This window comes from Bacillus sp. ISL-46 (genome assembly GCF_018613205.1).
On record NZ_JAGGQR010000019.1, the window covers coordinates 1 to 57,671 of the forward strand.

Sequence of the window (57,671 nt, forward strand, 5' to 3'; positions counted from 1 at the left end):
ATCTATAGGTACCATATTACTCTGGGTGTTGCCTTTTTACGTTTCCTGTAACGGATTATCAAAACTGTATTGAATATGAATAAAGATATGATGACAAATGAATAGAACGATTAACTTATGACTAAAATAAAATTTGACGGGACACCAATTAGTGTCCTATAATAAAGACACTAATTAGTGTCCTATTTAAAAAGGGGGGGTGATTTTGAACGAGAAAAATCAAGAGCGTGATGTTTATGCAGCCATCGCTGACCCAACGAGACGTAAATTGTTACGATTGTTGGCAGATGCAGAAGAGTTACCTCTTCACGAATTAACGGCTCAATTTCAAATGGGGCGTACTGCTGTATCTAAACATTTGGCAATCCTTAAAGAAGCCGGTCTAGTTGCTGACCGTAAAATTGGTAGGGAAACAAGGTATCGACTAAATGCAGCTCCCCTACAAGAAATTAAAGATTGGGTATCCTTTTACGAGAAATTTTGGAAGGAAAAAGTGATACTCTTAAAAAATTTATTATCGGAGGAATGAATAATGGCAAGTGTATCATTAGATTTTCAGTTTACAAGTTCAATCAATAAGGTTTGGAACGCATTAACAGATTCGGATACTCTTGCAAAATGGATAATGAAAAATGACTTCAAACCAATCGTAGGACATAAATGTCAATTCCGAAATGAGCAGTGGAATTTAATTGTAGATTGTGAAGTATTAGTAGTGGACGAGCCTTATAAGTTATCTTACACATGGGTAGGTGGTCCGATAAACACTACTGTCACATGGACATTGAAGGAAGAGGATGGAACAACCTACTTACATCTTGACCAAACAGGATTCGAAAAAGAAGATCAAGCGTTCAATGGTGCGAAATATGGTTGGGCAAACATGGGCGAAGAACTGAAAAAATTGTTAGAGGAAATGTAAGACCAAACGGCTCAGTATAGGACTGAGTCGTTTGTTTTTTCAAAAACTAACACAACAAATTCATTTGAAGTTGTGCTAACATGGCAATACTAGATTTAGAGAATGGGGAGGATCAATATGAAAATAAATCAATTAATTGCCAACAATATTAATCGTTTAGATGCCGTCTTGCCGGAAGATCAATCGTTAGGAATTGCTGGTTTGTCCGGATCTGGTAAAACCACATTTTGTCAAACTATTGGTGAAGAATCCAAGAAGCGTCTCGTTTCCTTATTGCCTAAGGCTGAATATCAGTATTTATTCCCCAATATTATGGAAACTAATTTCAGTGCCATCAAGATGGAAGAGATGCCTTTAGTACTTTTTCTCGGGAGATCATCCATTTCTTCCAATCCACGTTCAACAATTGGCACGCATACTGGCGTGTTTACAGAGATTCGTGTTAGTCTTGCTGAAAAATATAATCTTTCTCCGGAAGTTTTTTCATTTAATAATCCGTTGGGCTGGTGTCCGGATTGTAAAGGTCGTGGAACTACTAAAAATGTCGAATGTAAAAAGTGTAAGGGAAAGCGCTATAATCAAGAAGTTGAACAATATAAAATTGATTTATTTGATCAACCACATAGTATTTCCGATATCAACAATTTAAGCATTGAATCGATTCATTCCCTTTCAGAGGAATTACATATTAATGAAGCGAAACAACATATTCTTAAAAATATTATCAATATGAATATTGGTTACTTAACATTAAATCGGATCATGGGTACTTTGTCAGGAGGGGAATTAACACGGCTTTACTTGGCAGAATTCATGGCAGCCAGTGAAAATACCGTGATTATTATTGATGAAATCTCCGTTGGTCTTGATCACCAAACATTATTGAAAATTTTAGAACAGATTCAACAATTAGGCTATAAGAACCAAATTTGGTTCATTGATCATTCTGACACAGTGCTGGATACAACGGATGAGCAATTGTTCTTTGGACCTGGCAGTGGTAAATACGGCGGAAAAATTGTCGAAGAATCACCGCGTCCAAAACCGATTCCCTGGGAACGAAATCAGGGAGTGCCAGCAGAATACTATCATTTTCAAGATCTTTACTTCCGTAATATTCAAATGGCTGAAATTCAGATTCCCAAAAATAGACTTGTCACCTTTACGGGTGAGTCTGGATGTGGTAAATCTACGCTAGTCAATGAATGTATCGCCAAAGATTTTCTGAAGCGTTATCCAAAAGATAAACTGGTTATCGTTGGTCAGGATCGAAACCAATCGATTACCAGTCGATCCACCGTTGCGACTTTTCTTGATATCAAAAAGAAACTCACAAAATATAGTGAAGATATTGATGATATTTTTGAGCGCTCGATTGAAGACATTATTGAGGACCTTCCAAATGAGGATATCGCACATAAACGTTTGAGCTTATTGATCAAACTTGGACTAGGTTATTTGACATTAGAAAGAAAAACACAAACATTATCGACTGGAGAATTTCAATGTGTTCATTTAGTTTCGGAGCTGTTTGCTAACTCAAGAAACCCACATACGCTTTTTATTTTTGATGAGCCTTCAAAAGGGTTATCACAAAATATTTTAAACCAATTCATTGATAGTGTCAGGGTCATTCTGCAAGATGAATCAGTCTCTATCATGATGATTGAACATAATGCCTATATGTTAGAAAGCTCTGATTTTATCGTTGATTTTGGTAAAAGAAAGATTGCACCTGTCACGCATCTTGAAGTTGTCAGTCATAACGAATATTACGAGCTTAAAAATAGGGAAGATGATGCGCTTCCATCGCAAATTTCTTCGACACTCAAAGCGCAAAATGGCATTACTTATTTAAAAGAAAATCATATCGACTATTTTAAAAATGCAGAAAATGTCTATAAGGGCGGTATCTTAAAAAGCTTATCATCAATGGCCCGTTTGATTTACGGCGAATACGAATCTGAAACTATTGCACCTGTCATTGCCATAGATCTTGAAAGACATTTGTATAGTCAATATAGTTTTCTCTATGAAATGTGCGGCGTGATCAACCATATTGTGGCGGCGCATCCGACCAATAAAGATACGAGAAGTTTTGATTTCTATTCACAGGACAATCATTGTCCTTCGTGCTCAGGCCGCCTTAAGATTGAAATATTTGATAAAGATCTTGTCATTCAGGACAAAACGGTTCCATTCTGGGATGGCCTATTTTATCCTGAAGTGATGGAAGTATTAAAATATTATCAATATCCAAAATTAGAGTTTCTATTTGAGGAAATTAAGAATGAGCTCGGGTTTGATCTGACGAAAAGCTACAATGAGATGTCAAAAGAAGAAAAGCATACGTTTTGGTACGGATACTTTGAAAAGACATTCTATGATAGAGCAGGCAAGACACAGAGGACCTGGGTAGGCTTTAATACCATCGTTGGTGGGTATATGGTCATTTCGAAATCGCTAATTAAAGAGCAAATGAAAGCATCTAAAGAAATGATTACTTGTCCGATTTGTCATGGAACTGTACTTAATCATCATAAACAGCTTACATTTGGTGACACAGATATTCGTGAGATTATTAATCAGCCACTTGATCAAGTGTTACAATTAGTAGGTGAGTTACCTGTACTCGTAAAGCTAAAATCTATTGTTGGCGGCGATATGACTTTGACAGAAGATGTCTCCCTGCTGTCTAGAAAAACACAAGTCGCGCTGAAAATGTTTGAATTGGAACTCGCAAGCTTTGTTGGGTATGAAATAGTATTACAAAATGTCTTACCATTCTGGGACAGCATTAGAGACAATATCGAATCCATCAGCATTAATAATGAGATTACCATCTGTGATTTTGCCAATATCAATGAGACGAGAGAAACCATCATTAATAAGTATTTTAATAATGGAAAATACAAAAAACTAACATATGTTTATGAAACATTTGGTTACAAAAAAATAGTCACTCAAATTAATAAGATTATAAAAAGTCATCCATGTCCATTCTGTAAAGGAAAGAAAGTCATTACAGAAGAGAATCTTCATGATGGCGTGTTTAAATTAACGATACCATGTGTGAGTTGTCGTGCAAGTGGCATCAATGATGAAGGTCGCAAGGAAATGGTCGAAGGCATATCAGTAAAAACATGGTTAACCGGCATAGTAAGTGATGTTGTTGAAGAAAGCTTATATACAGAAGCTGTCGCTGATATTCCAATTTTCAATCGTATTCGTGAGTTAAATAAACGAGATATGATGGCGGTTTATCAATGCCTTGAGCAAAATAATTAGATTAGAATGATTAAAACAAGCCATGTAAGTGCGGACTTAAGGTCTTGATCCCAAGTTGACAAATATTTTTATGTACCTTTTATTTCTCAACTTGTTTAGAAACAGATGATTTATTAAAAAATCCTCTTAGAGGAAAGGCCTATACTGAGGAATTTGGAAAATACAAAGGAATTAAAAGAATTAATATTAAGAAGCTGCAAATTTGGAATGGGATAATATCCTGTTTCTTTTTTTTTGGTCTATTTTAACAATACAGGTTTAGGTTTATGTTTATGCTCTAGAATACCGTGATGGGTGTCCGTCTAAAATAGGGAACAGGAGTCGACTCTTTATCAGATTATTCTACATAAAATTACAATTATATTACATTATCGACTGTTTCATTGTTATTAGTCCGTTTGGAAGATAAACTATTAATATATAAAAAAATCGAATAAACAATAGGTAACAAGAGGAGATTTTAAAATGATAAGAAAATTATTTAAATATACAGTATCGGCTGCCATCCTCGCCACTATGATTCAAGCAACACCTACTTTTGCAAGTCCAGTAGATTCACCAGTTACACTAAAAGAAATCAATTCTACAAAAGTACAAATCAATGACTTTGAAACAAAGATCCAGCAATTAGACAACCGGATCTCCTTATCCATGGAGAAAAGTCAAAAACTAAACGATCAGATTAAAACACAACAAGGAAAAATTGAAAAAACAGAGGCTGAAATTGAAAACGCTAAAAAGTCCTTAGATGCTCATAAAAAGGTCTATTCTGATCGTCTAAAAAGCATTCAGTTAGAGGGCAAACAATCAATCGCTACTTACGCGGAGCTTTTACTTTCGTCTGATAACATTTCAGAGTTTTTAACTCGTTTTACTGCTATATCGCATATCATGGAAACTGACACAGACTTACTGAACGGTTTAAATGATAAAGAACAAGCGTTAGAAAATGCAGAGGAAAAATTACATAATGAGTTTGACCAATTAAAAAAGAGCCAGGTTGAATTAGCTTCTGAACAAAAAAAGATTGAAGAAGATAAAAAAGAAGTTGAAAAAGGAATAGCTGAGGCGAAAAACACATTACAAAACCAACAGGCTCAACTGGCACAACAAAAGGCTGAACAAGCCCGACAGCTTGCTGCACAACAACAAGCCCAAGAACGAGCTCAGCAAGCCCAACAACAGTCCCAACAGCCTGCTCAACAAGCCCAGCAACAAACTCAACAACAGGCACCAGTAAGCAGCAGACCTTCTAAGTCTGCACCACCGTCAGTTGCAGCCATTTCAACTAACTCTGGATCGGCAAGTGCGATGATTGCTTACGCTAAACAATTTTTGGGCGTTCCTTACGTTTGGGGCGGGTCAACGCCAAGCGGATTTGATTGTTCGGGATTCACTTCCTATGTGTTTCGTTCAGTTGGCATTAATCTGCCAAGAGTTTCACGAGACCAGCAAAATGTTGGAACAAGAATTTCTCCGAGTCAAGTACAGCCAGGAGATTTAGTATTCAGGGGTTCTCCTGCCTATCATGTCGGCATTTATATTGGAGGCGGGCAATATATACATGCTCCGCAAACGGGTGATGTTGTGAAAATTGCTTCGTATAATCCGTCTAAATTTTCTAGTGCTGCTAGAGTATTGCGTTAGAAGTAACCATTTTTTGAAATGTAATCTTAAATAGTGAGACCCTTGCAAAAAAGTTAATTGCTTTTTCAAATAAACATAGGCAAAATCATGTTAGAGTAGGTTATTTATACTTACTCTAATTTTTTTTGCTGTTATTTTACCCATTGTCATAAATGAAGGTGATTAAATGATACATAAATATTTAGGTCAGACCCTTAGTTTTGAGATAAATTATAAAAATCGTACATCCATGGGCATTTATATAGATGTTTATGGAAATGTTGAAATCCAGGCTCCTAAAGGGACCTCCGATGAACTTATCCTGCAATTATTAGAGGAAAAATGGGATTGGATCCAGCAAAAATCAACAGAAATGAAGGATAGAACGCTTGGCCAAAAGGTAAAGGTCTATGATCATGGTGAAACCTTTCTTTATTTAGGAGACGAATATTCTATCCAGGTCTCTCAAGATATAACTATCAAGAAAGACTATGTAGTGTTAGAAGGGGATAAGTTATATATATATGTGAAACAGCTTGAGGATGAGAAAATAAAACAAGCCTTAAAACGGTTTTATTATCAGCAATGTAAAACCTTAGTAGAGAGGAGTATTCGTTCCTATCAAAGTAACTTTAAAATAAAACCAAGGTCTATCCGTATTTCTGATAATAACAGGAACTGGGGAACCTGTGATTCCAGGCAGCTATTAACCTTCAATTGGAAGCTCGCGATGGCACCATTGAAGGTAATTGAATATGTAGTCGTTCATGAAATGTGCCATATGGTTCATCTGAATCATGATCGATCTTTTTGGCGCCTTGTAGGTAAAATAATCCCCGAGTATGAGCAAATGGAGAACTGGCTAGCTTTATCAAGTTGGAAAATGACAGTCTAAAAGTGGAACATCAATTTTAAAGGGAGACTTACTGATGGATAATAATGATATATTAATTCGAATGAGATATGCACTAGAAATAAAAAATAAAGAAATGGCAGAAATATTTAAACTTGGCGGAGTGGAAGTAACAGTCCCTGAGGTAATAAAGATTCTAACAAAATCCGATGATGAGGCTGAATATGACGATCAAATAAAATGTAATAACAGTATGTTAGATTCATTTTTAAATGGCCTTATTATTTTTAAAAGAGGGAAACAAGAGACCAAACCAGGACAGTCGGATACACCGGAACCATCAATAAAGAAAAGCGCAAACGTTAATAATCTCTTGTTGAAGAAAGTGAAAATAGCGCTGGCATTAACTACTGAGGATATGCTGGAAATATTCGAAAATGCAGGAATAACAGTAACAAAAGGAGAACTCGGCGCTTTATTAAGAAAAGAAGGACATAAGAATTATAAAGAGTGCGGGGATAAATACGCAAGGAATTTCTTAAAAGGTATAGCTATAAAATATAGGGAACAGTAATAACAAACAGAGCAACACTACATTGGTTGCTCTAAACTTTTTAAAAAGAAAAGGGGATTCGATGGCTAAAGAAATTAATGAACTAGGCTGGAATTTAGATAACAGTTATGCCCGACTGCCAGAATCATTTTTTACCAGTACCGACCCAACCCCTGTACGCTCACCCAAGTTGATTATTCTCAATAATCGGCTGGCAACCTCCCTTGGCTTGAATATACAGGAGCTCGAAAGCGAAAATGGTGTAGCGGTGTTGGCTGGCAACCGGATACCTGATGGGGCAATGCCGCTTGCCCAAGCATATGCAGGGCATCAATTTGGGCATTTCACGAAATTAGGGGATGGACGGGCTATCTTGCTTGGTGAACAAATCACCCCGAAAGGTGAACGGTTTGATATTCAACTTAAGGGTCCAGGTAGAACACCGTACTCCCGCGGAGGCGATGGTCGAGCGGGGCTTGGACCGATGCTGCGTGAATACATCATCAGCGAAGCAATGGATGCGCTTGGGATACCAACCACCCGAAGTTTAGCTGTTGTGACAACCGGGGAGGCAGTACTCCGCGAAACCGCCCTGCCAGGTGCGATTCTGACTCGTGTGGCAGCCAGCCATCTGCGCGTTGGTACCTTTCAATACGTTGCAAAATGGGGCACAGTTGAGGAGCTCCAGGTACTAGCAGACTATACACTAAAACGCCATTATCCACACGTTGACACTGATGAGAGACGATATCTATCGCTGCTACAGGAAGTGATCAAACGTCAGGCAGCGCTAGTAGCGAAATGGCAGTTGGTTGGTTTTATCCACGGGGTCATGAACACCGACAACATGACCATTAGCGGAGAAACGATTGATTATGGTCCGTGTGCTTTTATGGATACTTATGATCCTGCAACAGTATTTAGTTCTATTGATAGGCAAGGACGTTATGCTTATGGCAATCAGCCGTATATTGCCGGTTGGAATCTCGCTCGATTGGCTGAAACTCTTTTGCCGCTCTTACATGACAATCAGGAACAGGCTGTCCAACTGGCTCAGGATGAGATTTCACATTTTATGGAGTTGTTCCAGGGTAATTGGCTGGCTGGAATGAGAGCCAAACTCGGCATATTTAACGAGGAAGAACAGGATGAATCTCTTGTTGATAATCTTTTAACTATGATGCAGAAGTATAAGGTGGACTATACCAATACTTTCCGAGCATTAACTTTCGATAAGCCGGAGGATACAGTCTTAGTGGAGACTTCGGAATTTAAGCAGTGGTATGAGCAATGGCAAGCACGTCTAAACAGACAGCAGGAATCGAAAGACTCCTCACACCAGTTGATGCGTAATAGCAATCCTGCGGTAATTCCTCGTAACCACCGGGTGGAGGCCGCACTAGACGCTGCCGTGAATCAAGAAGACTACAGCGTAATGGAGCGGTTGCTTAATGTACTTTCAAGCCCATATGCGCACTCCCCAGAACAGGCGGAATACTGCACGCTTCCTGAGCAATCAACCCAGCCTTACCAAACCTTTTGTGGTACATGATAATCATTAATTAAATCTCTTTTTAGGAAATTAAGGTGTGAGGATGACCGCGTGTTTATATTAACTGAAAATGCCAAAACAGAACTACAAAATAGGTTGAAACTAGCTGATTCAAAACAATTTATCCGGCTGCAAATGCGTAAAAGTTGTTTTATGAAAGTGAAATTGACCTTGGAAGAAACGATTCAGCCAAATGATGCAGAAATCACTAAGGATGAGTTGCATTTCATTATTGACAATGGTGAGTGCCATTATTTCAATAATAAAACGTTAGATTTTATCCCAGATACAACAGGTTTTAAACAATTTGAGATTATTTAAAAAGGAGTCTGATTTCTATGAAATCAGGCTCCTTTTTTTATATTTTCAACGTAAATTAAAAAAACAACTAAATTATTAAAAATATTGACAGAATAATGAACGAGAGTTACTATTAGATTGTCCTTAAGAAATGTGAACTTCGTTCGATAATGTCGAATATAAGGAGGATGGTTGTGTCAGAACGTTTAATTCAGTCTGTTGAAAGAGCCGCTGATATCCTAGAATTATTTTTGGCTACTAAACCAGAACTAAGTATCAAAGAGATTAGTGAGAATTTAAATTTATCAAAAAGTACTGTCCACGGTATTATCAAGACCTTGGAACATAGAGGGTTTCTTCAACAAAATCCTGAGGATTTGAAATATAAGCCTGGGATCAAGCTTTTTGAACTTGGGAATTTTGTCGGAAAACATTTCGATATTGGGAAAATTGCAAGGCCCATTATTAGAGATTTAGTGGATGAACTAAATGAAACTGTTCACTTAGTTTCGTTACAGCGAGATGAAGTTATTTACATTGAAAAAGTAGAAGGTCAAAGTGCCCTTACTATTTATTCGCATATTGGAAAAAGAGCTCCTTTTCATAGTACGGGTGTGGGAAAGGCAATACTTGCCAACCTTAATGAAAACGATGTTAACAGAATATTATCATCTATCAATTTGGAATCATTTACAAAGCACACGATGACAAATATTGAGGAAATAAAAGACCATTTACATTCCATACGTGAGCAAGGCTATGCGGTCGATGATGAGGAAATTGAGTTAGGGCTTAAATGTATAGCTGCGCCGATATTTAATCATCAAGGAAATGTAATCGCTTCAATAAGTTGTGCTGCACCTAAAATGAGGCTTGATGAAAATCGGCTACCTAAGGTGATAGCAGGAATTAAAAGTGCTGCAGCAGAGATTTCAAGTTGTTTAGGCTATAAAGGTAAAAATACCTGATAGAAAGCCAAAGAGAGAAATAAACACATTAACTTTTAGGAGGAGAATTATTTTGTCAAAAGTAAAAGTTGCCGTTCTTGGCTCAGGGAACATTGGTACAGATTTAATGATCAAACTTGGACGCTCTGAATATTTAGAGCTAACAGCTGTGATTGGGATTGACCCGCAATCAGACGGATTACGCCGTGCAAGAGAATTAGGTTATGCTGGGGTTGATACGGGAATCGATGGTTTTCTTGCAGACAAAACACTAGAAGCAGACATCGTTTTTGATGCAACTTCAGCCAAAGCTCATCTTTATAATGCAAAAGTGTTAAAAGAAGCAGGAATAAAAGTAATTGACATGACCCCTGCAGCTGTAGGCCCATATGTATGTGCTGCTGTAAATATTGATGAACATTTAGATAAAGATAATATCAATTTAATTACCTGTGGTGGTCAAGCCACCATTCCAATGGTTCATGCAGTTAACCGAGTAGCTCCAGTAGAGTATGCAGAAATCGTTGCAACGATTGCGAGCTTAAGTGCTGGCCCTGGAACACGTGCAAATATCGATGAATTTACGGAGACAACTTCACATGCAATTGCTGAGGTTGGTGGTGCTAAAAAAGGAAAAGCAATAATGATTCTAAACCCTGCTGAACCGCCAATTATGATGCGTGATACCGTTTATACACTTGTTGAGGATGGAAAAATGGATGAACAAGCGATTAGGAAATCGATTGAGGAAATGACTACGGTTGTTCAATCCTATGTTCCAGGCTATCGACTCCGCACAGAACCAATTTTTGAAGGAAATAAAGTAACCATCTTCCTTGAAGTAGAAGGTGCTGGTGATTACCTTCCTAAATACGCAGGAAACTTAGATATCATGACATCTGCCGGTGTTAAAATTGCCGAAGCGTTTGCTAAAAAATTATTAACGAAAGAAACAGTTTGAACTGTAGAAAGGGGTAAAAAATAATGACAAATGAAAGAGATATTCTTATCACAGAGGTTGCATTACGCGATGGAAGCCATGCGATCAATCATCAATTTACAGTTGAACAAGTACTTAAGGTTGCAAAGGCATTAAATGACGCAAATGTTCCTTATATCGAAGTATCACATGGAGACGGTTTAGCAGGATCTTCTTTACAATATGGACTTTCACGTACAAATGAAATGGAATTAATCGAAGCAGCCGTTTCTGTTGCCGACAAATCCAAAATTGCTGTGTTACTTTTACCAGGAATCGGTACTTTACATGAATTAAAAGAAGCAGCTAATTTAGGAGCAAAAATGGCTCGTATTGCAACACATGTAACAGAAGCAGACGTGGCGCCACAACACATTGCCTACGCAAAAGAATTAGGGATGGAAACAGTTGGATTCTTAATGATGAACCATATGGCACCTGTTGCTAAATTAGTAGAACAGGCTAAATTAATGGAAAGCTATGGAGCAGATTCAGTATACGTTGTTGACTCTGCAGGTTACTTACTTCCAGACCAAGTTCGCGAACGTATTCGTGCTCTTAAACAATCCATTGGCGTTAATGTTGGTTTCCATGGTCATAACAATTTATCTTTAGCGATGGCCAATACACTTGCCGCAATCGAAGAAGGTGCCACTCGTATTGATGGCAGTGTTCGTTGCCTGGGTGCTGGTGCCGGTAATACACAAACAGAAGTACTTGTAGCAGTTTGCGAACGGATGGGTATTAAAACAGGGGTAGATTTATATAAAATGATGGACTTAGCTGAGGACATTGTGGCACCACTTTTACAAGTACCACAAGAAATCACAAAAGACAGCCTAACACTCGGATATGCTGGTGTATATTCTAGCTTTGCTCTTCATGCAAAACGTGCAGCTGCAAAATTTGGTGTAGATTCGCGCGATATTTTAATTGAACTAGGAAAGCGGAAAGTAGTTGGCGGTCAAGAGGATATGATTGTTGAAGTGGCTGCAGAGATTGCTAAAAACAAGTCAAAAATAGTTTTGGCCTAAAATTTTATAACTCATCACAAATAGATTAATAGAATAGAGTTTTCAGAAGAGGGGACGAAACAGTTCCCCTTCTATCAAATAAGTTATATCGAAATAACAATTATTGATTTTCTATTTACACTGTACATGTAAGCGTTTTAAGCTGTTAAGAAGAGATAGATAACCGTCTTAATTTCATCTTAGTTGGAATTTACATCTTAGGAATAGAGGAGAAATTTTATGGAATTAGTTATTATATTATTAGCACTCGGAATGTTAATGTTTATTGCATACCGGGGATTTTCAGTTATCATGTTTGCACCGTTATGTGCATTATTCGCCGTCTTTTTAACAGACCCAGATTGGGTTCTTCCGTTTTTCTCCAACGTATTTATGGGGAAAATGGTTGAATATATTAAACTATACTTTCCAATTTTCCTATTAGGAGCTATTTTCGGAAAAGTAGTAGAAATGTCAGGATTAGCCCGTTCAATTGCATCTACCCTTATTCAGTTAGTAGGACGTAAACGTGCAATGTTAGTTATCGTTTTATTGTGTGCGATTCTAACATACAGTGGCATAAGTTTAGTCGTTGTTGCTTTTGCTGTTTATCCATTTGCAGCACATTTATTTAGACAGTCAGATATTCCGAAACGATTGATTCCAGGGACGATTGCACTTGGTTCATTTACCTTTACGATGGACGCACTTCCTGGTTCTCCTCAGGTACAAAACGTTATCCCAACTACATTTTTCAAAACAGATCTTTATGCCGCGCCTACTCTTGGAATAATTGGGGCAATTTTTATCTTCATACTTGGGATGCTCTATTTAAACTCACGTCGTAAAAAGGCAGAAAAAGCGGGCGAAGGCTATTATAGTTTCGGCACAATCAAAGAAAAACAGATCGACATTGATTTAGACCAAAATGAAAGTATAGCCCGTAAAATCTTGGCATTTGTTCCAGTAGTCCTTGTCGGTGTTTTAAATAAAGTGTTAACCACTTGGATTCCAAAATGGTATCCTAATGGCTTTGATTTTTCTAAGATTGGCTTAAATTTTCCAAATATTGAAACTTCCCAGGTTGTCGGTATTTGGTCAGTTGAAATTGCTCTTATTGTCGGTATTCTTACGACCATTTTATACAATCGTAAACCCGTTGTTATGAACTTCAAAGATGGCATGAATCTTGGTATTGCTGGTGCATTATTAGCCATCATGAACTCTGCAACAGAATATGGTTTTGGGGCGGTAATTTCAAACCTTCCTGGTTTTACGATGGCGAGAGATGGAATTGCTAAATTATTTACGAATCCTCTATTAAATGGGGCAGTTACAACCAATGTTCTATCTGCTATTTCTGGTTCCGCATCGGCTGGTATCGCCATTTCACTTGGGATTATGGCAGATAAATATATTGAACTAGCAACTCAATTCGGTATCCCGCTTGAAGTAATGCACCGCGTAATTTCCATGGCTTCAGGGGGTATGGATACACTTCCGCATAACGGGGCCGTCATTACGTTGCTTGCGATCACAGGCTTAACACATAAGCAGTCCTACCGTGACATTTTCGCTGTTACCATCATTAAAACAATCGCTGCTTTCTTTATCATTTTAGTATATTTGGTAACAGGGATTGTTTAATAATCCAATGGTTAGATACAGTTTATAGATCTCCAGTCATGGAGGCAATAGCAGGTAGACAAAGTCTAAGTTTGGACATGTCTACTTGCTTTTTTTAAACTGAACATAACCTACCTACTGTTTTTTCAGTTTATTACAGTGTAAATTGACATCAATCATTATAAATATTACACTCAAATCTTGTATAAGGTATGGTCGAATTATATATGAAGAGAAGGAGATTGGATTATTTGAAAAAAACTGAAGAAAAAAATACGTTACCTGAAAATTATGAGGAATTAAAAAAGCAGGCTAGTCGAACATCTAATTGGAGGGAACGTTTAGATGCTGTTGAAGAGTTAGGAAAGTGGAAGAACAAACATATTGTCGATATATTAATGCGTGTAATGAATAATGATTCCGTATATAAGATTCAAGAAGCTGCATTCCGTCAGTTGAAAAAATTAGGGGAAGATGTTCAATTACCGCAAAGAAAAAAAGGTGACTTGATTAAAGATATAACGAAAATCTTGGTAAGAATTAAGAAGAGTTTACCTGAAGATCATAGCTATGAAGAGTTCAAAGAGAAGATACAGAAGATGAGACTTGATGTATATGATACTTACGAAGGTGATAAGGGTGCTGACTTTGATACATGGCTTGAAAGCACATGGGTGTCCTTACCTAAAAGGTAAATCGTTAGCGTCATTTCTTTTTTTATAATAAAGACAGATACCCGATTGCAAATTATAGCAATCGGGTTTTTAGTGAACAGTTTAGCGGATATCCAGACAGATTAAAAGGGACAAACATCCCATACTTTGCAAGAATAGTGGCAGTTGTAGACGTATATGATGCACTGACTTCGGAACGTTCTTACCGTAAGTCATGGACACTACACGGAATCCATCTGTCTATCAATTTCCAGCGCAGTCGATCAAAGACCAACCGACCATCCGAAAAATATCTTCAATTAAATAATACTAAAAAACAACACTTGAAAAAAAGTGTTGTTTTTGTGAATGAAGTATTTACTGACCATGTTGTAAGGTTAATGTTCCCGTTCTTTCAACTTACTATGCAATTGATTCAATCGCACCATTAATTGTTTATATTCCTCGAGTTCAATATTACAGGATTGTATTTCTTCACCAACTGTTTTTGTAATGGCTTGTTTTTCTTCCAGTGCTTTCTTTTGTAAATGGATATAGACTTTTCTCTCATCTGCCTTTGAACGCTCTTTTCTAAGCCAACCATTTGCTTCCATTCTTGTCAGCATGGGAGTCAATGTTCCAGTACCTAAACTTAATTTTTCTCCTATCTCCTTAACCGTTATACCATCTTTTTCCCATAATGCTAATAGAACTAAGTATTGAGGATAGGTTATTCCATAAGGTTGAAGTGCACTTGAATATAACTTATTGAATTCACTTGCTGTTTCATAAATGGCAAAGCATAGTTGGTTTTTTAATAACATGAAGTCTTCCAAGATGATCACCTTACTTTAAAATAATTATGAAAATAATCTTTTTATATCCTTCTCAATTCTGCTTGGTTCAGTCGTGGGGGCATACCGTTCGATCACCTGACCCCTAGAGTCGACTAGGAATTTTGTGAAATTCCATTTTATATTTTTTGTAAGAGCACCTGGTTTCTGGTTCTTTAAATAAGTAAATAGGGGATCAGTATTATTGCCATTTACATCAATTTTAGCGAATATTGGAAAGGTTACCCCGTAGTTTAATTGGCAGAACTGTGTTGTCTCTTCAATATTAGCAAATTCTTGATTATTGAATTGATCACAAGGGAAACCTAAAATCTCTAAACCATTCTCATTAAACTTTTCATATAATTCTTGAAGTCCTTTGAATTGAGGTGTTAACCCACATTTACTTGCAGTATTCACAATAAGTAAAGGCTTGCCTTCATAATCCATTAATGATTTTTCCTCACCATTAGTCATCTTTACACTAAAATCATAAATCGTTGTCAATTGAGTCTCCCCCTTGGTTTTTACTATGGAATTTTTTAAATTAAATCGTCTACGATTTAATCTTACACGATTTAATTAAGTGTGGCAAGTCTGAATTTGTTAACTAGGCTGGATATCTGGAATGGAAAAGAGAAAGATAAGGATGAAAAGGAGGGTTTTCCAATGGGTATAAATTTGTTTAATGGTAAAAATGGAGAAGAAAAGGAACTACTTAAAGACGTTCTTGAGGATTCAATCGAAACGGAAGAAAATTTAATGCGGACATATCTAATAACGGCAGAGCGAATTCATGATGATGATGAACTAAAGGAACGCCTTGAAAACTTTGCCGAAGGAAATGCGAAACGAACCAAACAACTGATAGATGAACTCAATGAAATCAAGGAATAGTAAAATTTAGTGCTCATCTGTGAATAGACCAAGATGAGCATTTCTTTTTTACTTGCATACGTTTCTATTGTTGTTCTGATTACCGCAATTATCCAAACATAAACCTTTTCTTTATAAACCAAAATAATATGGTTCACTTATACATTCCAAAGGAGTTGGTCGTGTTGAAATGGCACAAAACGATACTTTCAATGATTCAACAGCGTCAAGATAAAAAGGTTGCGTTAGCTGTAGACACTTCCACGAATGAAGCCCCAAGCATATTGATCAATAACATAGTAAAACTGTTTGAACAATTAAAGCCAGACACCATTTTGGTGCAAGCAGATTTTAAAATTAGAAGTACATCACCTGTCAAAAGTGATACAATCAAATACTATACACATGGGAAATCTTCGTATACCTTGGTGCTTGAGTGGGCAAAAGAAGAAAATATCGATACACTATTTTATATTACCGATGTAACCGGCTTTATTTCAGAAGACATAGAAAATGTTAGTTATGAAATGATTTGGCTTGTACCTGGAGCTATTTTGCCAAGGGTTCCTTTTGGCAAAGCAATTAAAGTAGCCTGAAAAGAATCCCTCACAAAAAGTGGGGGATGAACTCTTTCGGATAGGAGTTATGAGTTTTCAATGAAAGAATATTATTATGATAAATTAATGGGGATAAAAACGGGAGGGGACCAAGAGGGATTTAATAAGTCCTTTCACTACCATCGTTATGAGCCAACGCCATATAGCGCCCTCGAAGAATTATTTAACAACTATAAATTAACTAGCCGTGATCGAATAGTTGACTTTGGGTGTGGCAAAGGGCGATTAAACTTTTTTATTCATTATCTATTTAATGCAATGGTTGTTGGCGTTGAAATGAATGAGGATTTCTATCAGGAAGCAATTGAAAATCGAACTAGTTATTTAAAGAAAACCGACACGAGAAATAGCAATATTGATTTTTATTGCGGTTTGGCAGAAGAATACCAAATAGACCCTTATGACAATCGATTTTACTTTTTTAATCCGTTTTCTATCCAAATTTTTATGAAAACCATTAATAATATATTGCTATCGGTGGAAAAATCCGAGCGTAATATTGAATTGATTTTATATTACCCATCAGAAGATTATATTTATTATTTAGAAAACGATACCTCTTTTGAATTGAAAAAAGAAATCACTTTGCCTTACTTCTATGAACATAATTCTAATGAGAGATTTTTAATTTATCAATTAATCGTATAGCTTTTGCATTAATCTGTTTATCTCATCGTCTAATTCAGCTGTGTTTTTAGTATCAAGCAATTGTTCAGAAATGACGATATAACTGCTGTTGCTTCCTTTCAAATAACTATAGATAATCTGCGCGGCATCAATTTCATCTCTGCTGACTTTTTTTGTTGAATTAACTTCTGTAGTTTTAAAAATGCTTAATATATTGGTCGTGATTGTTTCTCTCATAGCCTCAATCTCAGACCATGAATATTTTTCACTGTAGAGTATTTTGTTCTTCTTAATTAGGAATAGTTTAAAAGTACTGTAATTTAAGGATTCAACGACTGCGAGATTTTTATTACTTTCCGTAAATTCAATCACTTTTTCTTTATTTAGAAGGGAGTGGATGGCATCCAACGTGTCTCTATACTTTGCAGCCACTTCAAAATCAAATTCTTCAGAAGCCTCTGTCATTCTTCGCTCCATAACTTCAAGCAGGCTCATATCGGTGCCATGCAGTAAGCCGATAATCTTAGTTATGTTTTCATTATATCGATCAAGTGCATCTCCTCCTAAACACATACCAAGGCATAAACCTAAGGAATAATTTAAGCAGGGAGTGTTCTTGTTTGAAGGGCTGCTACAGCAGATCTTATAGAATTCCTTGATACCTTGGAGCGCTTTTTCGACAGTATGCTTGCTTGTATACGGACCAAAATAAAGACTGTTAGGGTTATCAGGACTGCTACAAGTGTTGATTCTGTGAAAGCCGGCATCCATTTCAATCATAATATAGATATAGGATTGAGGATTTTTCATCATTCTATTAAAAAGGGGCTTAATTTCACTGATTAATTTACATTCCAACATAAACGCTTCAAATTCTGTGTCAGTAAGGATATAGTCAAAATCCTTTAGGCTTCCTTTTAGCTTTATTATCTTTTTAGGATGGGCCATTGAATTTTGGAAGTAAGACCGCACACGATTTTTAAGGTTTTTTGCTTTTCCTACATATATAATTTGTGCTTTGGAGTCCTTCATAAGATACACTCCAGGGGAAGAGGGAAGGTTTTTTACCTTTTCTTTAAGATCCATATGAATACCTCCATTCACACTATATTTTATCACAAATAAAAAAGGTGCCCAGCCTTCACCATCAATGGATGAGAAGACTAGGCACCTTTTTTTATTATTACCGAATACCTTTCATGTAGCCCTGAATTTTCGGAGCTAACATTAATAAGATAATACCTAGTACGATAGATGCTCCACCAATCACACCAAAATAGGTCATTTCAGTTTCAGGTGTGTAGAATTTAACAACTTGTGCATTTAGTGCTTGTGCAGCAGCACTTGCTAAGAACCATAAGCTCATCGTTTGTGCTGAGAAGGCTGCAGGCGCTAATTTAGTAGTCGCTGACAAACCAACAGGTGACATGCATAATTCTCCAAATACAACAATTAAATAACTAAGAACAAGCCACATTGGACTCACCAATGAATCCGTACCGCCAAAATAAGCAGGTATAAGAATAACTAGGAATGACAAACCAGCAAATAATAATGATAATGAGAACTTTTGAGGTACTGATGGCTGACGCTTTCCTAATTTAACCCACAACCAAGCAAATACAGGCGCAAATATAATAATAAATAACGGGTTTAAAGATTGAAACCACGCTGGCTTAATTTCAATTCCAGCAAAATGTAATTGTGTACGAGTATCAGCATAACTTGCAAGGATGGTTGAACCTTGCTCTTGAATTGCCCAGAACATAACCGCTGCAATAAATAACGGGATATAAGCAATAATCCTTGAACGTTCTACAGCTGTTGTTTTTGGACTACGGTACATCACAACGAAATAAATCGTCGGAATTAAAATACCAAGAAAAGTAACAATATTAATAAAGCTAGCAAAAGTTAAAAGTCCGTTTGGTATTAATACTGCACATAAAACAGCAAGAATAATTACAGCTAATCCAATAAAAGTGAAGACTTTTTTCTTTTCTGCAGGTGACATTGGATTGGCAATCATCGTTCCTGCAAGACCTAGATTTTTTTTCTTTGTAAGACTGAACACAATTAATCCTAAGAACATACCTACAGCGGCAATTCCAAAACCTAAGTGGAAGTTACCAACCGATCCAACGATTAACGGGGATAAGAATGCTCCCAAGTTAATACTCATATAGTAAATAGTGAAACCTGCATCACGACGTTCGTCCTTTTCGCTGTACAATTCACCTACTGCGGAAGAAACATTCGGTTTAAGCATTCCAGTACCTAGGACAATCAATACCATGGAAACAAAGAACATAGAAACACTGCCAGGAATAGCTAGAGCTATATGTCCAAACATAATCAAGATTCCGCCGTAAAACACGGCTTTTGAAGAACCGAAGACCCGGTCAGCAAGCCAGCCGCCAATTATTCCAGACATATAAACAAGTGATCCATAGATGGACATGATAGAAAGTGCGAGATTTTTATCAATGCCCAATCCGCCTTTAGAAACTTCATAATACATATAGAAAACGAGGATGGCTCTCATTCCATAGTAAGAAAAGCGCTCCCAAAATTCAGTAAAGAAAAGAGTAGATAGTCCTTTAGGATGTCCGAAAAATCCTGTTTGAGGCACACTATCCACAATTTTCTGTCTATTCATGTTTGACATGTTACAACCTCCCTTTTATTATACTATAATACTTTCTGTCGTTTTGAATTGTCAAAAACTTTTTTTAGAAAATAAGTTATGAAAGGTTATAAACATTGATAATACTGAATTTCAGTTTAATAAAGGGGAAAAAGAAAGTTTTTTTAAAATAGTTAATGATTTCAGATAAGAGGGACTTTTCGCTCTAATAGCCTTAATTGGGTGCCTGACACCACAGATGGACATTTGTCCATCTGTGGTGTCAGGCACCTTTTTCTATTAAAATAGGCTATATTGTTATTGACATTGACGTTGCGTAAAGGTGTATCGTTAGGTTATGAGGAGGTAGTCGAATGGAGTATACCGTGCAGAAACTAGGAAGTCTGGCAGGTGTTAGCACCAGAACACTTAGGTATTATGATGAAATTGGAATTCTTAAGCCAGCTAGAATTAATTCATCAGGATACAGAATTTATGGTCAAGCGGAGGTGGACCGTCTTCAACAAATCTTATTTTACAGGGAATTAGGAATCAGTTTAGAAAGTATAAAAGAAATTGTAACGGCTCCAAACTTTGATGGCGCTGCAGCACTTAAAGAACATCGTGAAAAACTCCTTGAGAAAAAGGAACAGTTAGAATTATTAATTGCGAATGTAGATAAAACGATCGCAGTAACAGAAGGGAGAATGAAAATGTCAAATAAAGAAAAGTTCGAGGGTTTTAAGAAAAAAATAATTGACGAAAATGAAAAAAAATACGGGAAAGAAATTAGAGAAAAGTATGGAGATGAAACCGTTAATAAGTCAAATGCCAAACTTCAGAATATGACACAAGAACAACATGATGAGGTAACAGCACTAGCTGAAAAATTGACACAAACGTTAGCTGAAGCTTTTAAAACAGGGGATCCAGCCGGAGAAAAGGCACAAACAGCCGCTGACCTCCATAAGCAATGGTTATGCTACTATTGGAATGAATATAGTAAGGAAGCCCATGCAGGTCTGGCACAAATGTATGTGGATGATGAAAGATTCACCGCCTATTATGATAAACAACAGCCAGGGACCGCAGAATTTTTAAGGGATGCCATTCACATTTATACAGGTATGAAAAAATAATTTTTTACAATAGATGAGAGACCCTGTAAGACATCAAAAGTCTTACAGGGTCTTTTTATTCTTTTTATATTTTTTTATTATTTTAATATTTAAATAAAAAATTTGGTGTATAACACAAAAAATGCCTTATTGCATTAACGCGACTATGTGCTACTGGAATATTTTGAACTTTTTTCACGTAATTGACAAAAATGGATAGTACCACTAAAGTAATATATGTCATAATTATTTTAAAATTTATTATATTGTTATATTTCTGATTAGAAAGAATACATAAAAACAATCAATGTACAGGTAGGTGTAAATATGGAAAAGGATCCTATTCTTCGTATTAAGGACTTAAAAGTATCGTTTCAATCAGGGAAAAAATTCGTGCCGGCAGTAGATGGTATCAGTTTTGAATTAAAGGATGGAGAAATTCTAGGGATTGTAGGTGAATCGGGGAGTGGTAAAAGTGTCACTTCTTTAGCGACCATGGGCTTGATTCCTTCTCCACCAGGAAAAATTGAGAATGGTGAAATTATTTTTGAAGGAAAAGACCTGAAAAATATCTCCGAAAAAGAGTGGAGAAAAATCCGCGGCAATCAGATTTCAATGATATTCCAAGAGCCTATGACCTCATTGAATCCGTTGTTTACAATTGGTAATCAGTTAATGGAAGCCATCCGACTGCATACAGACCTTTCAAAGCGAGAAGCAAATGTACGCAGTATCGAATTATTAAAACTTGTTGGTATTCCAAGAGCAGAAGGAATTCTTAAAGAGCATCCACATCAACTATCGGGCGGTATGCGGCAACGGGTAATGATTGCGATGGCCATGGCCTGTAATCCTAGAGTGCTGATCGCGGATGAGCCAACAACCGCACTTGACGTAACAATTCAAGCACAAATCCTTGCCTTAATGAAAGACTTAAATAAAAAGACAAATACAACGATCATTCTCATTACCCATGATTTAGGTGTCGTTGCAGAAATTTGTGAACGCGTAATTGTCATGTATTCTGGGCAAATCGTGGAGCAGGGTGATGTTAGAACGATACTCAAAAATCCTCAGCATCCTTATACAAAGGGCCTTTTAAAATCCGTCCCTGATTTAAGAGGGAAAAAGGAGCGGCTTTATAGTATTCCCGGCACTGTCCCTACACCAGGATCAATCCAAAAGGGCTGTCGGTTCGCGGCTAGATGTTCAGAGGCATTTAGTCAATGCCAGGAAGAAACACCAGTTTTGTATAAAACGGAAAAAGACGGACATGAAGTGCGCTGTTTCCTACATACTTTGAAGAAGGGGAGTGACAACCGTGTCAGAGTTACTTCTTGAAGTAAATGGATTAAAAAAGTACTTTCCGATTACAGGCGGCCTTTTTGGGAGCAGACAAGGAGAAGTCAAAGCGGTTGATGATGTATCCTTTTACGTTAGAAAAGGAGAAACATTGGGCATCGTCGGTGAAAGCGGTTGCGGTAAATCGACCACGGGCCGTCTGCTCACGCGTTTGATTGAAGCAAGTGAGGGTAGGATTATTTTTGAAGATCAAGAGATTACTAGTATGTCAAAATCTGAATTAAGAAAAACTCGACGAGATATCCAAATGGTATTCCAAGACCCTTATGCATCGCTTAATCCAAGACATTCGATCGAACAGATTCTTGAAGAGCCGCTCATTGTTCATGGAATAGGGACAAAAGAGGAACGTAAAAAGCAAGTGAGAGATATGCTTGAGGTAGTTGGCTTAAGCAGTTACCACGCCAAAAGGTATCCGCACCAATTTAGCGGCGGTCAGCGTCAAAGAATTGGAATTGCAAAAGCGTTAATGACCAAACCAAAACTAATTATCGCCGATGAGCCTGTTTCAGCGCTGGACGTATCCATTCAGGCTCAGGTTCTTAACCTGATGAAGGACATACAAAGGGAATTTCAGCTTACTTACATATTTATTGCTCATGATTTAGGAGTTGTACGCCATATTAGTGATCGTGTTGGCGTGATGTATTTAGGAAGATTAATAGAGTTAGCTGAAAGTGAAGATCTATATGAAAATCCGAAGCATCCATATACAAAAGCGCTCCTATCAGCTGTGCCAATACCGGATCCAGATATAAAGAGGGAGACCATTTTAATAGAAGGAGAACTTCCAAGTCCTGCGAATCCTCCCTCAGGTTGTGCCTTCCATACACGATGCTCACAGGTGATGGATATTTGTAAAAATACTAGACCTGCGGAACAAAATCTAAACGGTCATTTTGTCGCATGTCACTTATATAACAAGTGATTTGCAGCATTTATGATAAAAAAACAAAAATATAAGGGGGCAACAAAACTTATGAAGAAGAGGTCTTTTAAACTGCTGTTAATCTCTCTATTAGCCATCAGTATGTTTCTAGTTGGCTGTAACAGCAAAACCAATGAAGAAGCGGGAGGCAAAAAAGATCCTGCCACTGGAAGTGGATCGAAAAAAGATACACTAGTTTATGGTCGTGGTGGAGATTCTACATCTCTAGATCCGATCACAACAACTGAAGGTGAAGCATTCAAAGTAACCGAAAACATTTATGAAACATTGATTCAATATGGTGATCAAGATACTACTATTAATCCAGGACTTGCTGAATCGTGGAAAGTTACACCAGATGGCTTAACTTACACATTCAAGCTTCGTCAAGGAGTTAAATTCCATGACGGTACTGATTTTAATGCAGACGCGGTTGTTTTTAACTTCGATCGCTGGATGAATGGTAATGCCGACAGCTTCCCCTATTACACCATGTTTGGTGGATTTAAAGGGGAAAAAGGACACGTAATTAAAGAAGTTAAAGCTGTTGATGCAAATACAGTACAATTTGTATTATTCAGACCACAGGCACCGTTCCTTAAGAACCTAGCCATGTCTCCGTTTGGAATTGCAAGCCCTGCGGCTGTTAAAAAATACGGTGATAGGTTTAGACAAAATCCAGTTGGAACAGGTCCATTTAAATTCGTTGAGTGGAAAGAAAACGATACAATTACGCTTGAGAAGAACCCTGACTACTGGCAAAAAGGCTTGCCTAAGTTAAACAAAGTTATTTTTCGCGTGATTCCTGAAAATACTGCACGTTTGAACGCTCTAGCAAATGGCGAGATTGATGTGATGGATGGACTAAACAATTCAGATGAGGCGACTGTTAAAGCAAATGCCAATCTCCAAGTGATTGAACGTCCATCAATGAACGTTGGTTATATTGGTTTAACAACCACTCGTAAACCATTTGATAATAAACTCGTTCGTCAAGCGATTAACTACGCTGTCGATAAAAAATCAATCATCGATGCGTTTTATGGTGGGAAAGCCCTTGCAGCGGTCAATCCAATGCCTCCTTCCATCGAAGGCTATAATAAGGCAGTTGAGCCGTATCCATATGATTTAGAGAAAGCTAAAGCATTGTTAAAAGAAGCTGGATACGAAAAAGGATTTGAAATTGACTTATGGGCAATGCCTGTGGCTCGTCCATATATGCCAGAGGCGCAAAAGGTTGCAGAAGTTATTCAAGAGAGCTTAAGCAAAATCAATGTCAAAGCCAAAATCCAATCTGTGGACTGGGCTACTTACTTAGATAAAGCAGCAAAAGGTGAATTTGATATGTTCATGCTTGGCTGGACAGGCGACAATGGTGACCCTGATAACTTCTTATACACATTGCTTGATAAAGACAGTATTGGAAGTAATAACTATTCCCAGTACAGCAATGACAAATTACATGATGTCTTAATTAAGGCACAAACAGAAATTGATCAAGCAAAGCGTAATGCACTTTATGATGAAGCACAAGTAATCATCCATGATGATGCCCCTTGGGTTCCACTTGTTCACTCTACACCGTTGTTAGCAGCAGGGAAAGATGTGGCAAATTACTTACCGCATCCAACTGGTTCTGAAGCACTAACAAAAGTTGAATTTAAATAATAATGGCTGAAAGGGGAGGGAGCTTAGCCTCCCCCTTTTGTTAACTAAACACATTCAGTATTTTTGTAGAAAAATTGTTTAGCTAAAGCATCTAACCAGGCGCTTACGCTTTTCAGTGAGGTGAAAAATTTGTTTACTTATACAGTCCGCCGTGTGTTTTCATTAATACCTGTTTTAATTGGGATGACTCTCGTGGTTTTTGCCATCATCCATGCTATTCCAGGAAATCCCGCTCAAGTAATTCTTGGGCAAAGAGCCACTGCAGAATCAATTGCCACGTTAACAAAGGAATTAGGGTTGGATAGACCTTGGTACATACAATACGCCGATTATATTAATGCTTTACTTCATGGGGATTTAGGAGTTTCACTCAGGACAAGGGGTCCCATTAACGAAGAAATATGGTCCTACTTAGCAGCAACCGCCGAACTAACAGGAGTGGCAATGTTAATTGCCATCATTGTGGGGGTAAATGCAGGAATTGTCAGTGCTTGGTTCTCCAAATCATGGTTTGATTATGTTGCGATGGTTCTTGCACTGATTGGGGTATCATTGCCGATTTTTTGGCTTGGTTTAATGGAGCAATGGGTATTTTCAATTGAATTAGGCTGGCTTCCGACGACAGGAAGAGAGAATGTTAGAGATCCCGTTGCAGCAATTACTAATTTTTATTTAATCGATACCCTCTTACAAGGAAGATTTGATCAATTTATAACGGTCATAAAGCATTTGGTGTTACCTAGCATTGCACTCGCAACGATTCCAATGGCGATTATTGCTCGAATGACCCGCGCAACCATGCTGGAAGTGATGAAGTCAGATTATGTCCGTACCGCAAGAGCAAAGGGACTGAGCATGTTTTGGGTCGTTTATAAACATTCCTTAAAAAATGCCGTTATCCCTGTTCTAACTATCATCGGGCTGCAAACCGGTCTTTTACTTGGAGGAGCTATATTGACGGAAACAATCTTTGGCTGGCCAGGAATCGGGAGATATCTATATGATGCGATCGGCTATCGAGATTATCCGGTTATCCAGTCAGGGATATTAATTATTGCGGCAATTTTTGTACTCATTAATTTAATTGTGGATCTATTATATGTTTTTGTTGATCCACGAATTAAATATACCAAGTAGAGGAGGGGGATCTTAAAGTGGCGGAACTTGCAAAAAAACCGGTAAATATGGCAACGGTAATTGTTGAAGAAAAGCTGACACCTCCCTGGAAGGAAGCATGGATTTCATTTTATAAAAACCGATTAGCAGTAGTTGGTTTAGGAATTGTGGTCTTTTTTATTATCATTGCTATAATCGCTCCTATTATTGCTCCATATAGCTTTAAAGATCAAGTGTTGGCAGATCGAATGCTCCCACCTTCAAGTGAGCATTGGTTTGGGACAGACGACTTTGGCCGAGATATTTTTTCTCGTATTGTTTATGGTGCAAGAATATCATTGTGGGTTGGCTTTTTCTCAGTTTTAGGCTCAGTTGTGGCAGGGACATTACTAGGAATTGTAGCTGGATATTACGGCCGCTGGGTAGATGCGATTATCTCACGTATTTTTGATATTATGCTAGCTTTTCCAAGTATTTTATTGGCGATTGCGGTTGTTTCTATTTTGGGGCCATCCCTGCAAAATGCTTTGATTGCGATCGCGGTTATTAATATACCGAACTTTGGACGACTTGTTCGCTCCAAAGTATTAAGTGTTAAACAGGAAGAATATATTATGGCTGCCCGTGCCGTCGGAATGAAAGATTCACGTATTCTTCTCCGTCATATTTTACCTAATAGTATATCACCAGTAATCGTTCAAGCTACATTAGCGATTGCCACAGCAATTATTGAGGCAGCAGCCCTTGGTTTCCTTGGAATGGGTGCACAAGCACCGACACCAGAGTGGGGGAAAATGCTTGCCGATTCAAAAAATTATATCACTCAGGCACCATGGACGTTATTCTTTCCAGGGGTCGCTATAATGCTGACCGTGCTCGGATTTAACTTAATGGGAGATGGGCTGAGGGACATCCTAGATCCGAAAATGAAACAATAGACGTAGAGACTCCTGTGTGGGTCTCTTTCTTTTGGTGTCAGGCACCATTAACTTGATTAATTAATAATTGTCTAAAATCTCAAAATAGCATTATAATTATGCTTATTAATTTGTTTTACCAATTGGGGGTTTGACGTAAATGTTGAATAGAAATAAGAGTATTGTTTTTATTGGGTTTATGGGTGTTGGAAAAACTACTATCGGCAAGATGGTTGCTAATAAACTAAATCGTGATTTTATTGATATTGATGAACAAATTGAAAAAGAATACAACATGCCAGTGTCCCAAATTTTTTCTGAATTTGGTGAGAAAGTTTTTAGAGAAAGAGAAAAAAGTTTAATTGCAAGTCTAGCGTCCCAGCAACAAAAGGTTATTTCTGTCGGCGGCGGTGCCTTCCTACAAGAAGAAATTAGAAAGACCTGTTTAGAATCTTGTATTGTTATTCTGCTAGATTTATCATTGGAGGGCTGGAAAGATAGATTAGGTCTGATTATAGACAGCCGACCTGTTTTAAAAGGAAAGTCAATTGAGGAAATGGAAGATCTTTTTTACAAAAGACAAGATATTTATGTTAACCATCATTTGAAGATTTCAACTGATAGCAAGGATGCAAAAGAAATTGCTGACCAAATTATTGACGAATTAAATTCAATCTAGGGAAAAATAGGTATCAAAACTTATGTAGAATGAGACAAGGAGTGGGAACAAATGACTAAAACAGTAACGGTTAGAGGTCTCGTCATTGGGGAAGGAATGCCAAAAATTTGTGTCCCGTTGGTGGGAGAAACACTTGTACAATTAAAGGAAGAAGCCGAATTTTTAAAAACAATTGACTTAGATGTAGTGGAGTGGCGGGTTGACTTTTTTGACAAAGTAGAAGATTTTGAGCAGGTGAAAAAGGCTCTTGCTGAAATTCGCACGTTTCTGCCTACTACACCACTTATCTTTACCTTTCGAAGTCATAAAGAAGGCGGCAATAAGGAAATAACCACTGCTTTTTATTTTGAATTAAACAAGACGGTCGCAGAAACAGGTCTGGTGGATATCATTGATGTTGAGTTATTTAATGATGAAAATGAAGTCAAAACAATAATTGAAAAGGCACATGCAAAAAATGTTTTTGTTATTGTTTCTAACCATGATTTTCATAAGACGCCAACAAAAGAGGAAATTATCTCGCGGTTACGGAAAGCACAAGAGTTTGGGGGCGATATACCAAAAATTGCTGTAATGCCAAATAGTACAGCCGATGTGCTAACCCTCTTAGATGCAACAAATACAATGAACGAACAGTTTGCGGATAGGCCGTTCATTACCATGTCTATGGCAGGTAAAGGGGTCATAAGTCGATTGGCTGGAGAAGTATTTGGATCTGCTGTTACTTTTGGGGCAGCAAAAAAAGCCTCAGCACCCGGACAGGTAAATGTGAAGGAGTTGCGAAGTGTATTAAATTTGTTACATGAAAGTCTATAAAAATCCGAAAAGCACTCAGAGGAGTGCTTTTTCTATTTTGTAAGGAGACAGGCACGAATAAGCACCAATAAGCACCAATCGTTACCAGTGACTTCTATTTTCTAATAACATGTGCACGTTTAATCTCTATCGTTATCAATTTTTGAAATTGTAAGGAAATATTTATAAAACAACAAATTTATCGAACAGATTTACCTCAAAAAACAAATAACTATACAATCTAAATCATTCAAGTTAAAATGACTTTAAGCATACAATTCCAATAAGAAAGGTGGGGATTTTGTTGGCAGATAAGATTTTTTCGATTCCGCGGCCTCTAGTTAGAACAAATCAATCCATTATAGTACTAAGTGTGATGTTAACATGGGTGTCAGGGCTAGAGTGGTATTTATTAGTTCCGTTGATTGCTGGGCTTACGGGGATTATCTTTGGTTATAATCCAATTATGCAGATTCGAAAACAATTCTTAAGGAAGGACCCAAAGTCCTACATTCCTGAAGATTGGGAACAGCAGCAATTTAATCAGAAGATTTCAGTGGCATGTCTTGGAATAGGCTTCCTTAGCTTTATTCTTGGTTGGAACACGGTTGGGTATATTTTCACTGCACTTGTTGCAGTCGCCGCTTTTGTAGCCATTTTGGGTTTTTGTATTGGTTGTTTCATCCATTTTCAATGGAAACAATATAAATATAGACGAACGGTCCGATAAATATCGAAGAGGTTTTATATCTCAATAAAATATGAAGAGATCTAAGTTCTTGCCAATGGCAGGAGCTTTTTTGGTGTCGTTGTTTAATGGTATGTCAGCCACTACTATTTAATTAGATCTTGGTAAGGGAAGTTATGCTTATTTTGAAAAATACTTATAATGGATTAATTGTATTTATCAGGATGATCAAAAATGAAAGCGGAAAGGTAATGAACCTAATACGTAGTTTCTGTTTCTTTCTAATACTTAAGATTTGCATAAAAATTGTATAATCTAACATCTTTTTTTTGAAAGCGTTTTCAAAAAAATAGGCAATTATTTTCAATGAAAACAGAAAATTAAGCTATTTTTTTATTGAATAATTATATATATGTATGTATAATAATTCATTATGAAAGACACTTAGGAGTTGGGTAAATTGAAGGCTGCAATTATTGGTGGTACCGGTTATGGATCAATTGAGTTAGTGAGGTTAATCAATAAACACCCTTATTTGGAGATTGGTTCAGTTATTTCAAACTCACAATCAGGGTCAAACTTTAGCGGAATTTATCCACATCTTTCTGAGATTGCTGATCAACCTCTTGAAACCTTTGATGTTGATAGATTGTCTGAAAAGAATGATATTGTATTTTTTGCAACCCCATCAGGTGTGAGCAGCAAACTTTTGCCACAACTAGTTGATAGAGGGATTAAAAGTATAGATTTATCCGGTGATTTCCGGCTAAGGTCTGCTGAAGAATTCGAAACTTGGTATAAACACTCACCTGCTGAGGAGAAATATTTAAACCAAGCAACCTATGGTTTGAGCGAAATTTATCCAGACCAAATTAAGCCGGCCAAATTAATAGCTAATCCGGGCTGTTATCCGACTGCGACAACACTCGGTCTTATTCCGATATTAAAAACAAATTTGGCTGATGAAAAGTCGATTATCATTGATGCAAAATCTGGTGTTTCTGGCGCTGGAAGAGGACTTTCCTTAACAGCCCATTATTCGGAAATCAATGAAAACTTAAAAGCTTATAAACTAGGAGCACATCAACATATTCCGGAAATTGAGCAAGTACTTTCAGATGAGAGCGGTAATCCAATTACCATTTCATTTACTACCCATCTTGTTCCAATGACAAGGGGAATCATGTGCACGATGTACGTGAATCTAACAGAGGAAATTTCATCAAAAAAAATTATAGATTTATATAAACAATTTTATCAAGATTCTCATTTTATAAGAGTGCGGCCAGTAGGAAATGTACCATCAACAAAAGAGGTACTCGGTTCAAATTATTGCGATATCGGCCTACATGTTGACGAAAGAACAAACCGCCTGACCATCATTTCAGTTATCGATAATTTAGTTAAAGGGGCTGCCGGGCAGGCCATCCAAAATGTGAATTTGATGAATGGCTGGGATGAGCGAACAGGGCTCACAGACATTCCAATGTATCCATAAGTAAAACTACTACCTTTTATGTATAGAACGAAGTGAAATCTGAAGGGGGAAATTAAATTGACACAAGCTACATCAACAAATGAAATCGTAATTATTGAAGAAGGTAGTGTGACCTTACCTAAAGGATACAAAGCAGGCGGCATGCACTGTGGAATAAAAAGAAAGAGACTTGATCTGGGATATATCGTTTCAGAAGTTCCTGCAACAACTGCAGGGGTGTACACAACCAACATCTTTCAAGCAGCTCCATTGTTAGTTACCCAAGAAAGTATCGCAAAAGAAAATAAGATTCAAGCAATTATTGTAAACTCAGGGAATGCCAATGCCTGTACAGGAGAGCAAGGTTTACTTGATGCATTTGCTATGCAAAAGGGCTTTGCAAGCGAACTGGGAATACAAGACCATCTCGTAGCGGTTACTTCAACGGGAGTGATCGGGGAACTACTGCCGATGGATAAAGTAAATGCAGGGATAAAACAAATCCTAAATAAAGATAATGAAAATGAAAATAATTTTATGAATGCTATCCTAACAACTGACACTTGTATCAAACATTTAGCAGTGCAAATGAAAATCGATGGAAAAACAGTTTCCATTGGCGGTACCTCAAAGGGTTCTGGAATGATTCACCCTAACATGGCTACCATGCTTGGATTTGTAACAACAGATGCAAACATTGCCCAAGAAGACCTGCTTGGAGCATTGAGAGATATAACTAATCAAACTTTCAATATGATTACGGTTGATGGTGATACAAGTACGAATGATATGGTTTTAGTTATGGCAAATGGCTTGGCTGATAATGAACCACTAACTAAAGATCACCCTGAATGGAATATTTTTAAACAAGGGTTAAAAATCGTTTGTGAGTCACTTGCTAAAAAAATTGCAAGAGATGGTGAAGGTGCTACAAAACTAGTAGAAGTTCAAGTAAATGGTGCCTATAGTCAAAATGCAGCAAGTGCAGTTGGTAAAGCGATTATTTCATCCAACCTAGTTAAAACTGCAATTTATGGAACGGATCCAAACTGGGGAAGAATTGTTACTGCAATTGGCTACAGTGGTGTACCAGTTGAACCTAACGCAATTAAGGTGGCAATTGGACCATTTACAGTATTCGAAAATGGTCTTCCGAGCAACTTTGTTGAGGAAGAAGTGAAGGAATACTTAGAGTCGGAAAATGTTAAATTAAGTGTTGAATTAAATCAAGGTAAATATAGCGCTACAGCCTGGGGATGCGATTTAACTTATGATTATGTGAAAATCAACGCATCTTACCGCACGTAAGGGAGGACCTGAAAATGAAATATATAGTCATTAAGTGCGGCGGAAGTGTGTTAGATAATCTCCCAAGGTCCTTTTATGAAGATGTCGTAAAAATGCATCAAGCTGGTAAGTGGACACCAATCATTGTCCACGGGGGCGGGCCACTTATCACTTCATTATTAAAAAACTTAAATGTTGAAACTACATTTGTGAATGGTTTAAGAGTGACTAATCATGAGGTGTTAGATGTCGTCGAAATGGTATTAAGCGGTTCAGTCAACAAACAAGTTGTAAGAAATATTGTAGAAGTTGGCGGAGAAGCTCTAGGTGTGAGTGGTGTTGATGGCAGTTTGTTAAAAGCAGAGCCAACTTCTGATTCAAAGAATTTAGGTTTTGTAGGGGATGTAATCGAAGTAAATCACAATGTAATAGATACAATCGTAAAACAAGGATATATACCAGTCATTTCACCCATCGGAATAGATGCTAGCGGACAGCGATACAACATTAATGGAGATATAGCAGCAAGTGCGATTGCCAAAGCTTTGGAAGCAAATCTTTGTTTTATCAGTGATATTCCAGGGATTTTAATTGAAAAAAATGGAATGAAGACGAAACTTGATAAAGCTTCCAAATCTATAATTGAAACGTTAATCGATAATAAAACAATTTATGGCGGGATGCTTCCGAAGGTAAAAGCCGCTATTGACGGCCTTGTTCATAACATACCTGAGGTTGGTATTATTAATGGATTTGAGAAAAATAGCTTGATAGATTATATGGATGGAAAAAAAGTCGGCACAAAAATTGTCTTAGAAGAGGGGATCGCGTAATGTCAATCAATAATTCAATCTCCCTAGCCTCGCCAGTGATGGCAACATACAGTCGATTCCCTGTTACTGTCGTTAAAGGGAAGGGAAGCTATGTTTGGGATGAAAAGGGTACTCAGTATTTAGATTTCACTTCCGGTATAGCGACCTGTAACCTAGGGCATGTGCCTGATGTCGTAAAAGAAGCACTTGAGGAGCAATTACAGAATCTTTGGCACTGTTCAAACCTCTATAACATACCGAATCAGCAGCAATTGGCCGCTCTTCTTACCGCCAATAGTTGCGGGGACCAAGTATTCTTTTGTAACAGTGGGGCGGAAGCAAATGAGGCAGCGATCAAGTTAGCTAGAAGGTATGCCAACAAAGTGAAGGGAAAGGAATCACCTGAAATAGTAACGTTTCAGCAATCCTTTCATGGTAGAACGCTAGCCACCTTATCGGCAACAGGACAAGAAAAAATTCAGCAAGGATTTTTTCCGTTAGTATCCGGGTTTAATTATCTTCCTTTTAATGATGAAGAAGCGCTTGAACTGCTCTATACACTCGAGCCTGCAGCCGTTCTCCTTGAGCTTGTTCAAGGAGAAGGTGGAGTCATCCCAGCGAACCAAGAATGGGTTAGTAAACTTGCAAAAATTTGCCAAGAAAGAGAAATCCTCCTGATGGTGGACGAAATCCAAACAGGGATCGGTAGAACAGGCACACTGTTTGCATATGAACAATACGGCATAGAGCCCGATGTCATTAGCATTGCAAAGGGACTTGGTTCAGGTTTTCCAATTGGAGCAATTATCGCAAAAGAAGAAGCCGCTAAAGGATTTGACCCAGGAAGCCACGGCAGTACTTTTGGAGGAAATCCATTAGCAACAGCCGCAGGACTCGCGACTGTTACACATATTACTGAAAGTAATTTATTAAATAACGCCAACGAAATTTCAGGGTACTTAGATAAAAAGTTACAAGAACTGAAGGAAAAGTACTCTTTTATAAAAGATATCCGCGGACTCGGCCTGTTAAAGGGAATGGTCGTCGAAACAAATGCCTTAGAAATTGTTCAAAAGGCAATCGAAAACCATCTTCTTATCTTAACAGCCGGACCAAATGTAGTGAGAATTTTACCGCCGTTAACTGTAACAAAAGCAGAAATAAATGAATTTATTAAAGCATTGGAAATAACTTTCCAAGGTATTGAGAAAGGCGAGTGAGTATGTTGCAGAATGGATACCTTACTTTGGAAACGGGAGAAGTATTTGAGGGGGTACTAATTGGTGCCGAAAAAGAGTCTTTCGGAGAAGTGGTTTTTAATACAAGCATGACTGGGTATCAAGAGATTATCACTGATCCATCATACGCAGGACAAATCATTACCTTCTGTTATCCCATTATCGGTAATTATGGGGTTAATGCAATCGATGATGAGAGCATCACACCAGCATTATCAGGGGTGATTATCGGTGATTTATGTGAAACACCGAGCCATTATCAATCCGTAAATAAATTCTCTGAAAAACTAAAGCAGGCAGGAGTTCCTGGGATTGCAGGAATTGATACGCGTCTTTTAGTAAAAACCATTCGCAGCCGTGGGACGGTAAAAGGGTATTTAAGCCAGTCCAAGAATGGCGAAATATCAGCACCAGAAAAATCTTCATTTTGGGTGGAGAAAGTATCAACTAAAAAGATCCAATATTTCAAAAACCAAGGGCCACATGTGGTGCTCATGGATTATGGATTTAAAAAGTCGATTCTCAATGCCCTGCTAGATGAAAACTGTGCGGTAACAATCGTCCCATACAATACACCTTATGAAAAAATAAAGGCCTTGAATCCAGATGGTGTCCTGTTCAGTAATGGGCCTGGGGATCCAATGGAATTAAAAAAATGGTTTCCAGAAATAAAAAAAATAAGTCAGAACTATCCTACACTTGGCATTTGTCTTGGGCATCAATTAATCGCCCTTGCATATGGGGCTAAAACAAAAAAACTAGCCTATGGGCATCGCGGTGGTAATCATCCAGTTAAGGAACTTACGACTGGAAAAGTGAAAATCACAGCACAAAATCATGGCTATGTTGTAGTTGACGAAAGTATTGACAACAAGGAATTCGATGTCACCTACCGAAACGTAAATGACCGTTCGATTGAGGGGTTAATGCATAAGAACCATCAAATACAAACCGTGCAATTTCATCCTGAAGCCCATCCAGGACCAAGCGATACAGAATATATTTTAAAAAATTTCGTAACTCAGATAGCTTCTATGGGAGAGACTGTTTATGCCATTAAATAAAAGTTTAAAAAAGGTATTAGTGATTGGATCAGGTCCAATTGTTATTGGGCAGGCTGCAGAATTTGATTATGCAGGTACACAGGCATGTATAGCCTTGAAAGAAGAAGGAATTGAAGTTGTTTTAATTAATAATAACCCGGCCACCATCATGACAGATGAAGCCGTTGCCGATAAGGTATATATTGAACCGCTTAACGTTGAAACCATAGAAAAAATCATCAAGAAAGAAAAACCAGATGGAATTATTGGTACACTAGGCGGCCAAACGGGTCTGAATTTAACTGTGCAGCTTTACGAACAAAATATTTTAGAAAAATACAATGTTGAATTATTAGGAACATCTGTTGAGTCTATCAAAAATGGTGAGGACAGAGAAAGGTTCCGTAACTTGATGCTTAAAATTGGTGAACCAATTCCAGAGTCCGCGATTATTCACAGCTTTGAGGAAGGCGTGTCCTTTGTAAAGGAAATTGGATTTCCAGTCATCATTCGCCCTGCGTATACACTTGGAGGGGATGGAGGCGGCTTTGCTTATAATGATGAAGAACTGGAAGCTGTTCTGAAAAAAGGCTTAGCGGCAAGTCCGATTCAGCAGGTGTTGGTAGAAAGAAGTATCAAAGGCTGGAAAGAAATTGAGTATGAAGTCATGAGAGACGACAATGACACCTGCATCATCGTTTGCAATATGGAAAATATGGATCCAGTCGGTGTTCATACCGGGGATTCCATTGTCGTTGCTCCGTCGCAAACATTAACAGATGTCCAATATCAAATGCTTCGTGATTCTTCTATAAAAGTTATTAAAGAATTAAAGATTATCGGTGGTTGTAACATCCAGTTTGCTCTTCATCCGGAATCGAATCAGTATTACATTATCGAAGTAAATCCAAGGGTGAGCCGTTCTTCTGCACTCGCATCTAAAGCGACTGGTTATCCAATTGCCAGGATGGCTGCGAAGTGTGCGATTGGGTATCATTTGGATGAGATTGTGAATCCGATAACAGGTAATACCTTTGCATCATTTGAGCCAGCGATTGATTATATTGTGGTAAAACTACCTCGCTTTCCTTTTGACAAATTCCCTGAAGCGGACAGGACCTTAGGAACGCAAATGAAGGCAACTGGGGAAGTCATGGCGATTGATCGGACATTTGAAGGTGCCTTAAACAAAGCCATTCGCTCGATGGAAATGAATGTTTATGGACTTTGCCTCGAAGGAAATAAATTAATTGATGAAAAGAACTTACTTGAACTTCTTAAACAGGCAAATGATCAGCGATTATTCATCATTGCAGAATCGCTTAGAAGAGGGATCTCACTTGAAAAAGTTCGACAGTTGACCGAGATTGATCTATGGTTTTTACACAAAATTAGCTCAATCGTTACGTTAGAAACGGAATTAGCTTCCTATAATTGGAGCGATGTTCCAGTTTCCTTGCTTAAGGTAGCAAAGCGAAATAATATTTCCGACAAGCTCTTATCTCAAATATATGCTATTCCTGAAAAGCAGGTAAGAAGCAAGTGGAAAGAACTCAACTGGAAACCTGGTTATAAAATGGTTGATACCTGTTCAGCTGAGTTTGATGCTGTTACACCTTACTATTATTCAACCTGGCACGGGTTTGATGAAGTTGAAGTGACGAGCAAGAAAAAGATTCTTGTCATTGGTTCTGGCCCAATTCGAATCGGCCAAGGGATTGAATTTGATTACTGTTCAGTACATGCGGCAAATGCGATCAAGAAAAAGGGCTTTGAAGCGGTTGTTATCAATAACAACCCTGAGACTGTTAGTACCGATTATTCGATTGCAGACCGCCTTTATTTTGAACCACTCGCAGCAGAGGATGTACTTCATGTCATCGAAAAAGAACAGGTGGAAGGTGTATTGATTCAGTTCGGTGGCCAAACTGCCATAAATCTAGCCCATGATTTAGAAGAAGAAGGGATCAAAATTTTAGGTACTACGGTGAAAAATGTTGATCGACTAGAAGATCGTAAAGAATTTTACCAGTTGCTTGAAGACTTAAACATTCCGCATATAGAGGGTCAAACCGTTTCGCATTCTGACGAATTAATAGAAGCAGCCACTAAACTGGGTTATCCAGTCCTGGTGCGCCCATCCTATGTCATTGGCGGCCAATCAATGTTTACTATTTTTTCAGAAGCGGAATTGAGCCAGTATATACTGCAACTGGAGAAAAATTCGCAAGCAACGATGTGGCCATTATTAGTAGATAAATACTTACCTGGATTAGAGTGCGAGATTGATGTCATATGTGATGGGGAAAATATCGTCGTCCCAGGTATCTTTGAACATATAGAAAAAGCTGGGGTCCATTCAGGGGATAGCATCTCGGTGTTCCCACCGATTTCACTGTCAGAGAAAATTAAAGAAACGTTAATTGATTATGCTGAAAAAATTGCAAATTCAGCACCAGTTATTGGAATCATGAACATTCAATTTGTTATCTATGAAGGCCAGGTTAATGTGCTTGAAGTCAATCCGCGTTCTTCTAGAACAGTGCCAATCATGAGTAAGGTCACAGGAATTCCGATGATTGAATGGGCGACACGCGTTCAATTAGGAGAGACCCTCTCAGGTCTATGTTCAACAAAGGGACTAATGGATGAGCCATCCTATTTTTCAGTAAAAACACCTGTATTTTCATCGAGTAAGCTAAAAGGTGTTGACCATGTGCTAGGACCAGAAATGAAATCAACAGGTGAAGCGCTTGGCATGGGAGTAACCTATCAAGAGGCACTTGAAAAGTCGATTCCTACTCTTGGCGGGCAACAAGATGAAAATTATATTTTCTGTTCCATTTCTGATCGAGATAAGCAAGCATCTCTTCCTATCATTCAAGAACTTGTAATAAAACAATACAAGATTGTTGCTACAGAGGGGACCGCTTCATATTTCCAAAACCATGGAATTGATGTTGAAAAAGTGATTAAGGACGATGAAGAAGTCATTGAACTTTTCCGAAAACAGTCCATGAAGGCTGTCATAAATATACCGAATCAAGGACGAAATAAAATTAAATTTGGTTTCCAGATTCGCGAACATGCGGTTCGCTACAAGGTACCAGTATTTACACACTTAGATACAATTGAAGCGGTAATCGGCCTGGAAAAAGGATCTAGATCCGATTCTGAGGTTCGATCTATGAATGAATATTACAAGTTGGAAGAGAGAGGTGCCATTCATGGGTGAGGCCATTAAATTAAATGAAATTAGTAATATAAATAAGCCGAAACTTAAAGGAAAGGGCTGTTTACAGCTTTCCGATTTTAGTACAGATGAAATCCTCTATCTTCTAAACGAGGCGATAGAGATGAAAAAGCTCCAAAAACAAGGAAAACCGCATCCGTATTTAAGCGGGAAGGTTTTAGGGATGATTTTTGAAAAATCATCCACCCGTACAAGGGTATCATTTGAGGTAGGGATGTTGCAGTTAGGCGGTAATGCAATATTCTTAAGTTCAAAGGATATCCAGCTTGGAAGAGGAGAAAGTATTTCTGATACCGCTAAAGTTTTGTCGCGCTATGTGGACGGATTAATGATTCGAACGTTTTCACACGATTCAGTCGAAGAATTAGCTGAGCATGCAACAGTACCAGTTATTAATGGTTTAACTGACCTGCAGCACCCTACCCAAGTGTTAGCAGACCTTTTAACGATTCTTGAGCATAAAGGGAAACTGTCCGGCTTAAAGATGTGCTATATTGGGGACGGCAATAACAATATGGCTCATTCTTTAATGGAAGGCGCGATGAAGGTTGGAATGGATATTAGCATTGCCAGTCCACCAGGATATTTGCCTGATGGAGAAATAACAGAGAAGGCAATTAAAGTTGGAAAACAAACTGGATGTAAGCTCGTGATTACAAATGATCCACTAGAAGCTGTTAAAGATGCAGATGTCATCGTAACAGATGTCTGGACCAGTATGGGGCAGGAAGAAGAAACTTCAAAAAGACTCGAGGCGTTCCATGGATTTCAAGTAAATAATGAACTTTGTAAAAATGCAAAGGAGGACTATATCTTTTTGCATTGCTTGCCCGCCCATCGAGGCGAAGAGGTAACAGCAGAGGTCATCGATGGTCCTCATTCAGTGGTTTTTGATGAAGCGGAGAACCGTCTTCATGCCCAGAAATCAATTTTAAAACTTTTACTAGCATAATTGTTTCCTTTTTCATGAGATTTGTTGTATAATAATTCTATCGGTTGAATAAAAATACACATAATACACATACAGTAAGAGGAGAATAATAACAATGACAAAAGAAAAAATCATTTTAGCCTACTCAGGCGGTTTAGATACATCAGTTTCAGTAAAATGGATTCAAGAAAAATATGGCTACGATGTAATTGCATTAGGTCTAGATGTCGGTGAAGGAAAAGACTTAGAAGCCATCAAAAATAAGGCACTGAATGTCGGAGCCATTAAAGCCTATATGATCGATGCTAAAGAATTATTAGCAAAGGAATATATTTTACCAGCATTAAAAGCAAATTGCTTATATGAAGGAAAATATCCATTATCTTCAGCTTTATCCAGACCGCTTATATCAAAATTATTAGTAGAAGTAGCTGAAAAAGAGGGCGCCACTGCTGTTGCTCATGGCTGCACAGGTAAAGGAAATGACCAAGTACGTTTTGAAGTTTCCATCCAAGCATTGAACCCAAGTTTAAAAGTTGTTGCCCCTGTTCGTGAATGGGGAATGACACGTGACGAAGAAATCAAATATGCTGAGGAGAACGGAATTCCAATCCCAGTCGATTTAGATAATCCATTTTCAATTGATGCCAATATCTGGGGACGTGCTTGTGAGGCCGGAGTTCTAGAGGATCCATGGGCTGAGGCGCCAGAAGCAGCCTTTGATTGGACGAATCCAATAGAACTTACACCAGATGCAGCGGAGTATGTTGAAATTGAATTTGAACAGGGGGTACCTGTTGCTGTTAACGGTGAGAAACTCCCACTTGTTCAATTAATTGAAACCTTAAATGAGCTTGGCGGCAAGCACGGTGTTGGCCGTATTGATCATATTGAAAATAGATTAGTAGGAATTAAATCTCGTGAAGTGTACGAAAATCCTGCTGCGCTAATTTTAATCAATGCCCATAAAGAATTAGAGTTTTTAACTCTAACTCGTGAGGTTACCCAATTTAAGACACAAGTTGAACAGCAAATGGCTAAGATCATTTACGAAGGACTTTGGTATTCTCCGATAAAACCAGCACTTGATGCATTTATTAATGAAACTCAAAAGAACGTTTCTGGAACAATTCGTGTCAAGCTTCATAAAGGTAATCATACGGTTGTGGGCAGAAAGTCTCCTTACAGCTTATACAACGAGGAACTAGCAACGTATTCAAAAGGTGATGCGTTTGATCATAATGCCGCAGTAGGATTTATTAAGATTTGGGGTCTGCCAACAAAGGTCTATTCAGAAGTGAATAAAAAGGAATCAATTTTAAAATAATTCGGATTGCCCTCGAATCCTTTTTCGAGGGCTGTCTTGTTAGGTTAAGGGGGAGCAATCAATGTCTAAGTTATGGGGCGGCCGTTTTACGAAAGAAACGAATAAGCTAGTTGAGGAATTTACAGCCTCAATTACTTTTGATCAAAAGCTAGCCAAGGAGGATATCGCAGGAAGTCTTGCCCATGTGCAAATGCTGGGTGAGTGCGGTATTATTCCAATGGAGGATGCTATAAAGATTAAGGACGGACTACTCTCCATCAAGAAAATGGTCGACGATAACGCGGTAGAGTTTTTAGTTGAAGATGAAGATATCCATATGAATATTGAGAAGTTATTAATAGAAAAAATTGGTCCGGTGGGAGGAAAGCTCCATACAGGGAGAAGCCGTAATGATCAGGTGGCCACCGACATGCATCTATACTTAAGAACGAAAACAACTGAGCTGATTAAATTAATAGAAGATGTCCAGCAGGCATTAATTGAGCAGGCGAAAGAGAATGTCCAAACGCTAATTCCTGGATATACTCACCTGCAGCGTGCCCAGCCTGTATCCTTTGCCCATCATTTAATGGCTTATTTTTGGATGTTTGAACGTGATAAAGAGAGATTGATTGATAGTTTGAAGCGTATCAATTGGTTACCTCTTGGTTCAGGGGCATTGGCAGGAACGACGTTTCCGATCAATCGTGAACGTGTCGCGGAACTGTTGGGGTTTGAAACGGTTTATCCTAATAGTATGGATGCTGTCAGTGATCGCGACTTTATCCTTGAGTTTTTATCGATTGGTTCCATAATCATGACCCATATTTCCAGATTATCCGAAGAGCTTGTCATTTGGTCGAGTCAGGAGTTTCAGTTCGTCGAGTTGGATGATTCGTTTTGCACAGGTTCAAGTATTATGCCGCAAAAGAAAAATCCAGACGTACCTGAGCTGCTACGTGGAAAAACCGGACGGACATATGGTAATTTAATCGGACTGCTCACCGTTCTTAAAGGTCTGCCACTCGCCTATAACAAAGATTTACAGGAAGATAAGGAAGGCATGTTTGATACGGTTGAAACGCTTGAAGGTTCCTTAATGTTATTAGCACCAATGATTGAAACGATGACAGTAAATAAAGACGTGATGCGTAAGGCCATTAACAATGACTTTTCTAATGCCACAGATATTGCTGATTACTTGGTAAGAAAAGGTCTGCCTTTCCGTGATGCACATGAAGTTATTGGAAAAATTGTTTTATATGCGATTCAGTCTAACAAATTTTTGCTTGATTTGAGCTTCGAAGAATATCAAGGCTTTAGTCCATTATTTGAGGAAGATATTTATGTTGTATTAGCTCCTGAGCATGTTGTTGGTGTCCGAAATAGCTTTGGGGGAACGGCTCCAGAGCAAGTGGAAAAGCAAATCCAGTTAGCTGAGGGAAAACTGCAGCGATAAATATGAAATTTTGAAAGCCTGCCAACTGGCAGGCTTTTAGTCTTTAAAATTTGTATTAAAAACTAAAATATTAGATAATTTTCCCATGAGAATTTTTACAAATGACAGGAGGAAAATGATGAAAATTCGTGTGTCTGCCGTGCAGTACCATTTACATACGATTCAATCCTTTGAGGAATTTGCTTCACAATGTGAGCACTACATAAAAACTGCTGAAGAATTTGGTGCAGAGTTTGTCCTCTTTCCAGAGTTCTTTACGACCCAGTTATTATCGATTGGTAATGGCCAAGGTCAAAGCCTAACAATCAATGATCTGCCAAGTTTTACCGAACAGTATCGAGAGTTGTTTTCTAATTTTGCCCAAAAAACGAACATTCATATTATTGCGGGAACGCAGGTAATTGAAAAGGATGGTAAGTTGTATAATACCGCCCATTTATTTTATCCAGATGGAAGAATTGGGGAGCAGGCCAAACTTCACATTACACCAACTGAAGTCCATGAATGGAATATGGCACCTGGGGATTCCTTTCAAATATTTGAAACAGAAAAAGGGAAAATTGCCCTCCTCACTTGTTATGATATTGAATTTCCAGAAATCGTACGCATGGCAAGGGCCAAAGGTGCGGATGTCATCTTCTGTCCATCCTGCACAGATGACCGTCATGGATTTCATCGAGTTCGGTATACCAGCCATGCTCGTGCAGTTGAAAACCAAGTATATGTGGTCTTAACGGGAACAGTGGGTACACTGCCAACTGTGGATTTTATGCGGGCTAATTTTGGCCAGGCCGCAATTATTACTCCAAATGATATACCATTTCCTCCAAAAGGCATTTTGGCTGAAGGGGAAATTAACGATGAAATGATCGTGACAGCTGACCTAGATTTAAATTTATTATCTGAAGTAAGGGAACGTGGTTCTGTTACAACCTGGCGTGATCGAAGGACCGATTTATATACAGATTGGGAAAAGTAAACTAAGGGGTGGGTGTTTCCTTGTACCGAAGTGAATTTTTTGTTTATGACCAAGATCGGCCTGTGCCGGTTATCATTCGCAATTATTCAAAACTGGATTTTGACAATCTTATCAAAATTCAATCTGAGTGCTTCCCACCTCCTTTTCCATCAGAATTATGGTGGAATAAAGAGCAATTAACAAACCATGTGACCTTGTTTCCAGAAGGTGCATTGTGTGTTGAAGTGGACGGTGAATTGGCTGGGTCACTTACCGGCTTAACTATCGACTTTGATCCAGACGATAAAAGTCATACATGGGAAGAAATCACAGACCATGGATACATACGCAACCATAATCCAAAGGGTAATACCTTGTATATCGTCGATATCAGTGTTCGTCCGAAGTACCGTAAACTAGGGTTAGGAAAATTGTTGATGCAGGCTATGTACCATGTTGTGATTGAAAAAAGTTTGGATCGATTACTAGGCGGCGGTAGAATGCCAGGATATTATAAAGCAGCTGATAGCTTGACACCTGAGCAATATTTAGCTGCGATAATTAAAGGGGATATACAGGATCCTGTCATCACTTTCTTGTTGCGCTGCAGCCGTGTGCCATTAGGAATTGTTGAAAACTATCTCGAGGATGAAGAATCCTACAATTATGCAACATTAATGGAATGGAAAAATCCTTTTAAATGAATGGGAGGCATGTATCTCAATGGAATATATTAGAATTACCAATATAGATGATCAGAATTTTAGAAGGCTTCATAACTTAATGGGAGAAATTTTTCCCCCAGAAGAAGTACTAGCATATGAGTTATGGAAAGAGCCATTAGAAGATCCGAGTATTCGCGTGTTTGTAGCAGTCGATGGCGATAAAGTCTTAGGTGCAACCGAATATCGTTATTATCCGGATTGGAATATTGCCATGACAGATTTTACGATCATCAGTCAACCTGGGCTAAGCCTTGGACGTTTTTTAGCTCAAAACCGGTTAAAGGATTTACAACAATTAGCTAAAGAAAATGGACAAGTGCTATTCGGCATGTTCGCAGAAATATATGATCCGTACCGGGTGGAAGATCACGAATTTGGTGGAGTAAGGGTTATGGATCCATATATCCGCCGCGAAGTTCTTTCCCATTTGGGCTATAAACGTATAGATTTTTCATATGTTCATCCTTCCTGGGAAAACAATGGGGAAGTTGTAACAGGGCTTGATTTATGTTTCATGCCATTAGCTGATGAACTTGACTCACTGCCAGCAAACCTTGTAAAGGATTTTCTAACCACCTATTATTCCATTCTTTCAAATAAACCGGAGGAGTGGTTAGAAATGATAGACCGTTTGGGGGACAAGGAAGAGGTATCCCTATTACCATTGTAAAAAAAGAAATTTCAAATAATATTGACAATTACAAAGGAATCAACTAGAATTCTTTTATATCTTGGATATTTAATGAAATAATTAAATAAAACTCTTATCCAGAGCGGCGGAGGGACTAGGCCCGATGAAGCCCGGCAACCATCAAGGTAATTCTTGAAAAGGTGCTAATTCCTGCAGGTTATTTTTAACCTGACAGATAAGAGGAGGAAATCTACCCTCTTCTTATGAAGAGGGTTTTTCTTATTTATATGATATTAAAATAAACAACCAATTGGTCATGTCTAATATTATTTAAGGGGTGGAATACATGTCTGTCATTAAAGTGGCAATTCTAGGTTTTGGTACAGTTGGGGAAGGTGTTTATAGAACAATACAATCCCACGCTGAGGAACTTACTAGTGTTTTAGGGAGAAAAGTAGAAGTGGCTGCAGTACTAATAAAAAATAAACAAAAAACCAGAGACATAAGGGAAGATGTTTTAATAACTACAGATTTTGCCGAAATTCTTAATCTACCTCAACTTGATGTTGTTGTCGAAGCAATCGTCGACAAAGAACAACCTTTTACTTTTTTAAAACAAGCTATACAAAGTGGTTGCCACATAATCACAGCGAATAAAGAAATGTTTGCACACCACGGGAATGAACTGCTCGAGTTAGCTGAGAATTATAATGTTTCGGTGGGTTATGAAGCAACAGTTGCGGGTGGTATTCCGGTTATTCAAACCTTAAGGCAGTTATTAAATGTTAACCGAGTTCGTCACATCCAAGGAATTCTTAATGGGACATCGAATTTTATACTAACGGAAATGCGCGAGAAGAAGCAGTCATTTGCTGATGCCCTCATTTTAGCGCAAGAGAAGGGGTATGCTGAAGTGGATCCAACCAACGATGTGGAGGGATTTGATGCTTTTTATAAAACAATGATTCTCAGCAGAATTGCTTTTGGAGAACAACCCAATTGGAAGAATGTCGAGCGTGCGGGCATTACCTCGATTACAAGAGAGTTAATTGAAACAGCAGAAAAGATGGGATTAAGGTTTAAGCATATTGCAAGTATTAGTAAGACAGGTAGTCAAATTAACGCAGAGGTTAAACCAGTCCTTGTTGGGAAATCTCATCCTTTTTATTCTATTGAAGGCGTAGAAAATGCTGTAAATATTCACTCTGATATTGTTGGTAGTATTACTTTGCAAGGACCAGGAGCTGGGATGTATCCTACTGCAAGTGCTGTTATTGAAGATTTGGTCTATGTCTGTCAAAATCGGTCGTCAAATAAGAATATCACAAAAACAACAGCAGCATGTGATGGAGAGAAAAAAGGGAACGAAAAAGAATTATGGTTAATTCAAGGTCTCTCAAAGAATTATAATAACCCTTTGATTACATGGGTAGCTCAAGCTTCTGATGAGATAGCAATTATCCAGGCGACTAGGGAAGAATTAGAACAGTTAATTAATCAGCAGAAGGCGTCTTGTTACTTTCAAATAATAGGGGAGTATGAAACAGAAAGTAAGAATAAAGAAGTAACTTTAGCTTACCTCTAGGTTAAAAGATGTAACTAGCATTTGTTCCCGTAAAAAAGAGCTTTCAAGGGGCTGTTGACAAATTGTCAACAGCCCCTTGGAGCTCTTTTTTTGTTTTAACAATTTCTACTCTCTTATGTGTAGGGGATATATTAATATCTTAAAAAAAAGCAAACCAAACACCCTAAAACTGGGGATAAGTCTAGTCAAAATCAAATAGTATTCATATTGTGTAAAAGCTCGATCAAATGGACTAGTTATTCATAAAAGTAAATTGAAGAGGTGCGTCATGTTAGGGAATAGCTTAAATGGACGTTTATTAACGAATCTGAAAAATACATTCACCTATGAGTTTTGGGTATTGCCTGAAAGCGTTCATCTTATCGATAAACAATCACGCGATAAGCCGGCAAATGTAAATGGAAAAAATTATATCATTGGACCTGGATATGGGGTGTCCGATAATGATGCAGGGGTTAGTGTTTCAGTTGGACTAAATGGAATTACGATCTATGAACATGCCAAGAAAAATATATATGCGGTGTTAGTCTATGAAGCAATAATTAATGATCTTATTCATATTGCTGTTGTCTATGATGATAGAGAGCCGCAGCTATACATTAATGGTAAGTTTGTAAAAAAGGGTGAACGAAGCCTTAAAACCTATATCTACCCATCGGGGATGATTGGTGGGCAACCAGGTCTATTCTTTAATGGGGATATCAACGAGATTAGGCTATGGGGCCACTGCAGAACAGAACAAAATCTTAATGATAATTTGAATAAAAAGCTAACTGGAAGCGAAGCAGGGCTGTATGGTGTTTGGCCAACACCGCCTGTAAATGAACGAGAAACACAAAAGGTAAATACAAAAAAACAAAACTCCCAAGATAAAAAGGACCTAGGCTCTAATGAGAAACAAATTGAAAAGACACAAGTAAATAAGAACCAAGATATTGAAGTCAGTATAATTATTCCTTCCCTAAATAAATATCCACTAAATCTATTTACACTCCTCTCACTTGAACACCAAACGTTCAATCCTTCAAAAATGGAAGTAATCTTTATTGATGATGCTTCAACTGACCAAACGGAAGAAAAACTAAAGGACTATTCTCCTCCATATCATTTTAAATATATACGTAATAAAAAGAATCTTGGAAGATCACAGGTCCGAAATCTGGGCATTCGTTCAGCAAGAGGGAATATTCTTATTTTTCTAGATGCAGAAATGATAACTGAATCTGATTTTGTTGAAAAACATTATAAGTACCACCAATCAAAAAATAACCTTATTTTGTCAGGGGCCATGCATTCAAAAGTCATATACTCATGTATCTTTCCTGAATTTACTCGAAAGGAAATAAACAAAATCTCAACTTTAACAAAAAATAATCAGAAGGTCTATTCGAGGATTCAAAACTTTAAGTATCCATGTAAAGAGCCGTACCCGTTGCTGGAAAAAGCGATATTGCAAGAAAAGCTTTCAAGGATTTAGGTGTTGCAGTATACCCGTGGTTCCAATCGATTACCAGCAATTTTGCTGTTGACTTAGAAGGGTTTGCGTTTCCATGGATGGCATTTCTTACAGGGAATGTTTCCATGCGTAAAGAGTTTATTATTCAAGCAGGGTTATTCGATGAAGATTTTGTCGGTTACGGATACGAGGATTGGGAATTAGGGTATCGCTTATATAAAATGGGTGCCAAATATATTGTTAGAAACGATTTGACAACGTATCATCAAGAACATCCTATTGGCGAAAGTAAATGGAAAGAGGCAATTAGCAACCTAGGACGATTTATTTTAAAGCATCCTGACATCGACGTGATTATTCTTGGCTTAGAGATTTCAGGTCTTGCAGATTTATTAACGATGAATAAGGTATTGAGCGAATATAAGTTACTTGTTCAATCCTATCCGGAACGGTTTCAAAAATTCGAAGAAAAATTCATCCGCATACTTGAAACAATTGTCCTTTTACTCCAAATTGACATCCGTCACTTAAATATCTTAGGAGCTGCAGGATTTGGCTCTGATGTTAGAAAAGAGCTTCAAGAGGATATTAATTCTATCAAAGGCTTAAAAAAGTTTCCAAATTTAACTTACCTTTTGGAAAAGGTATTGAACTCATAGGAAAGATTCCCCAAACTAGTTTGAAGGAGTGAAAGTGTGGTATCCATTATTACTTGTACAATAAGAGAAGAGAATATTAAAAATGTTTTCAAAAATTATAAACAGCAATCCTGGAAGGATAAAGAGTTGATAATTATCCTTAACAAGGATTCTATGAATATTGATAGATGGATCAAAAAGGCAAAGAAATATCGTAATGTTCAGGTTTATCAACTACACGAAAAAGCAACATTAGGTGACTGCTTAAATTTTGGGATTATGAAAGCAAGTCATGATATTATTGCAAAATTTGATGACGATGATTATTACGGGCCTGACTACATTAAAAGTTCGATGGATGCTTTTAAAAATAAAGATATTTCTATTATCGGAAAAAGTTCTTTATATATTTATTTTAAAAGTGAAAAAGCGCTGATCCATGTAGCAGGTAGTGAGAATTCAATCACAGAAACTGTTGCTGGAGCGACATTAATATTTAGAAAAGACGTGTTCCAACAAGTTCAATTTGAAAAAGTAAATCGAGCGGAGGATTACTTTTTCATTGATCAATGTAAAGAGAAGGGCTTTAATGTCTATTCAACTGAACGTTTTCATTTTGCAGTCATCAGACATGATACCGAAAAACATACATGGAAGATTGCTGATAAGGATCTTATGGAATGGGGAGAATTAATCACCTATACAGAAGATTTCCAATCACTAGTCTCAAAAAAAGCCGCGATTTGAGGATCGAGCAGTGGCTCGCCTTTCCTCCTTTATCATATAAAAAAGAAGCAGGCTGCCCTGCTTCTTTTTTGTTACCGCTTTTCTTAAACTTATTTATTTCTTCTCGATTTTACACGCTGGTTCGCTGCGTTAGCACGTGCTTGTGCTTCAAGGTCGGAATGGTCTGCAAATTCTGCAGAATATTCAACGTCATTTCCATCAGTTATTTTTAGGTTCTTAGGTGTTTGTGGAAGTGAGCTTTTGTTACTATTACCAGTGCCACTATTATGCATACGACCCATAACTAAAAACCCCTTTCATTGTAGGCTTGCAGGAGCCGAATTGCTCCCTTTAATATCATTTACAATTAGAAAGGTAACCATGAATGGAAAATACTTCAGCAGAGCTATATGGTCGTAACTGTGGTCAAACTAGAGTCTGGTTTTTTTGTCGTGGTATCCGCCTGCCCGGTCTGCCATTTTAAATTCTCTTTGATATGAGACTTCCTGCATACTGGTTAATGAGTATTTGCCTCGATCCTTATCTTTTTTCTTCTTTTCCGCCATTTTGCTCATTCCTTTCAACATTTTTTTAGTTAATCGTCATCAAGCTATGTGGTAAAAAATAAAAGCACGTTATGTACTTATTTCCATTTTTACCTTTTAAGAAAGGAATGATACTTTTTTTAAGAAAATATATTTTCTAATGCCAAATGTAAATCTGAATACGCAAATTGATAGCCATTTTCTAAAAGCTTTTTCGGTAATACCTTTTGTCCATCAACCACCAATGTACTCATTTCACCAAGCAGAAGATGCAGTGCGAAACTTGGGACCGGGAGCCAGTGAGGACGGTTTAATACGCTTGCAAGTGTTTTTCCAAACTCAGTCATCGTTACCGGTTTCGGTGCAGTGAAATTGATGGGACCATCCATTTGTTCATTTTCGATAATAAAGGATATTCCTTTGACCACATCCTCCACGTGAATCCATGACATCCATTGACGTCCATTTCCAATGGGACCACCGATAAATGATTGATAAGGGATTGCCATTTTTTGAAGAGCCCCTTGGTATTTATCAAGGATGATTCCGAACCTGCAAAAGACAGTACGTATCCCTAATTGGCTGGCTTTTCCAGCTTCGATTTCCCATTGCTTAACTGTTTCTGCCAAGAAATCATTCCCAAAGCCATGGTTATCTTTTTCAGTTAAAATTTTATCAAAGGATGTACCATAAATCCCAATTGCACTTGCATTGATCAGTGCCTTTGGTTTGGTATCTAATTTATTTATAATGGCTAGCAGTGCATGAACAGACTCTAAGCGACTGTTTAGAATCTTTTCTTTTCTTTTTACGGTCCAACGTCCACTATTAATCGATTCGCCTGCAAGGTTGATAAAAATATCAGTATCTTGGAGTTCATGAATGGGGCTTGAAATATCACTTAGCCACTCGACATATCGAATTCCAACAGTACGATTTGTCTCAATCGATTTTCTTGATAAAATAATTATCTCATGATTGTTTTTCAACAGGTGTTCCGTAAGTGCTTTCCCTACAAAGCCTGTTCCGCCTGCAATCGTTATTTTCATTTTTCCCGCCCCCTTTTACGTTTAATCTTACAATAGATAATGAGGAATATGGTAAAGTATTGATGAGGTGAATAACGTGGCCATTATAACAAAGATCACCACACAACAGAAAACTCAGGATCGATTCAATATTTTTATGGATTACGGTAAGGGTGAGGAATTTGCCTTTAGTGTCGACAGTGATGTTCTAATCAAATTTCAATTAAAAAAAGGAATGGAGCTTGATGATTTTTCCTTCGTAGAAATTCAGTATCAAGACGACATTCGCAAAGCATACAACAAAGCCATTCATTACTTAGCTAGAAGAATGAGATCGGAAAAAGAAATAAAAGATTATCTTGTATTAAAGGAAATAGATGAACCTGTCATCAATGAAATTCTTCATAGATTAACTGCACAGAAATACATAAATGACGAGGAATTCGCGTTGGCCTATGTACGAACCCAAGCCAATACCACTGATAAAGGTCCCAATGTAATAAAAATGGAATTAAAGGAAAAGGGAATAGTAGAAGGGATTCTCAACCATGCACTAAAGGAATATCCTCTCGAGCAACAGATTGAAAAAGCAACCAAAATAAGTTCAAAGTTTTACGAAAAGAATACAAAGGAATCATTAAAAATTCAAAAACAGAAACTTGAGAATCTGCTCCTTAGAAAAGGTTATCCATATGAAGTCATTAATATTGCTGTTAATGATGTCGGGATGAACAACGAGATGGATGAGGAAATGGAGGCAATCAGATTCCAAGGTGAGAAGGCCCATCGAAAATTTAGTAAATACAGTGGATTTGAATATGAACAAAAGATGAAACAAGCATTATATCGAAAAGGGTTCCCGATCGAGCTCATCGAAAGATACTTATCAGAAAGTAAAAAATCATGACAAAAGCATCATGATTTTTTACTTTCGATAATAATGGAATCTTGATCCATTTGTTCGATAATCATTTCGGCAACTTCCCTTGGTGAGCGGAAACGGGAGGTATCTTTGACATGGTCACTATTATCCCAAAACGGTGTGTCCATTCCGCCCATATACACCGCATTAAATTTAATCCCACTCCCTTCGTATTCTTTCTGCAGGCTCTCTGTAAAGCCTCTAATTGCAAATTTACTAGCCACATAAACCGCTTCATTCACTTTTCCACGCAAGCCTGCTGTTGAAATAATATTCAAAATGCGTCCTTCCGAAGTCTTTAACAGCAGAGGTAATATTGCTTTGGTCATCAAAAGAGTTCCTAAAACGTTTGTGTTGATCATTTCAGTAATGTGATGTTCATTCATTTCCACAAATGGACCGAAATGCCCAACTCCAGCATTATTAACTAATCCGTATATATTATATGTATGACTAATTTCTTCAGCTTTTTTCGAAACATCTTTCGCATTTCCAATATCTATAGGAAGGATATCAGCACTTCCTCCATTTGCTTCAATTTCTGCTTTTGTAGTTGTTAATTTATCAAAGTTCCGCCCTGTTAACAAAAGGTGATAGCCTTTTTGCGAAAAGAGATGCGCTAATTCTTTACCTAAACCAGAGCCTGCCCCAGTAATAATGATCGTTTTCATTCTAAAATCTCCTTTGTATATTAGTTCATCCTTTATTTATTATATTATAATATACTAAAATGAAGTTATAAGGGGAGTGAATTCAAATGCAACAGGAGAAACGCTACAGTACCATGTCAGAACATGAATTAAGACAAGAAATTGGCATACTCCAAGAACAAGCCAGAAAAGCAGAACAAATGGGAATGGTCAATGAGTTTGCCGTGCTCGAACGAAAGGTTCAAATGGCGAGAGCATACCTGATTGACCCTCATTCGTTTAAACCTGGAGAAATTTATGAAATAGACGGGGACCCAGGACAATATTTTAAAATTGACTATATGAATGGTGTGTTTGCTTGGGGTTATCGACTTGCAGGAGAGGGAAAAGAAGAAGCGTTGCCAATCTCATTATTGAATCAGCCAAAAAAATAATTGGACAAACCAGAGAATAAGACCTCTGGCTTGTCTTGTTTTTACAGATAGAAAAGTTTATTTATAAACCTGTGGCGACTCATCATCGCGCTCGCCTGAAGCACGCATCCGCTCTTGTGGATGGGTATTAATCGTGCCATCTGCTCTTGTTGAAGCATATTCTGCTTTTGCTCTTGGCTCTCCCTCGAGCTTGTTATTATTTTGATTTGGGAAATTCGTTGCTTTATTTCTCATGCTGTACCTCCATCAAGGGAATGAGAACACGTGAAAAGCAAAGCATTCTCAATGCTTACCACGTAAAGATAGTATCTGCTTTTATTAAATAGGTTATGTTAAAAGAAATTGGCAATGAGGTGGATGAATGAACGATTATCATGAAAGATTAACAAAACTGCTATTAGCTAAAAACGACAAACTCTCGTCTAACCAGGCACGAACCTGGGTTGAACTTCTTTGGGATGATTTTGAAACCACTTATGCAAAAGCAGGCAGGGAATATATGGGCAGTGAAATAGCAGAAAGAATTGTCAAACAATGGATAGAAAACTACGGTGATAAACTGCATGAATTTGCAGCAACAAACCCAAAATACAAGGATTATTTAAATCAGGAAAAGAATAGTTTAAATTAAAAAAAGCGAGTGACAAAGTCACCGCTTTTTAACTTGGAATTATACTTAATTTCTTTCGTAATTTCTTCTCACTGAACACCCACCCCGTATAGGAGCTAATTGGATTTAAGTTACAATCTAATTGAACGACGGCCACAAACGGATAGTGCCCATTGCTCCGATAGCGTAAATCAATAAAGCGAACTTCGTAAAAATCAATAAATTCATCGACTTCCCATCGATAAACTGGTGAAAAGGATAAAAATGCTGAAAGGTTTTTATCCTTTTTTGCTGCTTCGATTACGGGTGTCTTCGGTACGGGTATTCGGTTAAAATGGTCTAAGATTTCAACTTGTTTATTTACTGCTTTTCCAACAAAAAATTGTTTCTTGTTCATGGCAGCAATTCTCCATTGATGAAATCTCATGGTTGGTGCAATAATTATTTCTGTTGCATCGGGAATCATTCTTTTTACCTCAACCAATACCCTTTTTTTCGCCCTAAAACGAGCGAGATAGTAAGCTGCAATAACTACATACATTAGCAAAAAAGTATAACCTGGATTTGCTCCTATAAGCCAAATAACGATCCCAAGGATATGGATCCCAAAGATAATCGGGTCAAACGTATTTATAACGCCTAGAGCGACCCATTTTGTAGAAAAAGGTCTTAGAGCCTGCGTACCGTAAGCGTTAAATATATCAACAAATACATGGATAAAAACAGCTGCAAATGTCCAAGCCCATAAATGAAAAAGATTGGCATCAGGAAAAAATGGATAGATAACGGCTATTAGGACGAGTGGCCACAAAATTACAGCAGGGATGGAGTGGGTAATCCCGCGATGATTTCGAATGTATATGGCATTATTTCTTAGCTTCAAAACGGTATCTATATCAGGTATTTGTGACCCAGCAATGGTTGCAATTAAAACACTCGTCGTGGTCGCGTGGCTGCTAATTACTGCGGGATCAAGCGTAGCAAGACCACCAAGAGCAATACCCATGACAATATGAGTTCCTGTATCCAAAAGGAAATCCTCCTTCAATATAGTTCTTGTAAAACTAAACAAATTGAATTATCGTAAAACCAATACATTACTAATTATATTGCCTTTTTTCATACATGTTAACAACATCTGGAGGAACAAAAGTTATGATAATTGAACTAAAGAATATAGAAAAAATCAACATATCTGCTTTTCAAAATGATTTAATATCCTGGTTTAAACGGGAACAACGGGACTTGCCGTGGCGAAAAGACCAAGATCCATACAAAATATGGGTCTCAGAAATTATGCTCCAACAAACAAGAGTTGATACAGTTATCCCCTATTTTAATCGCTTTATTGAATGGTTTCCCACCATTGATGACCTTGCCGAGGCAGAGGAGGATAAAGTACTTAAGGCCTGGGAAGGGCTGGGATATTATTCAAGGGTTCGAAATTTGCAATCAGCTGTAAAGGAAGTAAGCGAGAAATATAACGGTGAAGTGCCAAACACCCCAGAACAGATAGCTGAACTAAAAGGGGTTGGACCTTATACAGCTGGTGCGATATTAAGTATTGCTTATGGGATTCCAGAGCCGGCTGTGGATGGAAATGTGATGAGGGTTATATCAAGAGTCCTTTCCATCTGGGAAGACATTGCAAAATCCTCTTCGCGGAAAATTTTTGAAAAAGCAGTGCGACAGTTAATTTCACATGAAGACCCTTCCTCTTTCAACCAAGCTTTAATGGAATTGGGAGCGTTAATTTGTACACCCACTTCTCCTTCATGTTTATTATGTCCGGTTCGAGAACATTGCCAAGCTTTTGATGAGGGAGTTCAAAATGAACTTCCGATAAAAACTAAAAAAACCAAGACACGAAACGTTCAACTTGCTGCTGCTATCCTTTTGGATGGAAATGGTAAGGTATTAATCCACAAGAGGCCGGCAACTGGACTGCTCGCAAATTTATGGGAATTCCCTAATGTTGAGATCCATCACCCCATACAAAATGAACGGGAGCAGGTAGCGGACCTATTTCACCATTCTCTTGATTTAAAAGTAAAATTTGAAAAAATTATCGGTCAGCTGGAACATACCTTTTCCCACTTAGTGTGGAATATTAAGGTCTATTCAGGGACCTTAAATTCAGTCTTTCAAGAAAGTGAAGAATGGAAACTTGTTTCGTTCGAAGAAATGAAAGAGTTTGCTTTCCCTGTATCCTCCCAAAAAATGCTCAAGATTTTTCATGAACACCAGATGGAATGAACGCCATATTTAAGCGGCGTTCATTTTCATTCATATACCGTTTTTGTTCCATGTGTATAATCTGCTTCTTGACGATTGATTCCGCCGCGATTCTCAATTTCTTCAATAATCTCGCGGTGAATCGTTTGTCCTTCGCTATTTAAATATGGAGTAATTTGCTGAAATGAGTGATGAAAAAAAGCAAGCTCACTGTTTTCCCAATCAGATTTAGCCATCAGGGAAAGCTCTGTCATATCTCGTCCAACATACATATTTTCTACTTCCTTTCAAAGGTTATTTACTCCTTAGTGTTTTATAATAATTGTCTTCTATTCCTGGAAAAGTTAAAATGATAACAATACTTGAATATAGAAGGGAATAGTTAGATGACTCAGAAAGTAGCACTCATTACAGGAAGCAGCAGGGGAATCGGTAAGGCAACAGCATTACGTTTGGCAGAAGCAGGATATGATATTGTTATTAATTATGCAAGAAGTAAAAAGTCTGCCCTTGGAACTGCTGAACAAATAGAAGCATTAGGAAGAAAGGTGCTAGTTGTAAAAGCCAATGTTGGCGATGTTGCAAAAATTAAAGATATGTTCACACAAATCGATGCGGAATTTGGCCGCCTGGATGTGTTTGTCAATAATGCGGCATCAGGAGTTCAGCGTCCAGTCATGGAGTTAGAAGAATCACACTGGGATTGGACCTTAAACATAAATAGCAAAGCTTTGCTATTCTGTGCACAGGAAGCAGCAAAATTAATGGAGAGAAATGGCGGGGGGAAAATTGTCAGCGTCAGTTCACTCGGTTCCATCCGCTATTTAGAAAATTACACGGTTGTAGGGGTCTCTAAAGCAGCACTTGAGGCTCTGACAAGATATTTGGCAGTTGAGCTAGCCCCGAAGAATATTGTCGTTAATGCAGTCTCAGGCGGTGCTGTCGATACCGAAGCATTAAAACATTTTCCAAACCGTGAAGAGCTTCTTCAAGAAGCAAAAGAAAAAACTCCTGCTGGAAGAATGGTTGAAATTGAGGACATGGTCAATTGTTTAATGTTCCTTTTATCAGAAGAATCAAGCATGATTAGGGGTCAGACCATTATTATTGATGGTGGAATTTCATTACTCGTTTAATTATTTTTAAATAATATTTTTTGCGGATAATCTCCACGAAGCATGGTTACATTATATTCGTGGAGGTGATATCAATGGCAAACTTCAATCAACAGCCAAACAAAACTTCAGCTGGGACTAACATCCAGGAAGTAAGACAACAAAACGCTCAATCTACTTCTGGTCAAGGTTCTCAAGGCCAATTCGGAACTGAATTCGCTAGTGAGACAAATGCTGCTGAAGTAAGACAACAAAACCAACAATCGGCTCAAAAGTCTCAATCTGCTTCAGGACAAGGTTCCCAAGGCTCTTCAGGCCAATTCGGAACTGAATTTGCAAGCCAAACAGATGCTCAAGAAGTAAGACAACAAAACCAACAATCTCAAGCTCGTAAAAACCAAGGTAATGGCCAATTTGGTCAAAGCTAATAATAGTATGCAGAAGGCACTCTAGATTCGTATAGAGTGTCTTCTTTCTGTTTCGACAAAACTTCTCTTAAGGTTACATATGTTGTCAAAGGAGAATTGGTCCGGTTCGCGAATACATATTAGATACAACTAATAAGGCGGTGAGGGAAATGGATCATTTTAACCGATTAGTTTCCGATCAAATGGTGACGATGGAAAAATTGCTATACCTTCAAGGAGAACTTGAACGTTGTCAACAAATCGAAGAAGAACTACAAACATTGCAGGATGCTACAGACCTTGAAAGTGTTCAAGCTGATATCCGACTGAAGAAAAAAGAGTTGAAAGAGATCCAGACCATTTTTGAAAAGCAGACAGAAGAGGTAATTAATTCCTATCGGGAAATGAACCTAACAGCATCTTTTTAGGTGAAAAAACCAAGAATATCTAAAAAAATTCGCAAATTTTTACAAAGAGCCATCGAAATATGGCTCTTTTGTTTTAAAATCTGTTCCCAACCGTTATAATAATAGAAAATAGGAATTGTACTTTGTTGCCTTTTGTCATTATTTATTTATATATTGTTAAGAATAGGTTACAAAGCGTTCAGGAATGAAGGTAGGGGAGAAACATGGGCGTACCCATCGAAGGTGAACCAATGCAAATACATAGTTATAAGCACAATGGGCACATCCATCGCGTCTGGGAAGAAACAACCGTTTTAAAAGGGACACAAAATTTGGTGATTGGAGGCAATGACCGAACACTTGTGACAGAATCAGATGGCAGGACCTGGATAACAAGAGAACCAGCTATTTGTTATTTTCATTCACAATATTGGTTCAATGTGATTGGAATGATCCGTGAGGATGGTATCTATTATTACTGTAATATCAGTTCACCATTTATATTTGATGGCGAAGCACTAAAGTATATTGATTATGACCTTGATATAAAGGTGTTTCCTGATATGACCTTTAATTTATTAGACGAGGATGAGTATGAACGTCATCGCCGGGAAATGAATTATCCAGCTCC

61 protein-coding genes and 1 riboswitch (1 of these 62 running past the window's edge) are annotated in these 57,671 nt (G+C 37.8%); of the genes, 50 read left to right on the forward strand and 11 right to left on the reverse strand.

Features of this window, described 5'->3' with window-relative positions:
- The first annotated feature begins 205 nt into the window (after positions 1-205).
- From J7E67_RS12560 to J7E67_RS32310, 14 genes are all read left to right on the forward strand, one after another.
- On the forward strand, positions 206-529 hold the full coding sequence (locus J7E67_RS12560) for an ArsR/SmtB family transcription factor (RefSeq protein ID WP_214732031.1): 324 nt from the start codon (positions 206-208) through the stop codon (positions 527-529).
- A gap of 3 nt (positions 530-532) precedes the next feature.
- Complete coding sequence (locus J7E67_RS12565; RefSeq protein ID WP_214732033.1) at positions 533-922, forward strand: SRPBCC family protein; 390 nt, start codon at positions 533-535, stop codon at positions 920-922.
- Positions 923-1,039: 117 nt separating this feature from the next.
- A complete protein-coding gene (locus tag J7E67_RS12570; RefSeq protein ID WP_214732036.1) occupies positions 1,040-4,210 on the forward strand; it encodes an ATP-binding cassette domain-containing protein in 3,171 nt (1,056 codons plus the stop codon).
- A gap of 465 nt (positions 4,211-4,675) precedes the next feature.
- The gene (locus J7E67_RS12575) at positions 4,676-5,857 is read left to right on the forward strand and encodes a C40 family peptidase (RefSeq protein ID WP_214717049.1); all 1,182 of its coding nucleotides are present in this window, start codon (positions 4,676-4,678) and stop codon (positions 5,855-5,857) included.
- Positions 5,858-6,023: 166 nt separating this feature from the next.
- Entirely contained in the window at positions 6,024-6,731 is a 708-nt protein-coding gene (locus tag J7E67_RS12580) for a M48 family metallopeptidase (RefSeq protein WP_214717048.1), read from the forward strand.
- 34 nt (positions 6,732-6,765) lie between these two features.
- Positions 6,766-7,263 (forward strand): YehS family protein, encoded by a 498-nt coding sequence (locus J7E67_RS12585; protein WP_214717047.1) that lies wholly within the window; start codon positions 6,766-6,768, stop codon positions 7,261-7,263.
- 61 nt (positions 7,264-7,324) lie between these two features.
- Positions 7,325-8,794: a protein adenylyltransferase SelO gene (locus tag J7E67_RS12590; protein WP_214732038.1), complete on the forward strand. Its 1,470-nt coding sequence runs from the start codon at positions 7,325-7,327 to the stop codon at positions 8,792-8,794.
- 51 nt (positions 8,795-8,845) lie between these two features.
- Entirely contained in the window at positions 8,846-9,115 is a 270-nt protein-coding gene (locus J7E67_RS12595; RefSeq protein ID WP_214717045.1) for an iron-sulfur cluster biosynthesis family protein, read from the forward strand.
- 173 nt (positions 9,116-9,288) lie between these two features.
- The gene (locus J7E67_RS12600; RefSeq protein ID WP_214717044.1) at positions 9,289-10,062 is read left to right on the forward strand and encodes an IclR family transcriptional regulator; all 774 of its coding nucleotides are present in this window, start codon (positions 9,289-9,291) and stop codon (positions 10,060-10,062) included.
- A gap of 52 nt (positions 10,063-10,114) precedes the next feature.
- Complete coding sequence (locus J7E67_RS12605) at positions 10,115-11,002, forward strand: acetaldehyde dehydrogenase (acetylating) (RefSeq protein WP_214717043.1); 888 nt, start codon at positions 10,115-10,117, stop codon at positions 11,000-11,002.
- A gap of 23 nt (positions 11,003-11,025) precedes the next feature.
- Positions 11,026-12,054 (forward strand): 4-hydroxy-2-oxovalerate aldolase, encoded by a 1,029-nt coding sequence (gene dmpG / locus J7E67_RS12610; RefSeq protein WP_168242264.1) that lies wholly within the window; start codon positions 11,026-11,028, stop codon positions 12,052-12,054.
- Positions 12,055-12,273: 219 nt separating this feature from the next.
- Positions 12,274-13,680, forward strand: a complete 1,407-nt coding sequence (locus J7E67_RS12615; RefSeq protein ID WP_214717042.1) for a GntP family permease — start codon at positions 12,274-12,276, stop codon at positions 13,678-13,680.
- 230 nt (positions 13,681-13,910) lie between these two features.
- The gene (locus J7E67_RS12620; RefSeq protein ID WP_251026732.1) at positions 13,911-14,354 is read left to right on the forward strand and encodes a HEAT repeat domain-containing protein; all 444 of its coding nucleotides are present in this window, start codon (positions 13,911-13,913) and stop codon (positions 14,352-14,354) included.
- A 44-nt stretch (positions 14,355-14,398) separates the two neighbouring features.
- Positions 14,399-14,764: an HD-GYP domain-containing protein gene (locus J7E67_RS32310; protein WP_483861474.1), complete on the forward strand. Its 366-nt coding sequence runs from the start codon at positions 14,399-14,401 to the stop codon at positions 14,762-14,764.
- On the opposite strand, the gene J7E67_RS12625 is transcribed toward J7E67_RS32310, so the two are convergent.
- Together J7E67_RS12625 and J7E67_RS12630 are read right to left on the reverse strand one after the other, a co-directional pair.
- Complete coding sequence (locus tag J7E67_RS12625) at positions 14,711-15,136, reverse strand: MarR family winged helix-turn-helix transcriptional regulator (protein ID WP_251026733.1); 426 nt, start codon at positions 15,134-15,136, stop codon at positions 14,711-14,713. The two genes, J7E67_RS32310 and J7E67_RS12625, sit on opposite strands and share 54 nt — an antisense overlap.
- 36 nt (positions 15,137-15,172) lie before the next feature.
- Positions 15,173-15,652, reverse strand: a complete 480-nt coding sequence (locus J7E67_RS12630) for a glutathione peroxidase (RefSeq protein ID WP_168242268.1) — start codon at positions 15,650-15,652, stop codon at positions 15,173-15,175.
- 162 nt (positions 15,653-15,814) lie between these two features.
- Between J7E67_RS12630 and J7E67_RS12635 the strand changes: the two genes are divergently transcribed.
- The 3 genes from J7E67_RS12635 (at position 15,815) to J7E67_RS12645 (ending at position 17,286) form a co-directional block, all read left to right on the forward strand.
- On the forward strand, positions 15,815-16,042 hold the full coding sequence (locus J7E67_RS12635; protein ID WP_214717040.1) for a hypothetical protein: 228 nt from the start codon (positions 15,815-15,817) through the stop codon (positions 16,040-16,042).
- A 191-nt stretch (positions 16,043-16,233) separates the two neighbouring features.
- Positions 16,234-16,617, forward strand: coding sequence for a vWA domain-containing protein (locus tag J7E67_RS12640; protein WP_374102998.1), 384 nt, complete (start codon positions 16,234-16,236; stop codon positions 16,615-16,617).
- A 60-nt stretch (positions 16,618-16,677) separates the two neighbouring features.
- A complete protein-coding gene (locus J7E67_RS12645; RefSeq protein WP_168242271.1) occupies positions 16,678-17,286 on the forward strand; it encodes a methyltransferase in 609 nt (202 codons plus the stop codon).
- Here the strand turns inward: J7E67_RS12645 and J7E67_RS12650 are convergent.
- The gene (locus tag J7E67_RS12650; RefSeq protein WP_214717039.1) at positions 17,275-18,351 is read right to left on the reverse strand and encodes a GIY-YIG nuclease family protein; all 1,077 of its coding nucleotides are present in this window, start codon (positions 18,349-18,351) and stop codon (positions 17,275-17,277) included. The genes J7E67_RS12645 and J7E67_RS12650 overlap by 12 nt on opposite strands.
- Positions 18,352-18,448: 97 nt before the next feature.
- A complete protein-coding gene (locus J7E67_RS12655; protein ID WP_214717038.1) occupies positions 18,449-19,933 on the reverse strand; it encodes a peptide MFS transporter in 1,485 nt (494 codons plus the stop codon).
- A 332-nt stretch (positions 19,934-20,265) separates the two neighbouring features.
- Here J7E67_RS12655 and J7E67_RS12660 point away from each other — a divergent pair, with 332 nt between their 5' ends.
- The 25 genes from J7E67_RS12660 to J7E67_RS12780 all read left to right on the forward strand — a co-directional run bounded on the left by J7E67_RS12660 (position 20,266) and on the right by J7E67_RS12780 (position 48,708).
- The gene (locus J7E67_RS12660; protein ID WP_214717037.1) at positions 20,266-21,030 is read left to right on the forward strand and encodes a MerR family transcriptional regulator; all 765 of its coding nucleotides are present in this window, start codon (positions 20,266-20,268) and stop codon (positions 21,028-21,030) included.
- Between the two features lie 306 nt (positions 21,031-21,336).
- Positions 21,337-22,350: an ABC transporter ATP-binding protein gene (locus tag J7E67_RS12665; RefSeq protein ID WP_214717036.1), complete on the forward strand. Its 1,014-nt coding sequence runs from the start codon at positions 21,337-21,339 to the stop codon at positions 22,348-22,350.
- On the forward strand, positions 22,331-23,299 hold the full coding sequence (locus tag J7E67_RS12670; protein ID WP_214717035.1) for an ABC transporter ATP-binding protein: 969 nt from the start codon (positions 22,331-22,333) through the stop codon (positions 23,297-23,299). The genes J7E67_RS12665 and J7E67_RS12670 overlap by 20 nt, the downstream gene beginning before the upstream one ends.
- Positions 23,300-23,350: 51 nt before the next feature.
- Positions 23,351-24,967, forward strand: coding sequence for an ABC transporter substrate-binding protein (locus tag J7E67_RS12675; protein WP_214717034.1), 1,617 nt, complete (start codon positions 23,351-23,353; stop codon positions 24,965-24,967).
- 129 nt (positions 24,968-25,096) lie between these two features.
- Positions 25,097-26,104 carry an ABC transporter permease gene (locus tag J7E67_RS12680; protein WP_214717033.1) on the forward strand — a complete coding sequence of 336 codons (1,008 nt, stop codon included), beginning with the start codon at positions 25,097-25,099 and terminating at the stop codon, positions 26,102-26,104.
- A 17-nt stretch (positions 26,105-26,121) separates the two neighbouring features.
- The gene (nikC, locus tag J7E67_RS12685) at positions 26,122-27,021 is read left to right on the forward strand and encodes a nickel transporter permease (RefSeq protein ID WP_308160747.1); all 900 of its coding nucleotides are present in this window, start codon (positions 26,122-26,124) and stop codon (positions 27,019-27,021) included.
- Positions 27,022-27,160: 139 nt separating this feature from the next.
- Positions 27,161-27,679 (forward strand): shikimate kinase, encoded by a 519-nt coding sequence (locus J7E67_RS12690; protein WP_214717032.1) that lies wholly within the window; start codon positions 27,161-27,163, stop codon positions 27,677-27,679.
- 51 nt (positions 27,680-27,730) lie between these two features.
- Positions 27,731-28,495 carry a type I 3-dehydroquinate dehydratase gene (gene aroD / locus J7E67_RS12695; protein WP_214717031.1) on the forward strand — a complete coding sequence of 255 codons (765 nt, stop codon included), beginning with the start codon at positions 27,731-27,733 and terminating at the stop codon, positions 28,493-28,495.
- A gap of 283 nt (positions 28,496-28,778) precedes the next feature.
- Positions 28,779-29,204 carry a DUF4395 domain-containing protein gene (locus tag J7E67_RS12700; protein ID WP_214717030.1) on the forward strand — a complete coding sequence of 142 codons (426 nt, stop codon included), beginning with the start codon at positions 28,779-28,781 and terminating at the stop codon, positions 29,202-29,204.
- A 418-nt stretch (positions 29,205-29,622) separates the two neighbouring features.
- Positions 29,623-30,660 (forward strand): N-acetyl-gamma-glutamyl-phosphate reductase, encoded by a 1,038-nt coding sequence (gene argC, locus J7E67_RS12705; protein ID WP_214717029.1) that lies wholly within the window; start codon positions 29,623-29,625, stop codon positions 30,658-30,660.
- A 57-nt stretch (positions 30,661-30,717) separates the two neighbouring features.
- Complete coding sequence (argJ, locus tag J7E67_RS12710) at positions 30,718-31,947, forward strand: bifunctional glutamate N-acetyltransferase/amino-acid acetyltransferase ArgJ (RefSeq protein WP_214717028.1); 1,230 nt, start codon at positions 30,718-30,720, stop codon at positions 31,945-31,947.
- A gap of 14 nt (positions 31,948-31,961) precedes the next feature.
- Positions 31,962-32,759: an acetylglutamate kinase gene (gene argB, locus J7E67_RS12715; protein WP_214717027.1), complete on the forward strand. Its 798-nt coding sequence runs from the start codon at positions 31,962-31,964 to the stop codon at positions 32,757-32,759.
- Positions 32,759-33,958, forward strand: coding sequence for an acetylornithine transaminase (locus J7E67_RS12720; protein ID WP_214717026.1), 1,200 nt, complete (start codon positions 32,759-32,761; stop codon positions 33,956-33,958). The genes argB and J7E67_RS12720 overlap by 1 nt, the downstream gene beginning before the upstream one ends.
- 5 nt (positions 33,959-33,963) lie before the next feature.
- Positions 33,964-35,040, forward strand: a complete 1,077-nt coding sequence (locus J7E67_RS12725; protein WP_214717051.1) for a carbamoyl phosphate synthase small subunit — start codon at positions 33,964-33,966, stop codon at positions 35,038-35,040.
- Positions 35,027-38,254: a carbamoyl-phosphate synthase (glutamine-hydrolyzing) large subunit gene (carB, locus tag J7E67_RS12730; RefSeq protein ID WP_214732041.1), complete on the forward strand. Its 3,228-nt coding sequence runs from the start codon at positions 35,027-35,029 to the stop codon at positions 38,252-38,254. Before J7E67_RS12725 ends, carB begins: the two co-directional genes overlap by 14 nt.
- Complete coding sequence (argF, locus tag J7E67_RS12735; RefSeq protein WP_214717024.1) at positions 38,247-39,224, forward strand: ornithine carbamoyltransferase; 978 nt, start codon at positions 38,247-38,249, stop codon at positions 39,222-39,224. The genes carB and argF overlap by 8 nt, the downstream gene beginning before the upstream one ends.
- A gap of 94 nt (positions 39,225-39,318) precedes the next feature.
- A complete protein-coding gene (locus tag J7E67_RS12740; RefSeq protein ID WP_214717023.1) occupies positions 39,319-40,530 on the forward strand; it encodes an argininosuccinate synthase in 1,212 nt (403 codons plus the stop codon).
- Between the two features lie 61 nt (positions 40,531-40,591).
- Entirely contained in the window at positions 40,592-41,968 is a 1,377-nt protein-coding gene (gene argH, locus J7E67_RS12745) for an argininosuccinate lyase (protein WP_214717022.1), read from the forward strand.
- Between the two features lie 118 nt (positions 41,969-42,086).
- Entirely contained in the window at positions 42,087-42,947 is an 861-nt protein-coding gene (locus J7E67_RS12750; RefSeq protein WP_214717021.1) for a carbon-nitrogen hydrolase family protein, read from the forward strand.
- 20 nt (positions 42,948-42,967) lie between these two features.
- The gene (locus tag J7E67_RS12755) at positions 42,968-43,630 is read left to right on the forward strand and encodes a GNAT family N-acetyltransferase (protein WP_214717020.1); all 663 of its coding nucleotides are present in this window, start codon (positions 42,968-42,970) and stop codon (positions 43,628-43,630) included.
- Positions 43,631-43,649: 19 nt separating this feature from the next.
- Positions 43,650-44,321 (forward strand): GNAT family N-acetyltransferase, encoded by a 672-nt coding sequence (locus J7E67_RS12760; RefSeq protein ID WP_214717019.1) that lies wholly within the window; start codon positions 43,650-43,652, stop codon positions 44,319-44,321.
- Positions 44,322-44,412: 91 nt separating this feature from the next.
- Positions 44,413-44,524, forward strand: a riboswitch (SAM riboswitch).
- A gap of 104 nt (positions 44,525-44,628) precedes the next feature.
- Positions 44,629-45,867, forward strand: a complete 1,239-nt coding sequence (locus J7E67_RS12765) for a homoserine dehydrogenase (RefSeq protein ID WP_214717018.1) — start codon at positions 44,629-44,631, stop codon at positions 45,865-45,867.
- A gap of 268 nt (positions 45,868-46,135) precedes the next feature.
- Entirely contained in the window at positions 46,136-47,344 is a 1,209-nt protein-coding gene (locus tag J7E67_RS12770) for a glycosyltransferase (RefSeq protein ID WP_214717017.1), read from the forward strand.
- A 29-nt stretch (positions 47,345-47,373) separates the two neighbouring features.
- Positions 47,374-47,982 (forward strand): glycosyltransferase family 2 protein, encoded by a 609-nt coding sequence (locus tag J7E67_RS12775; protein ID WP_308161396.1) that lies wholly within the window; start codon positions 47,374-47,376, stop codon positions 47,980-47,982.
- Positions 47,983-48,018: 36 nt separating this feature from the next.
- Positions 48,019-48,708, forward strand: a complete 690-nt coding sequence (locus J7E67_RS12780) for a glycosyltransferase family 2 protein (RefSeq protein ID WP_214717015.1) — start codon at positions 48,019-48,021, stop codon at positions 48,706-48,708.
- A gap of 89 nt (positions 48,709-48,797) precedes the next feature.
- Here J7E67_RS12780 and J7E67_RS12785 read toward each other — a convergent pair whose 3' ends face one another.
- From J7E67_RS12785 to J7E67_RS12795, 3 genes are all read right to left on the reverse strand, one after another.
- Positions 48,798-48,989 carry a YfhD family protein gene (locus J7E67_RS12785; protein ID WP_168242292.1) on the reverse strand — a complete coding sequence of 64 codons (192 nt, stop codon included), beginning with the start codon at positions 48,987-48,989 and terminating at the stop codon, positions 48,798-48,800.
- Between the two features lie 129 nt (positions 48,990-49,118).
- A complete protein-coding gene (locus tag J7E67_RS12790; protein WP_082797355.1) occupies positions 49,119-49,253 on the reverse strand; it encodes a YfhE family protein in 135 nt (44 codons plus the stop codon).
- 119 nt (positions 49,254-49,372) lie between these two features.
- Positions 49,373-50,281, reverse strand: a complete 909-nt coding sequence (locus tag J7E67_RS12795; RefSeq protein ID WP_214717014.1) for a TIGR01777 family oxidoreductase — start codon at positions 50,279-50,281, stop codon at positions 49,373-49,375.
- Positions 50,282-50,357: 76 nt separating this feature from the next.
- On the opposite strand from J7E67_RS12795, the gene recX reads away from it, so the two are divergent.
- On the forward strand, positions 50,358-51,167 hold the full coding sequence (recX, locus tag J7E67_RS12800; RefSeq protein ID WP_214717013.1) for a recombination regulator RecX: 810 nt from the start codon (positions 50,358-50,360) through the stop codon (positions 51,165-51,167).
- An 8-nt stretch (positions 51,168-51,175) separates the two neighbouring features.
- Here the strand turns inward: recX and J7E67_RS12805 are convergent, their stop codons facing one another.
- Entirely contained in the window at positions 51,176-51,853 is a 678-nt protein-coding gene (locus J7E67_RS12805; protein WP_214717012.1) for an SDR family NAD(P)-dependent oxidoreductase, read from the reverse strand.
- Between the two features lie 86 nt (positions 51,854-51,939).
- Between J7E67_RS12805 and J7E67_RS12810 the strand changes: the two genes are divergently transcribed.
- On the forward strand, positions 51,940-52,266 hold the full coding sequence (locus tag J7E67_RS12810) for a YfhH family protein (protein ID WP_214717011.1): 327 nt from the start codon (positions 51,940-51,942) through the stop codon (positions 52,264-52,266).
- A 57-nt stretch (positions 52,267-52,323) separates the two neighbouring features.
- On the opposite strand, the gene J7E67_RS12815 is transcribed toward J7E67_RS12810, so the two are convergent.
- Positions 52,324-52,500, reverse strand: a complete 177-nt coding sequence (locus J7E67_RS12815; protein WP_066070009.1) for a small, acid-soluble spore protein K — start codon at positions 52,498-52,500, stop codon at positions 52,324-52,326.
- A 127-nt stretch (positions 52,501-52,627) separates the two neighbouring features.
- Here J7E67_RS12815 and J7E67_RS12820 point away from each other — a divergent pair, with 127 nt between their 5' ends.
- Positions 52,628-52,897 carry a YfhJ family protein gene (locus J7E67_RS12820; protein WP_214717010.1) on the forward strand — a complete coding sequence of 90 codons (270 nt, stop codon included), beginning with the start codon at positions 52,628-52,630 and terminating at the stop codon, positions 52,895-52,897.
- 28 nt (positions 52,898-52,925) lie between these two features.
- On the opposite strand, the gene J7E67_RS12825 is transcribed toward J7E67_RS12820, so the two are convergent.
- Positions 52,926-53,906: a metal-dependent hydrolase gene (locus J7E67_RS12825; protein WP_214717009.1), complete on the reverse strand. Its 981-nt coding sequence runs from the start codon at positions 53,904-53,906 to the stop codon at positions 52,926-52,928.
- A gap of 125 nt (positions 53,907-54,031) precedes the next feature.
- Here J7E67_RS12825 and mutY point away from each other — a divergent pair, with 125 nt between their 5' ends.
- The gene (mutY, locus tag J7E67_RS12830) at positions 54,032-55,132 is read left to right on the forward strand and encodes an A/G-specific adenine glycosylase (protein WP_214717008.1); all 1,101 of its coding nucleotides are present in this window, start codon (positions 54,032-54,034) and stop codon (positions 55,130-55,132) included.
- 26 nt (positions 55,133-55,158) lie between these two features.
- Here mutY and J7E67_RS12835 read toward each other — a convergent pair whose 3' ends face one another.
- A complete protein-coding gene (locus J7E67_RS12835; RefSeq protein ID WP_214732043.1) occupies positions 55,159-55,383 on the reverse strand; it encodes a hypothetical protein in 225 nt (74 codons plus the stop codon).
- A 114-nt stretch (positions 55,384-55,497) separates the two neighbouring features.
- Between J7E67_RS12835 and fabL the strand changes: the two genes are divergently transcribed.
- From fabL to ntdP, 4 genes are all read left to right on the forward strand, one after another.
- Positions 55,498-56,247: an enoyl-[acyl-carrier-protein] reductase FabL gene (gene fabL, locus J7E67_RS12840; RefSeq protein WP_214717007.1), complete on the forward strand. Its 750-nt coding sequence runs from the start codon at positions 55,498-55,500 to the stop codon at positions 56,245-56,247.
- A gap of 74 nt (positions 56,248-56,321) precedes the next feature.
- The gene (locus tag J7E67_RS12845) at positions 56,322-56,654 is read left to right on the forward strand and encodes a gamma-type small acid-soluble spore protein (RefSeq protein WP_214717006.1); all 333 of its coding nucleotides are present in this window, start codon (positions 56,322-56,324) and stop codon (positions 56,652-56,654) included.
- 149 nt (positions 56,655-56,803) lie between these two features.
- Positions 56,804-57,061 (forward strand): YgaB family protein, encoded by a 258-nt coding sequence (locus J7E67_RS12850; RefSeq protein ID WP_214717005.1) that lies wholly within the window; start codon positions 56,804-56,806, stop codon positions 57,059-57,061.
- A 203-nt stretch (positions 57,062-57,264) separates the two neighbouring features.
- On the forward strand, positions 57,265-57,671 hold the 5' portion of the coding sequence (gene ntdP, locus J7E67_RS12855; protein WP_088085870.1) for a nucleoside tri-diphosphate phosphatase. It continues 124 nt past the right edge of the window; only the first 407 of its 531 coding nucleotides appear in the window; its start codon is at positions 57,265-57,267; its stop codon lies beyond the right edge, outside the window.

What these genes read in the sequence shown, in the direction of transcription:
- J7E67_RS12565 (WP_214732033.1), top strand. Translation starts at nt 533, where the DNA reads ATGGCAAGTGTATCATTAGATTTTCAGTTTACAAGTTCAATCAATAAG.
- J7E67_RS12570 (WP_214732036.1), top strand. Translation starts at nt 1,040, where the DNA reads ATGAAAATAAATCAATTAATTGCCAACAATATTAATCGTTTAGATGCC.
- J7E67_RS12575 (WP_214717049.1), top strand. Translation starts at nt 4,676, where the DNA reads ATGATAAGAAAATTATTTAAATATACAGTATCGGCTGCCATCCTCGCC.
- J7E67_RS12580 (WP_214717048.1), top strand. Translation starts at nt 6,024, where the DNA reads ATGATACATAAATATTTAGGTCAGACCCTTAGTTTTGAGATAAATTAT.
- J7E67_RS12585 (WP_214717047.1), top strand. Translation starts at nt 6,766, where the DNA reads ATGGATAATAATGATATATTAATTCGAATGAGATATGCACTAGAAATA.
- J7E67_RS12590 (WP_214732038.1), top strand. Translation starts at nt 7,325, where the DNA reads ATGGCTAAAGAAATTAATGAACTAGGCTGGAATTTAGATAACAGTTAT.
- dmpG (WP_168242264.1), top strand. Translation starts at nt 11,026, where the DNA reads ATGACAAATGAAAGAGATATTCTTATCACAGAGGTTGCATTACGCGAT.
- J7E67_RS12615 (WP_214717042.1), top strand. Translation starts at nt 12,274, where the DNA reads ATGGAATTAGTTATTATATTATTAGCACTCGGAATGTTAATGTTTATT.
- J7E67_RS12625 (WP_251026733.1), bottom strand. Translation starts at nt 15,136, where the DNA reads ATGTTATTAAAAAACCAACTATGCTTTGCCATTTATGAAACAGCAAGT.
- J7E67_RS12635 (WP_214717040.1), top strand. Translation starts at nt 15,815, where the DNA reads ATGGGTATAAATTTGTTTAATGGTAAAAATGGAGAAGAAAAGGAACTA.
- J7E67_RS12640 (WP_374102998.1), top strand. Translation starts at nt 16,234, where the DNA reads ATGATTCAACAGCGTCAAGATAAAAAGGTTGCGTTAGCTGTAGACACT.
- J7E67_RS12645 (WP_168242271.1), top strand. Translation starts at nt 16,678, where the DNA reads ATGAAAGAATATTATTATGATAAATTAATGGGGATAAAAACGGGAGGG.
- J7E67_RS12650 (WP_214717039.1), bottom strand. Translation starts at nt 18,351, where the DNA reads ATGGATCTTAAAGAAAAGGTAAAAAACCTTCCCTCTTCCCCTGGAGTG.
- J7E67_RS12655 (WP_214717038.1), bottom strand. Translation starts at nt 19,933, where the DNA reads ATGTCAAACATGAATAGACAGAAAATTGTGGATAGTGTGCCTCAAACA.
- J7E67_RS12660 (WP_214717037.1), top strand. Translation starts at nt 20,266, where the DNA reads ATGGAGTATACCGTGCAGAAACTAGGAAGTCTGGCAGGTGTTAGCACC.
- J7E67_RS12665 (WP_214717036.1), top strand. Translation starts at nt 21,337, where the DNA reads ATGGAAAAGGATCCTATTCTTCGTATTAAGGACTTAAAAGTATCGTTT.
- J7E67_RS12675 (WP_214717034.1), top strand. Translation starts at nt 23,351, where the DNA reads ATGAAGAAGAGGTCTTTTAAACTGCTGTTAATCTCTCTATTAGCCATC.
- J7E67_RS12690 (WP_214717032.1), top strand. Translation starts at nt 27,161, where the DNA reads ATGTTGAATAGAAATAAGAGTATTGTTTTTATTGGGTTTATGGGTGTT.
- aroD (WP_214717031.1), top strand. Translation starts at nt 27,731, where the DNA reads ATGACTAAAACAGTAACGGTTAGAGGTCTCGTCATTGGGGAAGGAATG.
- argB (WP_214717027.1), top strand. Translation starts at nt 31,962, where the DNA reads ATGAAATATATAGTCATTAAGTGCGGCGGAAGTGTGTTAGATAATCTC.
- J7E67_RS12720 (WP_214717026.1), top strand. Translation starts at nt 32,759, where the DNA reads ATGTCAATCAATAATTCAATCTCCCTAGCCTCGCCAGTGATGGCAACA.
- carB (WP_214732041.1), top strand. Translation starts at nt 35,027, where the DNA reads ATGCCATTAAATAAAAGTTTAAAAAAGGTATTAGTGATTGGATCAGGT.
- argF (WP_214717024.1), top strand. Translation starts at nt 38,247, where the DNA reads ATGGGTGAGGCCATTAAATTAAATGAAATTAGTAATATAAATAAGCCG.
- J7E67_RS12740 (WP_214717023.1), top strand. Translation starts at nt 39,319, where the DNA reads ATGACAAAAGAAAAAATCATTTTAGCCTACTCAGGCGGTTTAGATACA.
- argH (WP_214717022.1), top strand. Translation starts at nt 40,592, where the DNA reads ATGTCTAAGTTATGGGGCGGCCGTTTTACGAAAGAAACGAATAAGCTA.
- J7E67_RS12750 (WP_214717021.1), top strand. Translation starts at nt 42,087, where the DNA reads ATGAAAATTCGTGTGTCTGCCGTGCAGTACCATTTACATACGATTCAA.
- J7E67_RS12760 (WP_214717019.1), top strand. Translation starts at nt 43,650, where the DNA reads ATGGAATATATTAGAATTACCAATATAGATGATCAGAATTTTAGAAGG.
- J7E67_RS12765 (WP_214717018.1), top strand. Translation starts at nt 44,629, where the DNA reads ATGTCTGTCATTAAAGTGGCAATTCTAGGTTTTGGTACAGTTGGGGAA.
- J7E67_RS12770 (WP_214717017.1), top strand. Translation starts at nt 46,136, where the DNA reads ATGTTAGGGAATAGCTTAAATGGACGTTTATTAACGAATCTGAAAAAT.
- J7E67_RS12785 (WP_168242292.1), bottom strand. Translation starts at nt 48,989, where the DNA reads ATGGGTCGTATGCATAATAGTGGCACTGGTAATAGTAACAAAAGCTCA.
- J7E67_RS12790 (WP_082797355.1), bottom strand. Translation starts at nt 49,253, where the DNA reads ATGGCGGAAAAGAAGAAAAAAGATAAGGATCGAGGCAAATACTCATTA.
- J7E67_RS12795 (WP_214717014.1), bottom strand. Translation starts at nt 50,281, where the DNA reads ATGAAAATAACGATTGCAGGCGGAACAGGCTTTGTAGGGAAAGCACTT.
- J7E67_RS12805 (WP_214717012.1), bottom strand. Translation starts at nt 51,853, where the DNA reads ATGAAAACGATCATTATTACTGGGGCAGGCTCTGGTTTAGGTAAAGAA.
- J7E67_RS12810 (WP_214717011.1), top strand. Translation starts at nt 51,940, where the DNA reads ATGCAACAGGAGAAACGCTACAGTACCATGTCAGAACATGAATTAAGA.
- J7E67_RS12815 (WP_066070009.1), bottom strand. Translation starts at nt 52,500, where the DNA reads ATGAGAAATAAAGCAACGAATTTCCCAAATCAAAATAATAACAAGCTC.
- J7E67_RS12820 (WP_214717010.1), top strand. Translation starts at nt 52,628, where the DNA reads ATGAACGATTATCATGAAAGATTAACAAAACTGCTATTAGCTAAAAAC.
- mutY (WP_214717008.1), top strand. Translation starts at nt 54,032, where the DNA reads ATGATAATTGAACTAAAGAATATAGAAAAAATCAACATATCTGCTTTT.
- J7E67_RS12835 (WP_214732043.1), bottom strand. Translation starts at nt 55,383, where the DNA reads ATGTATGTTGGACGAGATATGACAGAGCTTTCCCTGATGGCTAAATCT.
- fabL (WP_214717007.1), top strand. Translation starts at nt 55,498, where the DNA reads ATGACTCAGAAAGTAGCACTCATTACAGGAAGCAGCAGGGGAATCGGT.
- J7E67_RS12845 (WP_214717006.1), top strand. Translation starts at nt 56,322, where the DNA reads ATGGCAAACTTCAATCAACAGCCAAACAAAACTTCAGCTGGGACTAAC.
- J7E67_RS12850 (WP_214717005.1), top strand. Translation starts at nt 56,804, where the DNA reads ATGGATCATTTTAACCGATTAGTTTCCGATCAAATGGTGACGATGGAA.